Source organism: Halopelagius fulvigenes, assembly GCF_055398025.1.
This window is the reverse complement of sequence record NZ_AP043844.1, coordinates 57,672-114,163: the sequence shown is the minus strand read 5'-3', so window position 1 is coordinate 114,163 and position 56,492 is coordinate 57,672. Positions and strand designations below refer to the sequence as shown.

The 56,492-nt window shown below is 63.1% G+C and carries 56 protein-coding genes and 3 pseudogenes (2 of these 59 cut by a window edge); 27 read left to right on the top strand and 32 right to left on the bottom strand.

What is annotated here, in order from left to right:
- On the top strand, positions 1-1,220 hold the 3' portion of the coding sequence (locus ACZ522_RS02060; protein WP_379694736.1) for an inorganic phosphate transporter. It extends 25 nt beyond the left edge of the window; the window shows 1,220 of its 1,245 coding nt (coding positions 26-1,245); its start codon lies beyond the left edge, outside the window; its stop codon occupies positions 1,218-1,220.
- A gap of 381 nt (positions 1,221-1,601) precedes the next feature.
- On the opposite strand, the gene ACZ522_RS02055 is transcribed toward ACZ522_RS02060, so the two are convergent.
- A complete protein-coding gene (locus ACZ522_RS02055; RefSeq protein ID WP_379694739.1) occupies positions 1,602-1,928 on the bottom strand; it encodes a DUF7344 domain-containing protein in 327 nt (108 codons plus the stop codon).
- Positions 1,929-2,195: 267 nt separating this feature from the next.
- Positions 2,196-2,987 carry an SDR family oxidoreductase gene (locus ACZ522_RS02050; RefSeq protein ID WP_379694741.1) on the bottom strand — a complete coding sequence of 264 codons (792 nt, stop codon included), beginning with the start codon at positions 2,985-2,987 and terminating at the stop codon, positions 2,196-2,198.
- A gap of 84 nt (positions 2,988-3,071) precedes the next feature.
- Between ACZ522_RS02050 and ACZ522_RS02045 the strand changes: the two genes are divergently transcribed.
- Together ACZ522_RS02045 and ACZ522_RS02040 are read left to right on the top strand one after the other, a co-directional pair.
- On the top strand, positions 3,072-3,728 hold the full coding sequence (locus ACZ522_RS02045; protein ID WP_379694743.1) for a helix-turn-helix domain-containing protein: 657 nt from the start codon (positions 3,072-3,074) through the stop codon (positions 3,726-3,728).
- Between the two features lie 279 nt (positions 3,729-4,007).
- On the top strand, positions 4,008-4,298 hold the full coding sequence (locus tag ACZ522_RS02040) for a helix-turn-helix domain-containing protein (RefSeq protein WP_464391762.1): 291 nt from the start codon (positions 4,008-4,010) through the stop codon (positions 4,296-4,298).
- A gap of 4 nt (positions 4,299-4,302) precedes the next feature.
- Here the strand turns inward: ACZ522_RS02040 and ACZ522_RS02035 are convergent.
- Positions 4,303-4,431, bottom strand: a pseudogene (locus ACZ522_RS02035) (primase-associated protein); the annotation flags it as partial.
- A gap of 151 nt (positions 4,432-4,582) precedes the next feature.
- Here ACZ522_RS02035 and ACZ522_RS02030 point away from each other — a divergent pair.
- From ACZ522_RS02030 to ACZ522_RS02020, 3 genes are all read left to right on the top strand, one after another.
- Positions 4,583-5,668, top strand: coding sequence for a PAS domain-containing sensor histidine kinase (locus tag ACZ522_RS02030; protein WP_379694745.1), 1,086 nt, complete (start codon positions 4,583-4,585; stop codon positions 5,666-5,668).
- Positions 5,669-5,832: 164 nt separating this feature from the next.
- Positions 5,833-6,414, top strand: coding sequence for a glycerophosphodiester phosphodiesterase (locus ACZ522_RS02025; RefSeq protein WP_464391761.1), 582 nt, complete (start codon positions 5,833-5,835; stop codon positions 6,412-6,414).
- A 404-nt stretch (positions 6,415-6,818) separates the two neighbouring features.
- Positions 6,819-8,168, top strand: a complete 1,350-nt coding sequence (locus ACZ522_RS02020) for a sodium:calcium antiporter (RefSeq protein ID WP_379694750.1) — start codon at positions 6,819-6,821, stop codon at positions 8,166-8,168.
- 195 nt (positions 8,169-8,363) lie between these two features.
- Here the strand turns inward: ACZ522_RS02020 and ACZ522_RS02015 are convergent, their stop codons facing one another.
- Both ACZ522_RS02015 and ACZ522_RS02010 read right to left on the bottom strand, forming a co-directional pair.
- Positions 8,364-8,951, bottom strand: coding sequence for a VIT1/CCC1 transporter family protein (locus ACZ522_RS02015; protein ID WP_379694752.1), 588 nt, complete (start codon positions 8,949-8,951; stop codon positions 8,364-8,366).
- Entirely contained in the window at positions 8,951-9,238 is a 288-nt protein-coding gene (locus ACZ522_RS02010; RefSeq protein ID WP_379694755.1) for a DUF211 domain-containing protein, read from the bottom strand. The genes ACZ522_RS02015 and ACZ522_RS02010 overlap by 1 nt, the downstream gene beginning before the upstream one ends.
- 247 nt (positions 9,239-9,485) lie before the next feature.
- On the opposite strand from ACZ522_RS02010, the gene ACZ522_RS02005 reads away from it, so the two are divergent.
- From ACZ522_RS02005 to ACZ522_RS01985, 5 genes are all read left to right on the top strand, one after another.
- Entirely contained in the window at positions 9,486-10,046 is a 561-nt protein-coding gene (locus tag ACZ522_RS02005; protein ID WP_379694757.1) for a ribbon-helix-helix protein, CopG family, read from the top strand.
- 169 nt (positions 10,047-10,215) lie between these two features.
- Positions 10,216-11,424, top strand: a complete 1,209-nt coding sequence (locus tag ACZ522_RS02000) for an Nramp family divalent metal transporter (protein ID WP_379694760.1) — start codon at positions 10,216-10,218, stop codon at positions 11,422-11,424.
- A complete protein-coding gene (locus tag ACZ522_RS01995) occupies positions 11,425-13,431 on the top strand; it encodes a hydantoinase/oxoprolinase family protein (RefSeq protein ID WP_379694764.1) in 2,007 nt (668 codons plus the stop codon).
- Entirely contained in the window at positions 13,424-15,052 is a 1,629-nt protein-coding gene (locus ACZ522_RS01990) for a hydantoinase B/oxoprolinase family protein (RefSeq protein ID WP_379694766.1), read from the top strand. The genes ACZ522_RS01995 and ACZ522_RS01990 overlap by 8 nt, the downstream gene beginning before the upstream one ends.
- The gene (locus tag ACZ522_RS01985; protein ID WP_379694769.1) at positions 15,049-15,750 is read left to right on the top strand and encodes a maleate cis-trans isomerase family protein; all 702 of its coding nucleotides are present in this window, start codon (positions 15,049-15,051) and stop codon (positions 15,748-15,750) included. Before ACZ522_RS01990 ends, ACZ522_RS01985 begins: the two co-directional genes overlap by 4 nt.
- A 129-nt stretch (positions 15,751-15,879) precedes the next feature.
- On the opposite strand, the pseudogene ACZ522_RS01980 reads toward ACZ522_RS01985, so the two are convergent.
- A pseudogene (locus ACZ522_RS01980) lies at positions 15,880-15,969 on the bottom strand (hypothetical protein); the annotation flags it as partial.
- 622 nt (positions 15,970-16,591) lie between these two features.
- Between ACZ522_RS01980 and ACZ522_RS01975 the strand changes: the two are divergent.
- Both ACZ522_RS01975 and ACZ522_RS01970 read left to right on the top strand, forming a co-directional pair.
- Positions 16,592-16,984, top strand: a complete 393-nt coding sequence (locus ACZ522_RS01975; protein WP_379694772.1) for a hypothetical protein — start codon at positions 16,592-16,594, stop codon at positions 16,982-16,984.
- A 296-nt stretch (positions 16,985-17,280) separates the two neighbouring features.
- Entirely contained in the window at positions 17,281-18,063 is a 783-nt protein-coding gene (locus ACZ522_RS01970) for a DUF7847 domain-containing protein (RefSeq protein WP_379694775.1), read from the top strand.
- Between the two features lie 90 nt (positions 18,064-18,153).
- On the opposite strand, the gene ACZ522_RS01965 is transcribed toward ACZ522_RS01970, so the two are convergent.
- A complete protein-coding gene (locus tag ACZ522_RS01965) occupies positions 18,154-18,597 on the bottom strand; it encodes a DUF5518 domain-containing protein (RefSeq protein ID WP_464391760.1) in 444 nt (147 codons plus the stop codon).
- 38 nt (positions 18,598-18,635) lie between these two features.
- Positions 18,636-19,163, bottom strand: coding sequence for a GrpB family protein (locus tag ACZ522_RS01960; protein WP_379694779.1), 528 nt, complete (start codon positions 19,161-19,163; stop codon positions 18,636-18,638).
- A 174-nt stretch (positions 19,164-19,337) separates the two neighbouring features.
- Between ACZ522_RS01960 and ACZ522_RS01955 the strand changes: the two genes are divergently transcribed.
- Entirely contained in the window at positions 19,338-20,510 is a 1,173-nt protein-coding gene (locus ACZ522_RS01955; protein ID WP_379694781.1) for an inorganic phosphate transporter, read from the top strand.
- Between the two features lie 242 nt (positions 20,511-20,752).
- Here ACZ522_RS01955 and ACZ522_RS01950 read toward each other — a convergent pair whose 3' ends face one another.
- From ACZ522_RS01950 to rhcE, 8 genes and pseudogenes are all read right to left on the bottom strand, one after another.
- On the bottom strand, positions 20,753-20,986 hold the full coding sequence (locus tag ACZ522_RS01950) for a transcriptional regulator FilR1 domain-containing protein (protein WP_379694783.1): 234 nt from the start codon (positions 20,984-20,986) through the stop codon (positions 20,753-20,755).
- A gap of 233 nt (positions 20,987-21,219) precedes the next feature.
- The gene (locus ACZ522_RS01945) at positions 21,220-21,642 is read right to left on the bottom strand and encodes a fumarylacetoacetate hydrolase family protein (RefSeq protein WP_379694785.1); all 423 of its coding nucleotides are present in this window, start codon (positions 21,640-21,642) and stop codon (positions 21,220-21,222) included.
- Between the two features lie 148 nt (positions 21,643-21,790).
- Positions 21,791-22,588, bottom strand: coding sequence for an L-rhamnose 1-dehydrogenase (rhcB, locus tag ACZ522_RS01940; RefSeq protein WP_379694787.1), 798 nt, complete (start codon positions 22,586-22,588; stop codon positions 21,791-21,793).
- A gap of 63 nt (positions 22,589-22,651) precedes the next feature.
- Entirely contained in the window at positions 22,652-23,500 is an 849-nt protein-coding gene (gene rhcF / locus ACZ522_RS01935) for a 2,4-diketo-3-deoxy-L-rhamnonate hydrolase (protein ID WP_379694789.1), read from the bottom strand.
- Positions 23,501-23,549: 49 nt separating this feature from the next.
- Positions 23,550-24,308 carry an IclR family transcriptional regulator gene (locus ACZ522_RS01930; protein WP_379694791.1) on the bottom strand — a complete coding sequence of 253 codons (759 nt, stop codon included), beginning with the start codon at positions 24,306-24,308 and terminating at the stop codon, positions 23,550-23,552.
- A 293-nt stretch (positions 24,309-24,601) separates the two neighbouring features.
- The gene (locus ACZ522_RS01925) at positions 24,602-27,871 is read right to left on the bottom strand and encodes an alpha-L-rhamnosidase (RefSeq protein WP_379694793.1); all 3,270 of its coding nucleotides are present in this window, start codon (positions 27,869-27,871) and stop codon (positions 24,602-24,604) included.
- A gap of 207 nt (positions 27,872-28,078) precedes the next feature.
- Positions 28,079-28,240 (bottom strand): annotated as a pseudogene (locus tag ACZ522_RS01920) (L-rhamnonate dehydratase); the annotation flags it as partial.
- Positions 28,241-28,365: 125 nt separating this feature from the next.
- Entirely contained in the window at positions 28,366-29,400 is a 1,035-nt protein-coding gene (rhcE, locus tag ACZ522_RS01915) for a 2-keto-3-deoxy-L-rhamnonate dehydrogenase (protein WP_379694795.1), read from the bottom strand.
- Between the two features lie 187 nt (positions 29,401-29,587).
- On the opposite strand from rhcE, the gene ACZ522_RS01910 reads away from it, so the two are divergent.
- The 5 genes from ACZ522_RS01910 to ACZ522_RS01890 all read left to right on the top strand — a co-directional run bounded on the left by ACZ522_RS01910 (position 29,588) and on the right by ACZ522_RS01890 (position 34,811).
- A complete protein-coding gene (locus ACZ522_RS01910) occupies positions 29,588-30,112 on the top strand; it encodes an LUD domain-containing protein (RefSeq protein ID WP_379694798.1) in 525 nt (174 codons plus the stop codon).
- Positions 30,113-30,114: 2 nt separating this feature from the next.
- The gene (locus ACZ522_RS01905; RefSeq protein WP_379694800.1) at positions 30,115-32,355 is read left to right on the top strand and encodes an LUD domain-containing protein; all 2,241 of its coding nucleotides are present in this window, start codon (positions 30,115-30,117) and stop codon (positions 32,353-32,355) included.
- A gap of 847 nt (positions 32,356-33,202) precedes the next feature.
- Complete coding sequence (locus ACZ522_RS01900; RefSeq protein WP_379694802.1) at positions 33,203-33,709, top strand: IclR family transcriptional regulator; 507 nt, start codon at positions 33,203-33,205, stop codon at positions 33,707-33,709.
- Positions 33,663-33,995: an IclR family transcriptional regulator domain-containing protein gene (locus tag ACZ522_RS01895; protein ID WP_464391764.1), complete on the top strand. Its 333-nt coding sequence runs from the start codon at positions 33,663-33,665 to the stop codon at positions 33,993-33,995. The genes ACZ522_RS01900 and ACZ522_RS01895 overlap by 47 nt, the downstream gene beginning before the upstream one ends.
- Before the next feature lie 414 nt (positions 33,996-34,409).
- Positions 34,410-34,811: a DUF7475 family protein gene (locus ACZ522_RS01890; RefSeq protein ID WP_379694805.1), complete on the top strand. Its 402-nt coding sequence runs from the start codon at positions 34,410-34,412 to the stop codon at positions 34,809-34,811.
- A gap of 854 nt (positions 34,812-35,665) precedes the next feature.
- On the opposite strand, the gene ACZ522_RS01885 is transcribed toward ACZ522_RS01890, so the two are convergent.
- Complete coding sequence (locus ACZ522_RS01885; RefSeq protein ID WP_379694808.1) at positions 35,666-35,947, bottom strand: hypothetical protein; 282 nt, start codon at positions 35,945-35,947, stop codon at positions 35,666-35,668.
- Between the two features lie 391 nt (positions 35,948-36,338).
- On the opposite strand from ACZ522_RS01885, the gene fer reads away from it, so the two are divergent.
- Positions 36,339-37,028 carry a ferredoxin Fer gene (gene fer, locus ACZ522_RS01880; protein ID WP_379694811.1) on the top strand — a complete coding sequence of 230 codons (690 nt, stop codon included), beginning with the start codon at positions 36,339-36,341 and terminating at the stop codon, positions 37,026-37,028.
- Between the two features lie 105 nt (positions 37,029-37,133).
- On the opposite strand, the gene ACZ522_RS01875 is transcribed toward fer, so the two are convergent.
- Together ACZ522_RS01875 and ACZ522_RS01870 are read right to left on the bottom strand one after the other, a co-directional pair.
- Entirely contained in the window at positions 37,134-38,396 is a 1,263-nt protein-coding gene (locus ACZ522_RS01875; protein ID WP_379694814.1) for a dicarboxylate/amino acid:cation symporter, read from the bottom strand.
- A 366-nt stretch (positions 38,397-38,762) separates the two neighbouring features.
- On the bottom strand, positions 38,763-40,094 hold the full coding sequence (locus tag ACZ522_RS01870; protein WP_379694817.1) for a cytochrome P450: 1,332 nt from the start codon (positions 40,092-40,094) through the stop codon (positions 38,763-38,765).
- 131 nt (positions 40,095-40,225) lie between these two features.
- Between ACZ522_RS01870 and ACZ522_RS01865 the strand changes: the two genes are divergently transcribed.
- From ACZ522_RS01865 to ACZ522_RS01855, 3 genes are all read left to right on the top strand, one after another.
- On the top strand, positions 40,226-40,885 hold the full coding sequence (locus ACZ522_RS01865) for a helix-turn-helix domain-containing protein (RefSeq protein WP_379694820.1): 660 nt from the start codon (positions 40,226-40,228) through the stop codon (positions 40,883-40,885).
- Positions 40,886-41,030: 145 nt separating this feature from the next.
- Complete coding sequence (locus tag ACZ522_RS01860; RefSeq protein WP_379694822.1) at positions 41,031-41,909, top strand: metallophosphoesterase; 879 nt, start codon at positions 41,031-41,033, stop codon at positions 41,907-41,909.
- A gap of 202 nt (positions 41,910-42,111) precedes the next feature.
- Positions 42,112-43,569: an MATE family efflux transporter gene (locus ACZ522_RS01855; protein WP_379695235.1), complete on the top strand. Its 1,458-nt coding sequence runs from the start codon at positions 42,112-42,114 to the stop codon at positions 43,567-43,569.
- A gap of 112 nt (positions 43,570-43,681) precedes the next feature.
- On the opposite strand, the gene ACZ522_RS01850 is transcribed toward ACZ522_RS01855, so the two are convergent.
- Positions 43,682-44,092 (bottom strand): helix-turn-helix domain-containing protein, encoded by a 411-nt coding sequence (locus ACZ522_RS01850; RefSeq protein ID WP_379694824.1) that lies wholly within the window; start codon positions 44,090-44,092, stop codon positions 43,682-43,684.
- Positions 44,093-44,226: 134 nt separating this feature from the next.
- On the opposite strand from ACZ522_RS01850, the gene ACZ522_RS01845 reads away from it, so the two are divergent.
- The gene (locus tag ACZ522_RS01845; RefSeq protein WP_379694826.1) at positions 44,227-44,805 is read left to right on the top strand and encodes a DUF8170 family protein; all 579 of its coding nucleotides are present in this window, start codon (positions 44,227-44,229) and stop codon (positions 44,803-44,805) included.
- Positions 44,806-44,843: 38 nt separating this feature from the next.
- On the opposite strand, the gene ACZ522_RS01840 is transcribed toward ACZ522_RS01845, so the two are convergent.
- The 9 genes from ACZ522_RS01840 to ACZ522_RS01800 form a co-directional block, all read right to left on the bottom strand.
- Entirely contained in the window at positions 44,844-45,725 is an 882-nt protein-coding gene (locus ACZ522_RS01840) for a YihY/virulence factor BrkB family protein (protein WP_379694829.1), read from the bottom strand.
- Positions 45,726-45,923: 198 nt separating this feature from the next.
- Positions 45,924-46,763 (bottom strand): ABC transporter permease, encoded by an 840-nt coding sequence (locus ACZ522_RS01835; protein WP_379694831.1) that lies wholly within the window; start codon positions 46,761-46,763, stop codon positions 45,924-45,926.
- Entirely contained in the window at positions 46,760-47,818 is a 1,059-nt protein-coding gene (locus ACZ522_RS01830) for an ATP-binding cassette domain-containing protein (RefSeq protein ID WP_379694834.1), read from the bottom strand. The genes ACZ522_RS01835 and ACZ522_RS01830 overlap by 4 nt, the downstream gene beginning before the upstream one ends.
- Positions 47,815-47,967, bottom strand: a complete 153-nt coding sequence (locus tag ACZ522_RS01825; RefSeq protein ID WP_379694836.1) for a hypothetical protein — start codon at positions 47,965-47,967, stop codon at positions 47,815-47,817. Before ACZ522_RS01825 ends, ACZ522_RS01830 begins: the two co-directional genes overlap by 4 nt.
- A 118-nt stretch (positions 47,968-48,085) precedes the next feature.
- On the bottom strand, positions 48,086-48,268 hold the full coding sequence (locus ACZ522_RS01820) for a hypothetical protein (RefSeq protein ID WP_379694839.1): 183 nt from the start codon (positions 48,266-48,268) through the stop codon (positions 48,086-48,088).
- Positions 48,265-48,738 (bottom strand): FKBP-type peptidyl-prolyl cis-trans isomerase, encoded by a 474-nt coding sequence (locus tag ACZ522_RS01815; protein ID WP_379694842.1) that lies wholly within the window; start codon positions 48,736-48,738, stop codon positions 48,265-48,267. Before ACZ522_RS01815 ends, ACZ522_RS01820 begins: the two co-directional genes overlap by 4 nt.
- Before the next feature lie 116 nt (positions 48,739-48,854).
- Positions 48,855-49,313, bottom strand: coding sequence for a hypothetical protein (locus tag ACZ522_RS01810; RefSeq protein ID WP_379694844.1), 459 nt, complete (start codon positions 49,311-49,313; stop codon positions 48,855-48,857).
- The gene (locus ACZ522_RS01805) at positions 49,313-50,248 is read right to left on the bottom strand and encodes a complex I NDUFA9 subunit family protein (RefSeq protein ID WP_379694847.1); all 936 of its coding nucleotides are present in this window, start codon (positions 50,246-50,248) and stop codon (positions 49,313-49,315) included. Before ACZ522_RS01805 ends, ACZ522_RS01810 begins: the two co-directional genes overlap by 1 nt.
- A 228-nt stretch (positions 50,249-50,476) precedes the next feature.
- Positions 50,477-52,339, bottom strand: coding sequence for a glycoside hydrolase family 15 protein (locus ACZ522_RS01800; RefSeq protein WP_464391759.1), 1,863 nt, complete (start codon positions 52,337-52,339; stop codon positions 50,477-50,479).
- A 73-nt stretch (positions 52,340-52,412) separates the two neighbouring features.
- Between ACZ522_RS01800 and ACZ522_RS01795 the strand changes: the two genes are divergently transcribed.
- Together ACZ522_RS01795 and ACZ522_RS01790 are read left to right on the top strand one after the other, a co-directional pair.
- Positions 52,413-53,816, top strand: a complete 1,404-nt coding sequence (locus ACZ522_RS01795; RefSeq protein ID WP_379694853.1) for a dihydrolipoyl dehydrogenase family protein — start codon at positions 52,413-52,415, stop codon at positions 53,814-53,816.
- Between the two features lie 116 nt (positions 53,817-53,932).
- On the top strand, positions 53,933-54,709 hold the full coding sequence (locus ACZ522_RS01790) for an NAD-dependent epimerase/dehydratase family protein (RefSeq protein ID WP_379694856.1): 777 nt from the start codon (positions 53,933-53,935) through the stop codon (positions 54,707-54,709).
- 46 nt (positions 54,710-54,755) lie between these two features.
- On the opposite strand, the gene ACZ522_RS01785 is transcribed toward ACZ522_RS01790, so the two are convergent.
- The gene (locus tag ACZ522_RS01785) at positions 54,756-54,902 is read right to left on the bottom strand and encodes a hypothetical protein (RefSeq protein ID WP_379694858.1); all 147 of its coding nucleotides are present in this window, start codon (positions 54,900-54,902) and stop codon (positions 54,756-54,758) included.
- Positions 54,903-55,089: 187 nt separating this feature from the next.
- Complete coding sequence (locus ACZ522_RS01780) at positions 55,090-55,770, bottom strand: haloacid dehalogenase type II (RefSeq protein ID WP_379694861.1); 681 nt, start codon at positions 55,768-55,770, stop codon at positions 55,090-55,092.
- 119 nt (positions 55,771-55,889) lie between these two features.
- Here ACZ522_RS01780 and ACZ522_RS01775 point away from each other — a divergent pair, with 119 nt between their 5' ends.
- Positions 55,890-56,174 (top strand): hypothetical protein, encoded by a 285-nt coding sequence (locus ACZ522_RS01775; RefSeq protein WP_379694863.1) that lies wholly within the window; start codon positions 55,890-55,892, stop codon positions 56,172-56,174.
- A gap of 137 nt (positions 56,175-56,311) precedes the next feature.
- Here ACZ522_RS01775 and ACZ522_RS01770 read toward each other — a convergent pair whose 3' ends face one another.
- Positions 56,312-56,492, bottom strand: partial view of a helix-turn-helix domain-containing protein gene (locus ACZ522_RS01770; RefSeq protein ID WP_379694866.1) — the end only. The gene runs 218 nt beyond the window's last position; 181 of the gene's 399 nt are visible here — the last part of the coding sequence; its start codon lies beyond the right edge, outside the window; its stop codon occupies positions 56,312-56,314.

Genomic DNA, 56,492 nt, shown 5'->3' with positions numbered 1-56,492 from the left:
GAATCGTCGTCGCCGTGTTCGTCGGATTCAACATCGGAGGCTCGTCGACGGGCGTGGCGTTCGGCCCCGCAGTCGGCTCGCGCCTCGTTCGGAAAGCGACCGCGGGGGCACTGTTCGTGGGCTTCGGCTTTCTCGGCGCGTGGACCGTCGGTCGGAACGTCATCGCGACGATGAGCAGCAGTATCGTGCCGGCGGCCCAGTTCACGCCCACCGCAAGTGTCGCGGTCCTGTTTTTCACGGGTGTGTCGCTGTTGATTTCGAATCTCTACGGCGTTCCGGCCTCGACATCGATGACTGCCGTCGGCGCCATCGTCGGGTTGGGTCTCGCGTCGGACACCCTCAATCGGGCGCTGATGTTCGTCATCGTCTCGGCGTGGATTGTCGCGCCGCTGGTGTGCTTCACCATCGGGATCGTGGTCGGGCGCTACCTCTATCCGCACCTCGACCGCTACGTCGCGTTCACGACGTTCGATCTCCACTTCATCCAACTCGACCGCTCGGGGGTGATTCCACGGCCGTATCTCAACCCGAACGCATCACCGCAAGATATCGTCGGCTCACTCTCGGTGGTCGCCATCGCCTGCTACATGGCGTTCTCGGCGGGGGCGTCGAACGCGGCGAACGCTGTGGCCCCCCTCGTCGGCGAGGGCGGGGCGCTCACCGTCGATCAGGGCGTTCTGCTCGCGGTGGGAGCCTTCGGTTTAGGGAGTTTCACTATCGCCCGTCGCACGCTGGAGACGGTCGGGGACGATATCACAGAACTCCCGATTCTCGCGTCGTTGATCGTCTCCATCGTCGGTGGCACGGTCATCACGATCCTCTCCTACTTGGGGATCCCCGCGAGTCTCGCGGTCAGTACGACGTCGACGATCATCGGACTCGGGTGGGGTCGGGCAAGTCGGGCCGCGACGCTTGCGGAGTTAGCGACGCCGGCGCCCGAGGGACCGGAGCTGGACGTCGCGACGGGAGCGTTGGTCACCTCGCGCGTCGAGGAGGCGCCTGCAGGCCCGACCATCGGTGATATCGCCCGCCACGAGGAACCCGCGGAGGAACCGGAGGAGATCCCAGACGTTCCGGACATCGGTGTGGAGGGGCCCGCGGATCTCGACGAGCGGAGCCTCTTCGATCCGAAGGCGGCCAAGCGGATCGTTACGATGTGGGTGGTGACGCCCTCGCTGGCGGTCGCGGCCTCCTATCCCGTGTTCGCGATCCTGCTGTGAGTTTCGTTCGGACGAGGTAATAACGTAATACGTACCCGGAATGGTCGGTCGCAAGCGACGCGGAGGTCTCGTGAGCGAAGCGAACGAGGACAAGCGAGACTTCGTCCCGCGTGGTCGCGGGATGCCGAGCGACCGAGGGCTTTCAGAAAACGACGACTGTCGTTGGCAAGCAGAACTGAATGGAGCCCATGTCCGGCAGAGAATATCCGGTTCCAGCCCTATCTAACGCAAATACCACGCTCTTTCTCTTCACAGTCGTCGTTCAGACACGGTGCCGCTGCACGGTCGGTCCTTCTCTGTAAGCTAATTCCGTTCGTATATAACCTACCAGCGAATCTTCGTATCGGTCGTGACCTAGACTCGTCACCGCCCGAGAGAGCCTTAGTTCAGAGATGACGTTTTGGATGGCATGACGGTTTGCAGGCTATTAGTCGGAATGACGCGGTTGTCCTCAGAACAGTATTCGAGAAGGCCCGCCGCGTCTAACTTCGGGAGGTGGTAGTGGTGAAGTTTCATCTCCACTTGTTTGAGATCTCGCTCATCGTCTGCGAGGACTGCGGCGACCTCCTCTGCGAGGGGTGAGAGGTTGACCGAACGATCTTTCTCGGCGAGGATGCTCACCACGGCCTGTTGGTGCTTTCCACTGAGGACGGCGAAGTAATCATCAGATGAATACCTGGAGGGAGTGCCGTCTTGGTTGACTACCATTCTATCTCTACGACTATTCTCTATCCATGAAAAGTATATGCCTAAAGTAGTTGGTCCCGTAGTGATTGTCTGCCACGAGGACGTTTATCCATGTTTTATGAGCGAAAACCGGATATTCCCACTATCATACGTAATTCCTTAATAAGGTATGTCTGTAAGGAAAACGCTGTCAGAGGCACCCTACCATCCTTCAAAAATCCGGTGTCGTCGTGCGAGGGGTCTGCGTGAGCGACGCGGAGTTTGCCTGAGACAGTTCTCGTTCGCATATCACATCCCGGTGGTGGGTGCCGGGTATCGTTCCGCGAGCCATTCCTCCCAAGTAACTCTCCCGACCCTGTGATCGGGACAGGTCGCATGGCCACTCCGAAACGCTGTCATAGTTTTACCGGGGATGGGAAATCTGATGATAGGACGCCGCAGATCACGCGCGGCGCGGTACGCCTGTGCGAGTTCGCCTACTGAGCGGATTTCTGGACCACCAACGGAGTCGATCCGACCGCTCGCTGTCAGCGTCGCATGATCCACGATGATGTCGGCAACCTCGCCGACATCGACAGGCTGGATTAGCACATTCGTCGGAAGGGGCCACACCGGAAGTTTCGCCACAGAATCCAGCAGTTCCGCGATGAACGAGTAGAACTGCGTCGAACGGACAATAGTCGCGGGGATATCGCTTTCCTCGACTGCCGTCTCGGCGACAGCCTTGTGTTCGTAGTAGGAGAAGGGAATATCGCCGATACCGACGATGGAGGGATAGACGAAATGCTCCATACCAGCTGATTCGGCCGCTTTGATGAGTCGTTTCGTGCCCTGCACGTCAACCGCCGCTGTGTCGCCCTGCGGAGCCGTCGCCGTGTGGATGACGACATCAATGTTTTCGAGCGCCGACCTGATCCCCGTACCCTTGATTAAGTCAAGTTCCACCCAGTCGAGATTCCCCTTGGTTTCTTCAGGAGACGAGCGGCTCGTCGCTCGGACAGCGTGGCCCGCAGCTGTGAGCCGCGGTCGGAGTGCCGTCCCGAGTGTACCTGTTGCGCCGGTTACCAGCGTTTGAATCATAGGGGATGATTCGGTGCGTCAGCCTGAGTGATTATTGCCGAGCTTGCTCGGTGGGTTTAAGTACTCTATTACAGATCATCGCCCATGAAACACGTCCGGGTGCGCATCACAGCCCGTGGAGGGGCGGGTGATATCCACCCGATGTACGGCGTGATGACCGAGGCATCGTTCGTTGAACGAGCGACGGCCATACAGTGGAATTATACCGGTGACGCGTTGGGCATCCTCCATTACGTCGTAGGCGATGCCGACGCACTTGAAAGAGCGATGCAAGAGATCCCAGAGGTCGTCGGCTACGACATGGAGCGCATTGACGAGCGGTCTTGCTATGTGTACGTCCGGGACGCGACGACCGATTCGCTCCAGAAGATGTTCAGCCCCATCTCCTCCGGCGGCATTATCGTCGTCCCTCCCATCGAATACGAATCCGATGGGACAGTAGTGTTCTCGATGTTCGGCCCTGACGACGAAGTACAGGATGCAATCGAAGGCGTCTCCGTCCCAGTTGACGTGACAATCGAAGCGGTGGGCGGTCTTGCTGGTACAACGACTGCTATCGAAGCACACCTCACCAACCGTCAGCGCAGAGTTGTCGAAATAGCAGTGGAACTAGGCTATTACGACATCCCTCGAACCGCCAGTCAGAAGGACATTGCCGCGAAACTGGCCTGTGCGCCAAGTACTATCGCTGAACACCTACGGAAAGCCGAATCCCGCATACTCCGAGCACAGTTCGCCTGAGACTGGTTACTTTCCAAATCCGTGTTTCCTCTTATGATGGTGTGCGAGACACACCTCGTGCATCGATGATGTTACCGATATCACGCCAATCTACGTCGGTGAATCGCGTGAGACTGGCCACTGAATCTACCAACGTACCACTCCATCTCGGGTAGTCGCGGGATACCGGGCGGCCGAGGGCTTTCATCCAGTACATTCCTCACCTCGACTGACCCAGTTGGTTGTTGCAAGATAGCGATTGCGATCCCGATAACCGACGATGGGGGATATCAGATCACGATGGTTGGTCGTGCAGAAGCCTTTGCAAACGCTCCATCCGCGCCACCAGATGGTATCGAAATGGAACTTGTCTCGATGAGTCCGTACCGGTCCCACCCAAAACGCATTTTCTCAGAATTAACTGAACGGCAGCACGAAGTTCTCAAGGTAGCGATTCGGTCAGGCTATTATCAAAATCCCAGACAAACATCATTACAGAAAATCGCTGACGACATCGGAATTACTGCAAGCACTGTCGGCAAACACCTCCGAAGTATCGAGAAGCAGGTCTTCTCGACGTACGTTCAATAGATTCGATCGTATTCGAGAACCTGTAGCGGATTTGGTAGCCGGTGACCTGTTCATCGCACCACGGCCACCGCGAGAAGACGTCCTTGAGGTCTGTAACAATCGTCTCAAGGTCACTGTCCTGATACTGTGGCAACTATAGATGCAGCAAACGCACCATCTATTCAGTAGCAGTCGGGCGAACTTCCGAGAGCGTGTCATAAAACACGTGTCGATCGCAGAGAACGCTTCGTCCCTGCAACCAGAATGGGAACAGCCTTATCTCTGTCAGTCGGCTAAAAACGGATATGAATGGCCGTGAGCCAGAGGCTCTTATTCCAGCGGCCGTGGACACGCTCCCGATAAACTTTGCAATCCTCGATGATGAAGGGACGATCCTATATACCAATCGCGCATGGCAGGAGTTCGGCGAGGCGAATGACATCGAACTTCGACCAGATACGATCGGAACCAACTACCTTACAATCACCAGACAAGGGGAGACGGAGACGGCACAAACGGCTGCCGCCGGGTTATCCGAGATTCTAACGGGCGACCGGGAACTCTTCGAGTTCGAATATCCGTGCCACTCTCCCGACAAACAACGTTGGTTTCTCATGCGGGCAGCGTCGTTCACTACCGGTGACCAGAGATACGTCGCTGTCGCCCATTTTGACATCACTGATCGGTACACGTATCAACGTCAGTTGGAAGAGTCTAACGAGCGCCTCCAGCAGTTCGCCTACGCTGCCTCCCACGACCTCCAAGAACCGTTACGGATGGTCACGAGCTACCTACAGCTGCTCGAGCGTCGGTATAGCGATGACCTCGACGAAGACGCCCAAGAGTTCATCGAGTTCGCAGTCGACGGTGCCGAGCGGATGAAGGCGATGATCGAAGGACTGCTTACGTACTCCAGGGTCGAAACACAGGGACAGTCCTTCGATTCGGTCGATCTCGAGGCAGTGCTGGACGACGTGCTGACGGATCTCGGTATCCGAATCGACGAAACCGGTGCCGAAATCACCGCTGAATCGCTACCGACTGTCAGAGGTGACGCCAACCAACTCCGCCAACTCTTCCAGAACCTGCTGGAAAACGCTCTCCAGTATAGCGGCGAGCAGAAACCCCGGGTGTCGATCTCTGCGATGCGTAACGAGGACGAGTGGATAATTTCGGTCAGTGACACGGGGATCGGTATCGATCAAGAGGACGTAGACCGGGTTTTCGAGGTGTTCCAGCGACTCCACAGCCACGAGGAGTACGAAGGGACGGGGATCGGCCTCGCACTCTGCCGACGAATCGTCAAACGCCATGGGGGCGAGATTTGGGTAGACTCCGAACCCGAAGAAGGGTCGACGTTTTCGTTTACGCTTCCGGCACCCGATACGTGAACTTTTTTGAGGATCACTCCGGCTGTATTCGCGCGTTCTATCCAACGTGACTGCTGACACCTGTCACCGATTTACATGGTCAACAGAACCTTCGAAATCAGTTTCTCTCTGCTCCGTCTCCGTAGACTGTGCTTCCAATCATCGGGCATCGAGGCCGACTGCGGGTGGCGGCCGAGAACACGGTACGGTCCTTCGAGGCGGCAGCAAAGTGGGGAGTGGATGGGGTCGAATTCGACGTTCGACGGACGGGTGACGACGAGTTGGTCGTCATCCACGACGCAACGGTCGACAGAACGACGACTGGCAACGGCCGCGTTGACCGACTCTCGCTCGCAGAAATACAATCTTTCACCACTGGCGACGGTGGGACCGTACCCACCCTCGAACAGGCACTCTCGGTGATCAACGAGACGACTCTCGAAGCCTGGATCGACCTGAAGGACCCCGGTCTCGTTGACGACGTTGTAAGCGCGGTCGCACGTCACGGACTAGCGGAACAAAGCGTTATCTTCGCCGGCCAGGGGTTCGTCGACGACATCCCGGAGCGTGCGCACGACGCGGGCATTCGAGCTGGAATTACTATCGGACCCGCGCTAGCTGGGCGGTACGGGCCCGCCGACCCCTTCGTCGTCATCGATACTCTGGATGCCGACGCTCTCTTGCTAACCACCGAGTCGATCACGGATACGTTGCTCCGGGAGGCAGCGGACAGAAACGTTCATACCGGTCTCCTCGTCGACTGCTGAATCACCGACGCGAGCACGGGAACACGATGTTCCGGGTGCCGACTAGGTCAGTGCCGGGCAAGAGAAGAATAGGAAGCCGAGGCGGTGATCGAACTCGTAGAGACGGTGTCGAATCTGATGCTCCGTCCTCTCGCAGGGCCACTATCCGACTCCGATATCGACGGACGTTACGTGACCGTGCCCCGGACGCCGAAGAACTCAAACACGTGTTGCCGACGGTACGCTCGGTCTGGGGAACGTACGACCGATTTCGAATGTGAATCTATCACGAAGGTTAGGACACTTCCGAATAAAGGAAACAACTGTACACGCGTTGGCGATGGTATCTACAGAGGGGGTCCGGGCCCAGAGAGACGACTATTTGGGCACAAGAGGTAGGTGTCTGTCCGACCGTTATCGAACTAGTGCTTGATCGGTTTCGCCATCCACTCGTCGCGGTTGCCGTCGCGCTGGCATTGACGGTCCCGTGGATCGGGACGTTCGTCTCGTCTGGTGGATACGGAACTGTGCATCCGGGCGAGAACATTACGCCCGGTATGGCCGTCCTCGTCGCTGGCCTCGCAATCGTGGGTGCAGCGTTCCTACTCGCGTGGGCGGCCGAGACCGCGGAAAAAGACGTCCCACAGGCATTCGCCATCGCGGTGCTGGCGGTGCTTGCCGTGGCTCCCGAGTACGCCGTCGACGCCCTCTATGCGTGGCAGGCCGGTGCTGGATCGAGTGAGGCTGCTAACCTCGCAGTGGCTAACATGACCGGTGCGAACCGAATTCTCATCGGCCTCGGGTGGTCGGGCATCGCGCTGTTCACGATCTACCGCGCAAAGCGCACTGGCGACCCGGCGGTTGAGTACCGGTCGGGATTCCTCACGGATGTCGTCAGTCTCGACCGGGACATCGCAACCGAGATCGCGTTCTTACTCGTAGCGACCGCCTATGCCTTTGTCATCCCGCTTAGTGGCGGTATCGGGCCACTCGATACGCTCTTTCTCGTCGGACTGTTTCTGCTGTATATCGTCGTCGTGATTCGTGGTGACGCCGGTGCGTCCGAGGAACATATCGGCGTCCCCGCCTACTTCCACCAGTATCCGAAAGGACCGCGCATTGCGGTCATCCTCTTCGGGTTCGTATTTTCGGGTGTGATAATCTTCACTGCAGTCCACCCGTTCGCCGAGGGGCTAGAACAGTTGGGGCTTCAGTACGGCATCCCCGAGTTCTTCATGATTCAGTGGCTTGCACCGCTCGCCTCAGAGAGCCCCGAGCTTATCGTCGTCGCCTACCTCGTCAACAAAGCCCGCTCGACTGCCGGCTTCAACGCCCTCATCTCCTCGAAACTCAACCAGTGGACGTTGCTCATCGGCACACTCGCTATCGTCTACTCTATCTCAGCCGGTGCTGTCGGGACGCTCTCGTTCGATCCGAAACAGGCGGCAGAAATCTGGATCACCGCCGCCCAGAGCCTCTTTGCGATCGCTCTCCTGACGAACTTCGAGCTCAGCGTTCGTGAGGCTATTGTGTTGCTCATCCTGTTTGCGACACAGGTTCTTACGGAATTCTACGTGATTCAGACCTATACTGAACCAAGTGCGACGACGATCAGCATCTCTATCCTCTACGCCTATACCGCTGTCTACGCCGTTCTTGGTGTCGGATTGTTCGTCAAACGTCGCGACAGTGTTCGCGAACTCCTCGAACGAAGCGCCTCGAACGTCCGGACTGCGATAGGAAGCGGGTCGAGCCAGACGGAACACGTAGACTAACGCTGCCGCATCAACGGAGTAACAGCCCCGATGACGGCGTACATTATTCCAAATCGACTCGATAGGCGAGTGGCAGCGGGAATGTCAGTGTCGGGACGATAACGAGAACCGGTTCTGTGAACGCCGCGTCTGCCAGACTCCGCAACCCGCCGCTACCGGAGTTCTTCACATCCGAAGAAGGGAAAAGAACGTAATCTATCCGGGGAGGAAGATGCTAATGATTGCGACAACAAGACCGGCGAGTCCCATCCGGATTCCGGCGATGTACCACCGCTGGCGGGAGATCGACGCCATGTAGGCCCCGAAGGCGAACAGCACACCGACTGCGACGGCGACCGAGAGGACGGTGGCCTCGAACAGCGAAAGGAGCGCACCTTCGAACAGAAACGGAGTAAGCGGTGATACGAGCCCACATAACGGTCCGAGCCCGCTCATAAGCGCGTTTACGACCTGCGTGCTCGTTTTGTCACGTTCGATCTGCGTCCCACTCAGGTCGGTGAGCATCGCATCTTCAATGTCGTGGATTTCAGCTCGCATCTCTGCACGTTCGATCTCCCAGACGCTCCAGACGCCGGAGGTGGTGAGACCGACGGCACCGCCAAGACCGATTTTGATGACGGTGAGCCCGTCCGGTACCCCTGAAAGATACGCGCCGACGGTGACCCCGACGCCAGTAAGTGCACCGTCGAATCCGTTCGAGACGAAGTACCGTCGCGCGATCGGCCCGATTTTGTCGAGCCCGATTCGTTCGGAAAGCGACTCCGAGTCGGGTTTCGCCCCCATCAGTCCTGTGGAGTGGGAGCATCTTCGACGATGTACTCTCCACATGCGACCTGGTCGACCGAATGAATCGTCCCACCGAGGTCCTCGACGATGGCCTCGACAGCGTCGTAGTCGATCGCTTCGCCCTCGATGGTGAGTTTCAGATTCTGGACCTTCTTGTCGAGTTCGATGAGTGTCGAATTGACCCCAGCGACGCTGTCAGCCTCCGCAACCTGCTGGGTAAAGGCAAGCGTCGGCGGTTCGTACGGTTTCAATACGTCAATCACCAGGCGTCGTGTCGCGACCATAGGCACGTCTACAGAGCCTTGTTGCAAAGTAGTTCTGACACCCAATCACATGGATCCAGTCCGTACTTACTGGAGCTTCAAGCAATGTGGTGAGGCGACGCTGTGCCTGTGGAGACGGCAGCTGAGCCACGGTCTCGCACATGGTCAGTCCGCCTTCTCATACTCGGCCCTGTCGGCGGGTCTACCCTGGAGAGTTAGGAATTTTCGAACGACACGATATTAAGTCTGTTCGGAGACGAGAGACACTATGCCAAGCGACCGAGTCACGGTGTCCCTCGACGAGGACGCCAAGAGCACGTTGGAGGGACTGACCGACCGAACCGACGAGAGCCGAAGCGAACTGATCCGGAAGGCGATCGCGTTCTACGCGGCGAACTTCGACTCGGCCAACGCGAGCGACAGCGACCATCTCCAGACGTATTACGAGATGCTCTCGACGGGCGAACACGTTCTCTTGGACATCGACCTCCTTCACGCGCTCTTGAGCCAAGTCGATGATCCCGAGGACCGGGATGACGAGTTTCTTGACACGATCGATCAAGTGGCGCAGTACCACGCCAAAGAGTACGCCGAGCGGTTCGACTCGCTCGAAGATGTCCTCGATTGGCTGTCGCTGTGCGGGTTCCTCACCGTCCGACGGGCCGAAAAAGGGAGTTTCCACGTCGTCTTTCCCTCCGAATCGCTGCGGTGGTTTATGGTTCGGTTCATTCGCGGTAGTGTCGCGGACCTCCCTTTCGAGATAGAGATCGAAGAGAGCGTCTCCAAGGCGCTTTTAACCGAACGAGACGATGAAACTTCCTCGGGTTAAAGTGTGGGAATCCTCGACTGTCGGAATACGGACTATTCTTACTAGTTCATACCTGTAGTGGAATCCACGTGCGGTACTCACACGACTGATAAGCTGCGTACACAAGGCTCTTAATAAGGTTTTTAGTCGACTACTGACACCATGACACCAAATACCAGATTGAACGATTATGAACATTATACGACGACTCAAAGCCGTCGGCCCGGGAGCGATGGTCGCAGCCGCGTTCATCGGTCCGGGCACGGTTACGACCGCAAGCGTAACTGGAGCGGAGTTCGGCTACGCGCTCCTGTGGACAATCGCCTTCTCGATCGTCGCGACGATCGTCCTCCAAGAGATGAGCGCACGACTCGGCCTCGTATCGGGTGAAGGGCTCGGTGAAGCCCTCCGTGAGCGCTTCGACAACAAATTCGTCGAGTACGTGAGTATCTTCCTCGTCGTGGGGGCGATCGGAATCGGGACCGCCGCCTACGAGGCCGGGAACATCCTCGGCGGGGCTGCGGGACTCGCGACGATTACAGGCATCAGCTCCACGTGGTGGGGCGTCGGGATAGGGCTCGTTGCCGGCGTCCTTCTGTACACCGGACGGTACAAGCTGATCGAGCGGGCACTCGTCGGCCTCGTCGTCGTGATGGCCCTCTCATTTGCGGCATCGGCGATCCTCATCGGTCCCGATCCCGGTGCGATCGCGATGGGATTTGTCCCCAGCATCCCCGCCGGGTCGCTGTATCTCATCACCGGCCTCATCGGAACGACCGTTGTCGGGTACAACCTGTTCCTGCATGCGAGTAACGTTCAGGAGCGGTGGAATGGCCCCGAACATATCGGTCACTCGCGCATCGACACGGTACTGTCGATCGTCGTCGGCGGTGTGATCACGATGACGATCATGGTGACCGCGGCCGCGGCGTTCGAGCCGGGGACGCAGATCAGCGACGTCGGTCGGATGGCCGAACAGCTCCGGCCGTTGGCGGGTCCGTACGCGAAGCTGTTCTTCAGCATCGGGCTGTTCGCCGCCGGGTTTACGAGCGCGACCACGGCACCGCTCGCCGGCGCGTGGGCGACCACGGGAGCGCTGGGCTGGGACTCTGATATGCAGAGCACGCAGTTCCGCGCCGTCTGGGGAACAATCCTCGGCGTCGGAATCCTCGCGGTACTGCTGGGCGGTAGCCCAGTCGAGATCATCGTGTTCGCGCAGGTGGTCAACGGAATCCTACTGCCGATCGTCGCGATCTTCCTGATCTACGCGATGAACCAGAAGAGCCTCCTCGGTGAGTACACGAACGGGTCGGTGGCGAACGCGCTCGGCGCGATCGTAACGATCATCGTCGTCTGGCTCGGCGTTCGGACCATCCTCAACGTGGCCGGGGTGTTATAGATGGACGCGAGGAGAATCGGCGTCGACGTCGGCGGCACGTTCACCGACGTGACGCTGTCACTCGACGGCAAGCTCGTGACCGCGAAGGTCCCAAGCACCGAAGACCAGAGTGAAGGCGTAATAACCGGCATCGAGAAAGCCTGCGAGGAGGCCGGGATTAACCCTGAGACCGTCAGCGAGTTCTCCCACGCGATGACCGTCTCGGTCAACGCGTTGCTCGAGGAAGACGGCGCAAAGACCGCGCTCGTTACGACCGAGGGATTCCGGGACGTCTTGGAGATCGGCCGCCAAGACCGGCCGTCGCTGTACGATCTCAACGCCGAGAAGCCGGCGCCGCTGGTTCCCAGACGCCGCCGCTTCGAGGTGTCCGAGCGGGCGACGACTGACGGGATCGAACGGCCTGTCGACGACGATGAGGTGCGGTCGATCGCCGAGGAGATACGCGAAGCAGACGTTGAGTCCATCGCCGTCTCCCTCCTGCACGCCTACGCTCACCCCGAGAACGAAAGACGCGCCGCAGAGATACTGAGAGATGAACTCGACGTGCCGGTGTCAGCCTCACACGAGGTTCTCGCCGAGTTCCGCGAGTACGAGCGGACATCGACGACGGCCGTTGACTCGTACGTACGGCCGGCGATCGATCGCTACGTCAGCCACCTCACCGAGCGCGCACGAGATCTCGGTGTTCCGCAGCCGAGAATCATGCAGGCCAACGGCGGGATCACCGACGCCGACACCGTCAGGCAGAACGCCGTGACGACCGTCCTCTCAGGACCCGCCGCAGGCGTGGTGGGTGCGAGTGCGATGGCAACCGACGACACCGACGAGAGAGACGGGCTGGTCACCTTCGATATGGGTGGAACCTCCAGCGACGTGAGCCTCGTTCGCGATGGTGAAGCCGAGCGGACAACCGAGGGCGTGATTAACGAGCGACCGATCAAGACGCCGATGGTCGACATCGAGACCGTCGGTGCCGGGGGCGGATCGATCGCTTGGGTCGACGCCGGCGGTGCGCTCCGGATCGGACCGCGCTCGGCTGGGGCTGACCCCGGTCCCGCCTGCTACGGTAAGGGTGGCACGGAGCCGACCGTCACAGACGCGAACCTCGTCTTAGGATACATCGGCGCGAGCACCAGCCTCGGCGGCGAGCTATCGCTCGATGAGGATGCCGCCTACGACGTCCTCGCAGATCTCGCCGATGAGGCGGGAATGGACGGAGCGCTGGAGGCGGCTCGTGGCGTCTACCGTGTCGCGAACGCGAACATGACCCGGGCGATTCGCTCCGTGACCGTCGAGCGGGGGTACGATCCGAGGAAATTCGGTCTCGTCGCGTTCGGCGGCGCGGGGCCGATGCACGCGATTTCGATCGCTGACGGCCTCGACATCGATCGGGTAGTGGTCCCGCGCGCCTCCGGTGTCCTGTCGGCGTACGGCCTACTCGCGGCTGACGAGAAACGCGACGCGGTGCGGACGTACCAGCGCTCGCTTGGCGAGGTTGACCCCGACGACGTTGACGCTGTCTACGAAGAGCTATCCGAAAATCTGCTGGCTGAGGTCAGCGACCGCGACGAAGCGACTGTGCAGCACTCCGCGGATCTCAGATACGCCGGGCAGAGCTTCGAACTCACGGTAGACATCGAGCGACCGTTCGACGCTGCGGAGGCCGGCGAGCGGTTCGCGGCGGCACACGAGTCAGCGTACGGGTATCGGGCGGACGAACCGATCGAACTGGTGAACTGCCGCGTGATGACCACCGTTCCCCGGAGCGCACCGTCGATCGAGTACGCCGGCGGTGGGAGCCCACAGAAGGGATCGCGCGAGGCAGCGTTCGCTAACGGTGTTCATGAGACGCCTGTCTACGTGCGCCAGCGATTGACACCGGAAGGTTCGATCGAGGGGCCCGCTATCATCGAGGGCGACGAGAGCACGATCGTCGTCCCGCCAGCGTGGAACGTGAAAGTGCGCGACGACGGCGCGCTGATCGCCGAGGTGAGGACACATGACTGACAAACGCGAAGCGACAAACGGGAAAGAACCGGAAATCGATCCAGTAACCTTGGAGATCCTCCGGAACCAACTGGAGAGCGTCGCCACCGAGATGGGTCACGTGCTCATCCGCGGGGCGTACTCCCCGAACATCAAGGAGCGACAGGACTGCTCGACGGCGATCTTTGACGCGTCGGGCCGAATGATCGCGCAGGCCGAACATATCCCGGTCCACCTCGGCGCAATGCCCGACGCGGTCGACGTCGTCCTCCAGAAGGATCCGAAGCCGGGGGACGTCTTCATCGTTAACGACCCGTTCGCGGGAGGAACGCACCTGCCCGACATCACGTTAGTGTCGACGATCGCGCCCAACGACGAGGTGATCGGGTTCGCGGTGTCGCGGGCGCACCATGCCGACGTGGGCGGCAGTGCGCCGGGAAGCATGCCGCCGGGAGCGCAGGAGGTCTACGAGGAGGGGCTCCGACTGCCGGCGGTTCGGCTCGTTGACGGCGGCGATCCGAACGAAGCGGTCCACGAGCTGATCCGGGCCAACGTCCGGACGCCGGACGAGCGCGAGGCGGACCTCCGGGCTCAACGCGCCGCGAACGCTCGTGCCGAGGAACGGATCGGCGAGTTGCTCGTCGAACACGGGTCGACGCTGCTCGACGCGTTCGACGCCGTCGTCGAGTATTCCCGCGAGCGCGTCGAAGCTGAGCTCACAGACCTCCCGGACGGCACGTACCGAGCACGGGACATCCTCGAAGGCGATGGCGTGACCGATGACGACATTCCGATCGAAGTGGCCGTCACCATCGACGGAGCCTCGATCGACGTCGACTTCGCCGGGACCGCTGATCAAGTGGCGGGCAACCTGAACGCGCCGCTGTCGGTTGCGAAGAGCGCGGTCTATTTCGTCGTCCGCGCGATCACCGACCCGGAGATTCCGCCAAACCACGGCTGTTACGAGCCTGTATCCGTGTCCGCACCCGACGGATCGGTGCTCAACCCCCGGCCGCCAGCGGCAGTCGTCGGCGGTAACGTCGAGACAAGCCAGCGCGTCACGGACGTCACGCTGGCTGCGCTCGCCGAGGCGGTTCCGGACGCGGTTCCTGCCGGCGGTCAGGGGACAATGAACAATCTCATCATCGGCGACCGAACCGGGGAGTTCACCTATTACGAGACGATCGGCGGCGGGTTCGGGGCTCGTCCCGAAAAAGACGGCATGGACGGCGTGCAGGTCGGGATGACCAACACCCTCAACACACCCGTCGAAGCGATGGAGACCGAGTATCCGCTTCGGGTCGAGCGGTACGCGTTGCGCCCGTCGAGCGGCGGTGACGGCCGATACCGCGGTGGACTGGGCCTCGAACGGACTATTACCGTCGAGACCGACGCCACCGTGTCACTGCTGACGGAGCGTCGGCGGACGGCCCCCTCGGGGATCGACGGCGGCGAGGATGGCGCGACCGGACAGAACGTCGTCGACGGCGAGGACGTCCCCGCGAAGGCCTCCATCGACGTCGAGGCCGGAACGACCGTCTCGATCCGTACGCCCGGAGGCGGCGGACACGGCGATCCTAATGAGCGCGACGCGGCGGCAAGAGAGCGCGACCGACGCGACGGAAAGGTGGACGACCGATGATCCGTCTCGGCGTCGTCGTCCCCTCCTCGAACACGACTGCCGAACCAGAGTTCCGGGCGGCGCTCCCCGACGACTGTACGGTCCACACCGCTCGGATGCCGCTCGAAGACGTGACTGCCGACGAACTCGACGCGATGGCTGACGACGCCGAACGCGCCGCCTCGCTGCTCTCGCACGCGTCGGTCGACGGCGTCGCCTACGCCTGCACCACTGGGAGTCTCATCCACGGCTCCGGGTTCGATGCGCGGCTGGAGTCCCGGCTGTCCGACGCCGCCGACGCCCCGGCGGTCGCGACCGCGCGCTCGGTCGTCAGGGCGCTGAACGCGCTTGACGCGGATCGAGTTGCTGTCGCGACGCCGTACGCGACGGAGCTGGACCGACTGGAGCGCGAGTACTTGACCGAGAACGGCTTCGAGGTAGTCTCGCTCGACGGCCGCGGGCTCGTTGAGAACACTGCAATCGGAGAACTGGACGCCGTCGACGCCGAGCAGCAGGGTAGGTCAGTCCTCTCTGACGCCCCAGAGGCGGATGCGCTGTTCGTCTCATGTACGAACTACCGATCCCTTCCAGCACTGGCGTCGCTGGAGGCAGCGTTCGATATCCCGGTCATTTCGAGCAACGCGGCGACGATTTGGGATCTCTGCTCCCGGGTCGGTGTTCAAGCGGATCTGAACATCGAACTCGCAGACGCCGAATGATCTAACGGTGTATTCGATCGATCGGACGTGGTCCGAAGCCCGACCGTGATTCCGTAGGGTCGTCGGACTCGAGTCCGTTGTTACGTCGTCGATGTCCGCCGCCGCAACGGCAGCGGTTTCTTGACCTTGGGCGAGGAGTTCGGCCTCGAACTGTTCGTAGTCGGCACTCGTGTCGTCGAAGGAGTCGGAATCGACGACGGGATTTTGTCTCCCCTGCACCGGCCAGAAACCGCGTCCAGTCGGTCGTCGTCGGCATCGCCGTGGGGTCCCGCGGTGCGGTCGATATCGGTGTGCATTGAGATTATTAATTTCGACTGCCGGATCGAATGACGCTGAACCAGATAAAATAGTTTGGATCCCCTGCCAAATCTAAATGAAGTGTGGCGGCGGATGATTACTTTAATCGCATTTTCCACGCGTGTTCTCCTAGATAAAGTCAGAACATCCGTATTATGCGTCTGATTACATAGTGGAAAATAGATAATCTGGGTGACGAGCGACAACCCTTACAAGTAGAAACGTGTGTTCTTCAGAGGGTCCCCGCACCCCAGTCCGATTCGAGGACAGACCGACAGGAGCCGAAAAGATACCAGTTCTGAGAGAATTCGAGAGGGTAACGCTCTCTGGGTCCAGTGTGTCCTCCAGCGTTACAAGACTATTCTCGTAATGCTCGGGGTTTTTCCTTCGCCCGGGATATTATGCTTCGACTGGAATTACGGTTGTCCAACTGGAATCGCTGATCGGACGGCCGTTCTGGTACGTAGCGCGATGATGCCCACCGCATTCGTTGACCCAGAGAAGCCGGACAAAGGCCTTATCATCGGACATCCAACGGAGAGGTATGTCTAACGACCTGTCGCTCGGTTCACATCTCAAACGCGATCTGACGAGTAACCTCTCGGTGAACATCGTGTCCGTCGTTCTCGGAACCTTCGCGTTCTTCGCCTTACAGGTGGTCGAATCGGTGACCGGAGGACTGTTCTTGGCGCTAAACATCGCAGTGTTCGTACCGTACGCCTACGAGCGATACTGGCCCGTTGACTACGCTACTGGCGCCGCAATCGTCTGGACCATCTCCGCCGCACTCGTCACGGGAGGACTGTACGTCGGCTTCTATCGGGCCTCGCTCGGCGCGTTCTCGGCGGAGTACGCCGCTGGAGCGGCCTTCGTCGTCACCGCCGCGGTGCAGTACGCCATCGCCGCGCTATTCGCCCGCGTCCGCCGGAATGCCTGATCGACGAATGCCATCCCGTGGATGATCTATCCCCGTTCGAGAGGAATCAGAAGTGAGCGATGGCCACAGCGTCGATGAGATCCGCTCACAGAGAACGTGCACACCTCCTGAATCCCCGAGTCGGCTAGATTTCTCCCGAGGGGAACTTCGCGAGGAACTCCAAAATCGGTGGAGTTAGACCTAGTACCTCGCATAGAGCCCGTACCGAACGATCGGTTCAGGTCCACTGCGGAGTAAAACCTAGTTCGATAATCCCGTTTAGAAAGGTTCATTATTGAACCCGAGACGTTCTTCGTATGGCAGTCCTCCAAGCCTTCCGTCGGTCCCCGGGCGCGCTCGTCCGCTCACCCGCCCTCCTCGTTCCCGCGTTCGTCCTGTTCCTGTTTCAGGTCCCTCAGTTAGTGCTTCAATCGACGAGCCCGTTGTTGGCCTCCGTGGTCTCGCTCGGCGCTTCACTCCTCCTCCTCCTCGCCATCCCGTTCTTCCAGGGAGGGATGGTCGGTATGGCTGACGAGGCACTCGACGGACGGAGCTCTCTGAGCGCGTTCCTCGCCCACGGGAAGGCGAACTACGTCCAGATTCTCGTCGCGTACCTGCTGGTCGTGGTGGTGAACTTCGTCCTCGGAGCCGTCCTGGTCGCCGTCGGCTTCGGCGCACTGCTCTCCGGAGCATTCCACCTCGGAACGCTCGCTCTCGTCACGCTCGGTATCGTTGCCGCCGTCCTCGTGATCATCTACCTCCTGCTCGCCTTCTTCATCCAGTTTTACGCCCAGGCAATCGTCCTCGAAGGATACTCCGCGGTAGACGGTCTGAAGCGGAGTTACAGCGTCGTGCGGTCGAACCTCGGTGCAACTTTCGGCTACATGGTACTGGCGTTCGTCATCAGCGTGGTACTCGGCCTCAGCTACGGCGGCCTGTCGCTACTCACCACGCCCGAGGCCGCCGCGGAATTCGGGCTTCCCGTCCTCTCGACGGGTGGACTCGTCGGCGTCGGACTCGTGATGACTCTCGTCGGATCTGTCGTCTCCGCATTCCTCCTCGTCTATTCGGTGGCCTTCTACCGACTCGTCACTCGGTGATGGCCCCAGTGCGGTCGAAGCCTATTCGTTGGCGGTAGTGAATCAGAACCGATGTGAGCGTTACAGACGGTACCTCGTCAGTACGACGTGTCAGTTACCGACGGCCGACGGTCGAAAGCCGTCGATCTTCCCAGCCAGCCACTCTCCGAGTAGCGCGCCACCCATTCCTAAGAGAGCGGAGAGTGCGACCCCGAACCCGGTGAGAGCGAGCACCAGTACGACCTGAACGACGCTAAACCACGCCGGTTGAGTAAAACTGAAGATGGCTGTGAATGCGTCGAGCGACTTCCACAGCACCGGGAGCGCACTCACAACTCCGGTTCGGAGGCCGACGCGACGGCTCTCCGCCTCCCGTCCGTGATAGAGGACACCACCGAGTAACCCCGCAACGAACACGGCCTCCATGTGGAGGACGTTCGACGACGATTGCCAGTAGTGAAAACCGGTGTACGAAGCCGAGACGAGACCTGCGAGGAGCGGGTATCTCCACGCATCGTCCGTCAACTCGTTCTGGAGGGTCCGAAAACGAATCATGTCAGGCATTTGTATTCAAGGTGATATAGAGTTATCGCTCAACTCTCGCTATCGTCTATCGCCAAGTCGAGAACGTCTTGAACGAACTGTCCTTTCTTACGGGTGTACTGGCCCCTATTCTCGGGGTATTTCTCCGCTAGTCTCGTCTTCAGTGAGGCGTACCGTTCGGCGGCTTTCGGGTGTTGAGAGAGATAATCCCTGAAGGCGATTTTCTCTTCGTAGAAGTCGCTCCCTCGTTCCGTGACCGAGAGGTAGTACGTACGGTTCGTGCGCGGCCCCTTCGCGAAGAACAGGCGTCCTTCTACTTCCTCGGGGCGATATTCGAACCCGCACTCTTCGAGTACGGGAGTGAGATATCTCGACTCATCTAGGTCTTCGACGACGGCGAGGATGTCGATTATCGGCTTCGCGGGCATTCCCTTGATCGCGGTGCTACCGATATGCTCGAAATCGAGGAAGCGATCACCCGCGACGTGTTTCAGCCGCTCTCTTTCTTCTTCGTAGAGTCTCGCCCATCCTTCGTCGTACGGTTCGAGTTCTACGGTTCCTCGTTCTAGCCCGACCATTAGTCCCAAGACTTGGAGTAAGTGCATATGCTTTGGGAACCGACCGAGAACCTCGACACACCTAGCGGCAGATTCGCTCACGTCGTTCCGAACGAAACTCCCGGAGGAGACGCTACGCGTCTGCGTCGGTAGTACACCCGAATTATTTTCAATACTGCGACAGACGTTTTTGGCATGATCTCGACATTATTGGTTCTCGGCATCACGGCCGCGGCGTTTGTCGGGTTCAACATAGGCGGCTCTTCCACCGGCGTCGCCTGGGGGCCGTCTATCGGTGCGAACATCGTCGAGAAGAGTACTGCCGCGGTTTTCATGGTGGTCTTCGTCCTCGTCGGAGGGTGGACGCTCGGTCGGAACGTGACGGCAACGCTCGGGAAGGATATCGTTCCACAGTCCGCGTTTTCGATCGAGGCGAGCATCGTCGTGTTATCGTTCATCGGCCTCGGGATGTTGGTCGCAAATCTCTCCGGGGTACCTATCTCGACGTCGATGACTGCGGTCGGGGCGATCGCAGGCCTCGGAATCGCCACGAACTCGCTCAACTGGTCGATCATGAGCGAGATACTCACGTGGTGGCTGCTCGCGCCGGTCGTCGGGTTTTGGTGCGGCGGTGTCGTCGGTCGGTATCTGTACCCGCGTCTGAGTCGTTCCTTCGAGGTTCGCCGGTCGGACGGGCCGCTGCTTACGATGGAGACTGACGGATCCCTCCCGACTCCGAGGCTCGGACCGGGTACCTCGCGTCGCGAACTCGCGAGCACGGGAATCGCGTTCGCCATCGCCTGTTACATGTCGTTCAGCGCGGGCGCCAGCAACGTCGCGAACGCGGTCGCTCCCCTCGTCGGCGGTGGCGTGATCGGTTCGGATCGAGCGATACTCCTCGGGACAGTGGCCATCGGAGTGGGTGCGTTCACCATCGCACGCCGAACGATGGAATCCGTGGGGAACGGGCTGACTGACCTTCCGCTCTTTGCGGCCACTGTCGTGATGCTCATCGCTGCCAGCATCACCGCCGTCGCGTCGTGGTTGGGGAATCCGATCAGTCTGGCGCTCTCGACGGTGATGACCATCGTCGGTCTTGGATGGGGGCGCGCCTCCCGAACGGCGACAGCAGTCGATATCGCGACGGGGGACACCGACGGAGAGATATCTATTAACGCTGCCACGAGCGAACCGAGCGACGAAGTACGTCCGATCGAGGGGGAAGCACTCGACGAGGGCCGAGATGCGGGCGAACTGTTCGACCCGTCGGCCGTGATACGGTTCGTGGTACTATGGATAGTCGGCCCGTCCGCCGCGACGGTGCTATCGTACCTCACATTCGCGTTCGTCCCGGTTTTGAGCGGCTGAGGCTAGACCGGAGGCTGTGTCCCATCTTCGATAAACGGTTTCTCCGTGGTATTCGAGGAACGAGATTCTTCACACTAAGTCGAAGCTGTGTCTACGTCGAAAGCCGAGGCGGTAGCCGGGAGAGACCTTCTAGTGCCGAAGAGCGGTCTTTCACGAGCACGTTTGAGTCGTTCGTGGATCGGCCGGCGCTATTGCAGAAGGTGTACCCGTTCACTCTTATCGAGATATCGCCGAAATCGGTTTTATGCCCACTCCACAGCCTCCGGGGAGGAGTTCCGTAGAGCACCGAAGATGCTTCCTTCGGAGTGGCTAAGCAGAACTGCCCACGTTGAATCGGATGTCTCGGCGACGGTGACCGAAAATGGAACGAGTTCCGAGGTTCGATACAACTCGAAGTAATCCGTCTGAAGCGAGTCTCGCACCGGTTCCTCGTACGTCTCGAAGAGGGAGTTCATAATATTGTCCAGTACAGTCATTACTACTTCCTCGTTGTTCGTCTCGTCGGGAAATATCCATCTGTTCGCTAAGTGCCGTCTGAGTGGTTGGATTACCCTCGGTCGCACTTAACACTTTGAACGGTTTTGCTCTGGTACCCCTTACTTTGAATATTTGTAATTTGTGGTATGTACTCTGCTAGGACCCTGGATACAGGGTATTATGAGTTTTCATGAGGATTCTCGGCCGCCCACTATTGTATTATCGATGCAATTCAACGTTCCCTTGCAGTGGTGCCAAATGGTGTTTCATCCCTTGCTTCGAGTGAAGGTAACCGGTGGAGATGCCGGTAGCCTATCTCCCCCGTGTCGCCGGGGTCGAGTGCGAGGTCGCTTACCTCCTCCCCCCACTTTTCGAACTCGACCGTCTCGCTCGCCGTACCGGGAGGCGTCCCGGTTGCGATGACGTCACCGGGGTGGAGGGTGAAGAAATCCGAAGCCGTCGATATCAACTCCGGAACGTCGAAAAAGAGGTCGGGGGTGTCAGAGTCCTGACGCACCTCTCCGTTGACTCTCGTCTCGATACCGATCGGACGGTCGAGTTTGGTCTGGAGATACTGTCCGAGTAGCGAGAATGTGTCCATCCAGTTACCGCGCGCCCACTGCTCTTCCCTGTCGATCCAATCGCGCGAACTCACGTTGACGACGGAAGTGTTACAACTATAAGTCTGTAACGCACGTCGCTATTCGAGGCGGCCCCGTCCACGCATATCGTAGCCGGGGAGACATCCTTTCCGGTAATGCCGGATTCATTGGTTAGGGCGGTCGTCGGTCGAGCAGGGTCGGTTACCTTTTGAGGTAGCCCCCGTCGACGGCGATAGATTCTCCCGTGATCCAGTCGCCCTCTTCGGAGAGAAGGAGGACGGCCACGTGACCGACTTCTTCCGGTTGTCCGATTCGATCGAGGATGTGGTCGTCGAGCGCCTCGGAGAGGACCTCTTCGGGCGATTTCGCCGACTGGTCGGAGTGTTCCGCGAGCCACTCCTCCACCATCGGCGTCTCGACGGTTCCGGGTTTGATGGCGTTGACCGTGATTCCGTGGTCGCTCAGCTCCTTGGCGAGGACGGTCGTAAACGCCAGGACGGCGGCTTTCGAGGCCCCGTACGCGCCTTGGCCTCGGAACGGTCGCTCCGCCCCGACCGAGGAGATGTTCACGATGCTCCCGGCGGTGTCCGCGTCGATCATCGCCCGCGCGACGGCCTTCGAGACGAGAAACGTCCCCTTCGCGTTCACGTCGAAATGCGCGTCCCACGTCTCCTGCGTCGTTTCCAAGAGAGGAACCGCTCGCTGGATGCCCGCGTTGTTCACCAGTCCCGATATCGGTCCGAGTTCGCTCGACGCCGCTTCGACGGCGGTTTCGACGGACGACCGGTCCGTCACGTCGACTTCGTACACCGCCGCGTCGCGCCCCTCCCGACGGATTTGCGCCGAGGTCTCGGCGGCTACGTCCGGTCGCGTGTCGAAGAGGGAGACGTTCGCACCCGCCCGCGCGCATCTGACGGCGACGCCTCGTCCGATTCCGCGCGCTCCGCCGGTAACGACAATGTGCTGTCCCGCTAAACGGTCGTCTGTCTGCGTCGCCATGCACGAGGAGTACCGACCTCTCCTACAAATAGGTACATGAACCGACCGACCCCGGACCGCTGACTACCGCCGCTCTGCGACGACGGAGTTCGTCAGCGTTCCGATGCCTTCGATTTCGACGTCGACGGTGTCGCCGGGTTCGAGGAGTTCCGGCGGGTCGCGGAAGATACCGACGCCGCCGGGCGTCCCCGTGGAGATGACGTCGCCCGGTCGGAGGGTGGTGATCCCGCTGATGTACTCGACGAGTTCCTCGACGCCGAAGATGAACTCCTCGGTGGACGACTCCTGCTTCGTTTCGCCGTTGACGCGGCAGGCGACGTCCAACTCGTTCGGGTTCAGGTCGCGTTCGGGAACGAGCGTCGGCCCCATCGGAGCGAACGTGTCGTAGCTCTTCCCGCGGAAGAACTGCTCGTCCTCGAACTGCGCGTCCCGCGCGCTGACGTCGTTGACCGCCGTGTAGCCGGCGACGTAGTCGAGTGCCTCGTCGGCGGACACCTTCTTCGCCGTCTTTCCGATGACGACGCCGAGTTCCACCTCGTAGTCCACCTGTTCGACGTCGTCGGGGTGGACGATGGGGTCACCGGGGTTGGTGACCGCCGTGCCCGCTTTCCCGAACAGGAGCGGTCGCTCCGGGACGTCCTTGTCCTGTTCCTCGGCGTGGTCGTGGTAATTGAGCCCGACGCAGACTATCTTCCCCGGACGAGGGACGGGCGCGAGCAGTTTTGCGTCCGCTTCCGGAATCGCCCTGTCCTCGGCGGCGTCCACCGCGTCTTCGACGACTCGGAGGAAGCCGGGGCTGGTCAACTGCTGGTAGGAGACGTCCTCGCGGAGACCGGACAGCGGTACCACCTCGTCGGCGCGGCGAACTCCCCACTGGGGAGCTCCACCGGTCGTGTATCGAACGAACTGCATCGACTGTCTGTGACGGGGGACGGTACCTAATTGTTGTGCTTCGGCGGGATCAGGAGTACGTGAGGTTCACCTCGATGACGTTGGCGCTCCGGAGAATCTGTTCGGGAACCTCCGTCGTGAACCGCTCCTTTCGCATCCGACTCTTCGGACCGGAGACGCTCACGGCCGCGATGGCGTAGTCGTTCTCGTCCAGTATCGGCGCTGCGACGCAGCGCATCCCCTTGACGCGCTCCTCGTCGTCGTACGCGTACCCGCGCTCCCGCACTTGATCGAGCGTATCGAACAGTTCCGCTCGGTCCGAGATGGTACTGGACGTCACCTGCGGGAGGCCGTGTCGGTCCAAGATAGCTTCGACCTCCTCGTGCGGCCGATGGGCCATGATGGTCTTTCCGAGCGCAGTCGTCTGGAGGGGGACGCGCATCCCGTCGTGGGTGTCCAACTGGACGGCGTCTTGCCCCCGAGAGCGGTACAGAAAGACGCCGAGCCCGTGTTCTTCGATCATGAGGTTCGCGTGCTCGCCGGTCGCCTGCGCGAGATCGTCTATCTCGGGGCGGGCTATCTTGAACACCTTCTTTCTGGAACGGGCTTGGTCGCCCAACTGGAGAAATCGAGCGCTCACGTGGTACGTACTGCCCTCCTTGACGAGGTACCCTTCGCGTTCGAGCGTGCGGAGGTGGTCGTGGACGGTGCTCGTCGGTTTCTCTAACTGCTGTGCCACCTCCGAGACGCCCGCACCGTCGAGTTCCCGAAGGAGGTCGATGATCTCGAAGGCGATTTTCACTGCCTTAATCGGCGCCGTGTCGCTCATACCTACTTTACAATCGTTATATTCAAAAAGTCTTCCGGCATCGTCGGACCCTTTCGACGGTAAGTGAGACGAGGGAACTGAACCGGACGAGAACGTTCTCCGTCGCAGGGGAGCGAGCGGTTGAGAAGCAGCGATAACGGGAGGAACGTCGGAGTAGGACAGGTCCTTCGATATTACCGGAAACCGCAGGACAGTGCCCAGGGGGAGAACGCGAGTGGGCTACGCGCCGGCGAGAAAGCCGCGTTCCATCGCGTCCCCCGAATCTATCGCTTCGAACGCCGCGATGTCCCGAGTTACTCGACGGAGAAGCCGTACTCCCCCGCGCCGATTTCGACGAGGACATCGTCGCCGTCGCGTTCGACAGAGAGGATGCCGTCGGGCGCGCCCTCGGACAGTCGAACGTCAGACTCGGTCACCGTCCTCTCGGCCGCGTCGGGGAGTCGGACCGTCGCTCGGCCGTTCCACGGGACGGTCGCGGACAGTTCGTACCCTCCCTCGCCATCGCGCTCCCACTCGACCAACAGTTCGCCGGTTCGAGTCTCGACGCTGGCCGACACCCAATCGAGGTCTGCGACCAGCGACGGCGCGATAGTCACGTGGTCGGTGACCGGTCGGTTGCCGAGTCGAATTCCGGCGAGCACCTCGTAGAAGAACTCGGAGACGTGCGCGAACGGCGAGTGGTTCAGCGAGTTCATACCCGAGCCGACGCTCTCGTCGGAGTTCCAGCGCTCCCACATCGTCGTCGCGCCGTTGCGGACCATGTACACCCAGCCGGGCTGTTCGGGTTGGCTGACGACCTGATACGCCACGTCGGCGTAGCCATGGTCGGCCAGCGTGTGGATCAGCGGTCGCGTCCCGAGGAAGCCGGTTTTGAGCTTCCCGCCGTCGGACCGGACCTTCTCGGCGAGGTTCTCGGCGACCCGGGCGACGTGGTCGTCGGGCACCATCCCGAGGAACAACGGGACGGCGTACGACGATTGGGTCCCCGGACCGTAGGTTCCCGATTCGGGGTCGAAGTAGCGGTCGTTGAAGGCATCGGCGACGTACTCGGCGCGTTCGCGGTAGTCCTCGGCGTCCGCCTCGTTGCCCACCGCGTCGGCGACCTCGGCGAAGGTGTCCACGACCTGATAGAGGAAGGCGGTGTTGTACAGGTCGTGAGGCAGCCCGCGACGCCCGTCGGCGTTCTCGAAGGCCAGCCAGTCGCCGAACTTCCCGTAGTCGTCGGGGAGGATGCCGTCCTCGGTGTTCTCGTACCAGTAATCGACGTACTCGCGCATCCCCTCGTACTGCTCGCGGAGGATCCCCTCGTCGCCGTCGTGCAGGTAGAGGTACCAGGGGACCACCACGCGCGTGATCGACCACGTGGGGTCGGCGGGGTCCTCAACGGCCTTGTTGGGGATGACGTCGGGGACGTAGCCCATCTCCGTGGCGACGTCGTCGTGGTCGCGGGCCCACTTCTCGTCGAAGCGAACGGCGTCGAAGTTGAAGAGCAGCGACCGGGTGGAGATGTGGGCGTCGCCGGTCCACCCGAATCGCTCGTCGCGTTGGGGGCAGTCCTCCGGGATCGAGTGCGTGTTGCTACGGAGTCCCCAGACGGCGTTGTGCTGGAGTTGGTTGAGTTCCTCGTTCGAGCAGGCGAACTCGCCCCGCCGGTCCATCGCCGTGTGGACGACCTTCGCGGTTACCTTCTCCGGGTCGAACTCGCCGGGGTAGCCCGTCACCTGCGCGTACCGGAAGCCGTGGTAGGTGAACCGCGGTTCGTAGGTCTCCGTCGCCTCGCCGCGGGCGACGTACGTGTCCGTCGCGTCGGCCGTGCGGAGGTCGGTCGTAGACAGGTCGCCCTCCTCGGTGAGTGCCTCCGCGTGGCGGACCGTGATTTCGTCGCCCGCGTCGGGGTCGTCGAGTTCCAGTTCGACCCACCCGGTGAGGTTCTGTCCGAAATCGAGTATCGGGCCCTCTCGGTGGTCGCGGACCTCCTCGACGTCGAAGGTTTCGACGACTCGCATCGGTTCGATACGTTCGGGGCGAAGCGTCCCGCCGGGAGCATCGACGACGGCCGCGTCGTCCCACGACGAGGCGTCGTACTTGGGAGTGCACCAGCCGTCCTCCTCCCGTCGGGCGTCGTACGTCTCGCCGTCGTAGATGTCGTTCGCAAGAATCGGGCTCTCGGTGGCGCTCCAGTCGGCGTGCGTCGTAATCCGCCGCGTCGTCCCGTCTTCGAACTCCACGGTGAGTACCGCACGGGCGCGCGGAGACCCGTCGTTGACCCAGTACGAACTGCTCTTCGCGAACCACCCGCGACCGAGCCAGATGCCGACGGCGTTCGAACCCTCGCCGAGTCGGTCGGTGAGGTCGTGGGTCGCGTAGAGAACCCGCTGTTCGTAGTCCGTCCACGCCGGGTCGAGTCGTCGGTCGCTTATCCGAGTCCCGTTCACGTGCAACTCGCCGTAGCCGACGGCGGCGACGTGCATTCGCGCCGATCGGACGGGCTTATCGAGGTCGAACTCCGTCCGGAGGAGCGGCGACGTAGAACCCGCTTGCGACTCCGTGCGCCCGTTCACCAGGTGGTCACGCCCCCACGTGTCGGTCTCGTACGACGAGGACGCCTCGACGAAGCCGTCGGTCGCGAGTTCGGTCCTGTCGGGACCCTCCACGGAGAGGGCGGCCAGCGCGAAGCACTGCCACGCGCCGGTCTGCACGACGCGTCGGTCTCGGCTGCGGATGTGAGACGTATCCCACGTCGAAGGGGTGACCTCGAAGAGGTCGGTCGCCGTGACCCGCACGTACCGACCGCTGACGTCGAGGCCGTCGTGGGTTTCGACGGGAACGCCCTCGTCGGGGACGCCCTCCGGTTCCTCCTCCGAGTCGTCGTCTTCGAACTCGACATCGGCGACGACCGTCGCGTCGCCGAAGCCGGGGTCGTCGGCTACCTCGACGCGGTAGGCGTCGGGGAATCCGAAGCCCTCGATGGGGTTCTCCGACCAAGAGATGGTGACGGCGGTGTCGTCCGGCGTCCGTACGATATCGACGGGTTCCGCCCCGTGGAGCGAGATAGCGGAGATATCGCGGGACTCGTCTAAGTCCACCTCGACCCACTCTTCGCCGTCCTCGTCCGGACGCTGCCACTGACTGCGCCAGCCGTTCGTGTCGCCCTCGCCGGGTTGGTAGGCGATCCAGTCGCCCCGCCAGCTCTCCGGGTCCAACGCCGTCGCGAACCGCGCCGGTTCGGCCCACTCCGTTTCGCGGTCGCCGGTCCAGACCTTCACCGACCAGTAGTAGGTCTCGTCGGCACCGAGGGTCGGGCCGTCGTACTCGACGTTGCTCGCGCGACTCGACTCGACGCGGCCGGAGTCCCAGAGCGTTCCGCGACCGGCGGCGACGGCGTCGCGGTCCCGGCCGACGACGAGTCGGTACGTCCGCTGACCGGCACCCCGTTCGTCGGTCGCGACTCGCCACGAGAACCGCGGCGACGTGGTGGGGTCGACGTTCTCGGGGGCGTCCTCGAACCCGACCTCGAGGCCTGTCGGTCGGTGGAGCCTCTCCTCGGCGGAGGTGGGTGACATAGGTGGAACTGTGTATATGATAAGGTAAATCTTTGGACTCAGGCCCGGAACACCGATTCTCCGGTGGGACAACGATGTAAAGCGGTCGATTCGTCCGACGGGCGGTGGCCTAATGGAAAAATCTTAATGCCTGTAGGGGGGATGGTTACCTATCGCATGGGCGAGCTTAAACTAGAGCACCTGACGAAGGAGTTCAGAGAGCGCATCGTCGCCGACGGAGCCCATCCACTTACGGCGGGCTTGCGGGTTGTCGCCGTCGGCGTTGTTCTACTCCTCGAACTTGCTCATCACGGTGACGAGCGGGAGCTCGACGAACTCGCCCCACGACTCGGTGCTCACTTTCGTCGCCGAAATACCTGTAATCTCCATGGCGGTGTCGTATCTTCACGACCACTCGGTAACCGAAAGAATTTTCCATCGGAGACTACGCGGGTTGGGCAGTGCATCCGCTCTCCACCGAGGCGGCCGGCGACACGCCCGACTGAGACGGTCGGTCAGCGGTCGAACTGGAATACCGGCTTACAGGTCTCGGAGCTGAGAAACGCCTCGAACGCCGACGCGGGGTCGTCGATACCGTACGACGTGTCGAGAATCTTATCGACGGCGATGTCGCCGCGTTCCATCAGCCTGAGCGCCTGTTCGAAGTTCGTCCACGTCGACCCGTACGAGGAGTTCACCTCGATTTCGCCGCGGACGACCGGAGTGAGGTTGACCTCGCTGGTGTCGTTGGGGATGCCCACGACGACCACCTGACCTCCCTTCCGCGTGTACTCTGTCGCCGTCCCGACGCCGGTGTGGTGCCCCGTTGCGTCGAACACTACGTCGAACCCGACGCCGTCGGTGAGCGAATCGACGTAGTCGTCGATGCCGGCGTCGGACCGGACGTTGACCGTCTCGATACCCATATCTTCGAGGAGCGGGAGCCGGTACTTCGTGTCCTGTTCGAGGCCGGAGACGACGATATTCGCGCCGAGCGAGTCCGCAACGGCGGCGACGAGGACGCCGATGGGGCCCGGGCCTTCGACGAGAACGTTGTCCCCCGGCGTCGTGTTCGACCGAGTGAGGACCGCACGCGCCGCGATGCTCGTCGGTTCCGTGATGGCCGCGTGTCTGAGCGGAACGCTCTCGGGGACGGCGTGGACGTGTTCGGGCGCGACGGCGACGTACTCGGTGTAGGCACCGTCCCGGTGCATTCCGGTGATAGAGAAGTTCTGACAGACGTTCGGCTGTCCGTTCTTACACTGGAAGCAGTGGCCGCAGTCGTGAATCGGTTCCTCGACGACTTTGTCTCCGACTTCGAAGCCTTCCGCGTCGGAACCGACTTCGACGACTTCGCCGGAGTACTCGTGGCCCATGATGCGGGGGATGGGAATCCACTCGTATCCACCGTCGTACTTGTACGCGTGAGCGTCGCTCCCGCACAGTCCGGCCGTGTGGACTTTCACGAGCACTTCGTCTGCGTCTGGAGAGGGGGCTTGACGCTCCTGTGTCTCTACGGAGCGGGGTCCCGTCTGAACGATTGCTTTCATAGTTGCTGGGAATGGTCGAATCGGTCGACTCAGTAAAGCCATACGGGTACGCAGGCTAATAATTTTGGGTACGCGGGGGTGCGTCCGAGGAACGGGAAATCGAGCGTGCCGCTGACGGAGACCAGAACACCGGACAGTGCCCCCAACCGAAACTAAATAGGGGTGTGGCGCTTGCGTTCGCACACCGATGTCGTCATCCACACTCTCGCGGTTCGAGTCCGTACTGGACGAGTTGGACGTGTCCGTAACTCGCGTCACCGAAGCGGAGTTCCAGAGCCGCATCGACGAAGTCGTCGAATCGCCCGCCGTCGGCGTCGCCCTCGACGAGACGTTCGGCGACCCCGAACTCGCGCTGTCCGGAACGTCCGTCGAAGTCGACCCGACGCCCGCGACGCTCCGGGCGGCGACGACCGGCGTGACCGGCGCGTCACTCGGAATCGCCGACTACGGGTCGCTCGTCCTCTCGGTCACCGACCGCGCGAGCGAACTGGTGAGTCTGTTCGTGGACCGTCACGTGGCCGTCGTCAGGGAGAACGACGTCGAGAGAGACATGGAGTCCGCGGTTCGGTCGCTCGGTTCAGAGTTCCGTCGGACGAAGGGAAGCGCCGTTATCGCGACCGGACCGAGCGCGACGGCAGACATGGGCGCGTTGGTGAAGGGCGCGCACGGGCCGCGGGAAGTCCACGTCGTCGTTCTCACGGAGGGCGAGTGACGATGTCCAAGGCCGACGACATCCGCAGACTCATGCGGACCGAAGGCGCGGCGGTGGCAGAGAACACGCGGGCGTTCAACGAGGGCCGGTACCGGTCGGTCGCCGACCTCGAAGACTACGAAGCGCTGAAGGACGAGGCCCGCGCCGTCAAGGAGGACGCCATCGAACGCCTCCCCCGACTCGTCGATCAGTTGCGCGAGAGCGTCGAGGCGAACGGCGGGACGGTGTACGTCGCCGACGACGCCGCGGACGCGAACGAGTACATCCGCTCCGTCGTCTCCGACCGGGACGCCGACCGCGTCGTGAAGTCGAAGTCGATGACCACCGAAGAGATAGAGGTCAACGACGCGCTCGAAGCCGACGGCGTGGACGTGGTGGAGACCGACCTCGGCGAGTGGGTGCTTCAGGTCGCCGACGAGGCCCCTTCCCACATCGTCGCGCCCGCCATTCACAAGTCCCGAGAGGCCATCGCCGACCTGTTCAACGAGGCGTTCGACCCCGAAGAACCGCTGGAGACCGCGGCAGACCTCACGTACTTCGCGCGCGAGAAACTCGGCGAGCAGATACTGGACGCCGAGGTGGGCATCACCGGTGCGAACTTCCTCGCGGCAGACACCGGAACGATGGCGCTCGTGACCAGCGAGGGTAACGCGCGCAAGACCGTCGCCGCGACGGACACGCAGATAACCGTCGCGGGCGTCGAGAAGGTGATTCCGTCCGTCGAAGACCTCCATCCGTTCGTCGAACTCATCGGTCGCTCGGGGACCGGACAGGACATCACCTCGTACGTCTCGCTTCTGACGCCGCCGGTGGATACCCCGGTCGTCGACTTCGAGGACGACACCACACCGCTGTCAGAGTTCGACGCCGACCGCGACTTCCACCTCGTCCTCGTGGACAACGGGCGCACGGAGATGCGCGAAGACGAACAGTTGAAGGAGACGCTGTACTGTATCCGGTGTTCGGCCTGTTCGAACTCGTGTGCGAACTTCCAGAGCGTCGGCGGCCACGCCTTCGGCGGCGAGACGTACTCCGGCGGCATCGCCACAGGGTGGGAAGCCGGCATCGAGGGACTCGACACCGCCGCGGAGTTCAACGACCTCTGTACCGGCTGTACGCGGTGTGTCAACGCCTGCCCGGTGAAGATAGACATCCCGTGGATAAACACGGTCGTCCGCGACCGGATCAACCGCGGGGACGAACAGGAGTTCGACTGGTTGGTCGAGGGGTTGACGCCGGACGAGGAACCCGGTGGTGTCGATATGCAAAAACGGTTCTTCGGCAACTTCGAGACGGTGGCGAAGGTCGGCAGCGCGACGGCACCGCTCTCGAACTGGCTCGCCGACACCGACGCATCCCGGTGGGCGATGGAGAAGGGACTCGGTATCGACCCCCGGCGCGACCTCCCGACGTTCGAACGGGAGACGCTGGTCAAGTGGTTCGAGAAGCGAGGCGGCCGCGCCGCCTCGGCAGAGCGAGCGATGAGGGTGCGGACAGAACGCGACTCCCGCGTGACGAATCCGGAGCGACGCGCCGTCATCTACCCGGACCTGTACACGAACCACGTGCAGGTCGAACGCGGCAAAGCCGCCGTCCGCGCCCTCGAAGCACTCGGCGTGGAGGTGGCCGTCCCGCCAGTGGCCTCCAGCGGCCGCGCCCCCTACTCGCAGGGGATGGTCGCTACCGCGGCCGACCACGCGGAACGCGTCACCGAGACGCTCGCGCCGTACGTCAAGGACGGCTACGACGTGGTCGTCGTCGAGCCGAGCGACCACGCCATGTTCACGCGGGAGTACGAACGACTCGTCGCCGACGACACCTTCGAGATGCTCTCGGAGAACAGCTACGAGGTACTGGAGTACGTGTACGGCCTCCTGCAGAACGGTGCCGACGCCGACGCACTCGCCGCGGGCGACGGCGCGGGTGTCGCCTACCACAGCCACTGTCAACAGCGGACCCTCGGGCTGGAGACGTACACCGTCGCCGTCTTGAACGAGTGCGGCTACGACGTAGTCACCTCGGACGTGGAGTGCTGCGGGATGGCGGGGAGTTTCGGCTACAAATCCGACTACTACGAGCTCAGCATAGACGTCGGCGACCGACTCAGAGGCCAACTGCAAACCGGCGACGCCGCCGACCGACGGGTCGTCGCCAGCGGTACCTCCTGTCTGGAGCAGATAGACGCTCTGTTGGAGCGACGACCGCGTCATCCGGTCGAGTTGCTCGCGGAGTCGATCCCGTAATCCGGGCGGTCGGAGACGGCGCGGAGACCGAGTAGACAGTTACATACCCGGAAGGGAGTCCGACGGACGACTCTCCTTCCGACTATACCGGAAGGATATGGCGAATCGTCTCTCCTCGGTTTTCGTACGTTCGGTCGAGGAGGGAGAGAACGCCGCAGTCACCGACAGATATCTGCTCCGTTAAAAGAGGGCTATCGAAAACTATCCGATAATATCGAACGTGCGCATCTCACCAGAATTCTCCTCGCAAACCGGTTCGAATCCGAGAGATGGACGAAATCCCGTACGTCGCACCGTTGCCGACGATACCGAGCACGGATGTGTCGAAAGGAGCTTTGGCGACCCGCGTAAAGCGTAAACTGCCTCGGATCGAGCCCTATACTGCAGAGAACGTACTCGGCATCGGACTCTCACGCACGGAGCGGAGGACTACAACTGACAGTCGTCCGAAGAAATCGTTCCGGGAAGCGTTTCCGACAATGACGGATAGAGGTCCGGCGGTGTCGGACTGTCCGTTCTCCGGAGAGGGGCGCGATTCCATCTACGTCCGTTTTCGGTCACGTCTCGGTGACTCGCTTTCCGACGGATGCGCCCGTACCTAACCGACAGAGCGGTCAGGACACGGGGTGAGAGCAGTCAGAGGAGGCGGCAGAGGGCGAATTCGTTACGAGCATAGTACTGTAATCGACCCGGTGAGAGTCCGCCCTCGCCGAACAGTTCCGCCGAGAGAGCAGCGAATACGTGCGTATCACGTCGATGAGAACGAGGTCATCACGCTCAGGGGACCGTCAGGGGGCGGGCTTGTCGTTTTCCGACGATTTATACGAGTCTGCGGAGAGTCCGATACATGGGATCACCACCTCTCAAAACGGTATCGCGTGCGTTCGAAGTGCTGCGAATTCTCGACGAACGGGAGGGGGCGCGTCCGTCCGAGGTGGCTTCCGAACTCGGGGTCACGCGGGCAACGGCGCACGATTACCTCGTGTCCTTGGCGGAGGTCGGATACGTCTCTCGGGACGAGGGACTGTACGAAGTCGGCTATCGGTTCCTCCAGTTGGGCAATCGGAAGAAGTACCGCAGTCGGTTGTTTTACGCTTCAATTCGCTCCGCGGTGGACCTCTATAGAGAAACCGGAGAGCTCGTCCAGATCGGTGTCGAAGAACAGGGGGAGTGGGTGCTTCTTCATGCGGAAACCGACCGGGGACGGGTCGGTCCCAGTCCGTACAGCGGTTTTCGGACTCCGCTTCACACCCACGCCGCCGGAAAGGTGATACTGGCGGGGTTCTCGGAGGAACGCCGTACAGTTACTGGACGGAGACTCGCTTCGCGCAGTAACCGAGCAGACGATAACTGACCCCGCGACGCTTCGGCGGGAACTCGACCAGATTGCTGACGACGGATACGCCGTCGATTGGGACGAACAAGCCATCGGAGTCGGATTTGTCGCGTGCCCCCTTTCCGTCGACGACGTGTTGGGGAGTATCTCGGTCGGAGGCCCCACCAGTAAACTTCGGCGTGAGGAGTATTGTGAGACGCTCGTTCGGAAGCTAGAGGCGGCAGCTGATGATATCTGTGTCACCTACCGCCAGTTACTGAATCAGAGATCACCTCTCCCCGAAGACACGTTCGAGAATATCTGACGACTTCGATCGGTATCGTACGTCGCTTTCACGTTCACCATAGTTCCACTCCATACCGCTCAAGATAAAGCGGATCTTACAGCGCTACAGTTGTAATGGTGTTCTCGGAAGATATCGACGGTCGTTAGATATACCCTTACGATCTGTTCCCTCACAGGACACCGGCCGACCGACGATACACGGGAATCGTCACTCTCCCGAGACGAACTCGACGGGGACACTCCGAACCGTACTGATACTTGTCCGATACTCCATCGGTTCGGTATCCGATGAGCTCTCCGTCAGCGCGTTTCCTGCGGTCTGGTGACTGCACCACGCTACAGGGGACGATTTTTCGATACCTTACGAAGTCGACAGGTTAGGGGAACCTGAAAGTGGAAAAACATATCTTCCTAAGCACCTCTGTTACAGACGATGTCCGAGACAGCAGCCAACACCTCCCGTGGTTCCTCTCTCACCAGGGGAGTTCCGTCCGGAGTCGTACCGTACGTGATGATCGCTGCAGCGCTCGTTTCGGCGGCGATTCACCTGTGGCTCGTTCCGGTCGTAATCGCATTCGACATCACGCAGGCGATCTTGTTCGTCCTCGCCGCCCTCGGCTTCGTCGCGGGCGTAGTGATCTACGTAACTCGCTACTGGCGCCGCGAGTTCTACCTCCTTATGGGGCTACTCGCCGTCGCTCAGATAGTCGCGTACTTCGTCATGGGCGGCCCGGCGAACACGATGGCGATCGTCTCCAAATCCGCCGAAGCGATCGTCGCACTCGCCGCCACGTACCTCTATACGACCGCCGAGCCATCGGCAAGTACGATCTAAACAGTACGAGTTAGTCGCCGCCGGTGGCATCGGCATCAGAGCGACGGGTGACGAGCCGCCACTTCCCGCTTCGGAACCGGGCGACATTGACGACGGCTTGGACGGAAAAGTCGACGAGGATCGCAGCCTAGACCGCGGTCACGCCCGATCCGCACGAACTGTCGGCGACGGCTCGGCCCGACCGATCTCCGGGACGGAGAAACTGTAGTCGGGGAGCAGCGCGATGGTGCAGTGAGCGCATTCACCGAACCTGAAGAGCACTATCGATAGAAGTAATTGGACTATCCCTGAACCGGAGAAGTGGTCGCAAACATAGATTTCGATTTATCGATAGTCCACGCCGGGTATTTATCCACACACGGACGATACTTTTGGATACTTCTTCGAGATACGTGCATTCCACCCTTATTCTACCAAATATTAGTTTTTCGCCTTTATAGTGCCGATTATCCACCTATAACGACATTTTATGGTAATATGTCCAAGATATGTCTCGACGAGACCACTTCCGGACGGACGTTCTGTGATCGGAACCGGACACCGGCGAACCGGTGCATACAATAATATCTGTTCGTTCGATCGAGGGACGATCAGAAACTCGTGTTCGTCGCCCGGGAGCGAAGAGAAACGAACCAATCGCGTTCTCGTCGAACTCCGCGGCGACCGAGTTCGAAATCGGACCGTCAGGTCCCGACGCCGCCATCGAAGCCGATTGCCTCTATCCGCTTTCCGACGACGATAGCCGACAGTCTCGTCGGGCGAGAGTCGTACCGCAGAGAGAGACGTGACGGACGTACTGGTGAATATTTTGCGTGGGAAGCCTGTTCATGAGGAGGGCACGACCACGTCCGGAACTACTCGGAACGAGAGAGTACGTCCGGCACGAATCGCCGTAACAGGTAGTTAGTCAGCAGTATCAGAGCCATCAGGAAGGCGATTAGCTGAATTCCGCTGTCCGGGTCCGCTCCGAGAGGTACTCGGAGCCCGAAAAATTCGAGGGCTATCAGGCACGTGCCGAGAAATCCCAGGATATGGACCACCAGCTTCACCCACGTGCGACTGCCGAACGCGGTTATCACGTTGTATCCGGATACGCCGAGAACGATTACCGTCGCGACGGTGCCGACTAACTGCATTAGCAGATAGTTGAATTCCTTCTGACATATATCCACACCCGACTACCGAGCGGACTGCTCGGCCGGGTTCGTCCGAGGCTCCGTTCGCGCCGTGGAGTCGGACGTCCGAACAGAGCGCGCGTCGAACCGGGGACACCCCTCGTTCAGGGTGAAAACGCGACCGGCGAGGCGCGAATACGCGGAGAACCGCCGGACCGTTCGGTCGGTAGAGACGGTATGCAGGCCGTCTCACGCGTATCGTCCGTCTCGCGTCGTCGTCCGACTGCGCCGACGCCTCCCGCGTCGTTTTCACTCTGAACGGGGGGTCCGAAACGACCTCGGCGGCCCGCAAAACTTCCGCGACGAGGCGGCAGGGAGAGGATTTATGATTCTCATCGCCCCATCCCTAGGCGTGGAGTCCCCGTTCGAGATTTTAGGAGTCGATTCGGATGCGGACGACGCGGAAATCGAGCGAGCGTACAGGCGACGGGTGAAGGAATCCCACCCCGACCACGGCGGGTCGGCGGAGGAGTTTCAGGCGGTGTACGCGGCGTACAGGGAGATTCTGAACGGATACGACGGCGAGGGCGGCGCGGACGACGGCGAGGGCGCCGACCGTCCCTCGCGGCGGGGAGACGCGAACGGACGCGGAGACGAGGACGACGAGGACGAACCGGAGGAGTCGCGCGTGGAGTTCCTCAACTACGAAGTCCTCGACGACCACGGGTGGGCACTGGACGACGACGACCTGTTCGAGAAGGCGTCCGCCGCGGGACTCGACCCGGCGGACTACGGCGAGATACCGGTCGAACCGAACCAGTCGCTCCTGGAGGCGGCCGAGGACCAGGGGTTCGCGTGGCCGTACGCCTGCCGGGGCGGGGCGTGCGCGAACTGCGCCGTCGCGGTCATCGAAGGGGAGATGGAGATGGATTCGAGCAACATCCTCCCCTCCGAGATGATAGCGGACGGAATCAGGCTCTCCTGTCTCAACGCCCCCATCACCGACGAGATGAAAGTCGTCTACAACGTCAAGCACCTCCCGAACCTCGACGAACTCAAACTACCGCCGGACCGGTTCGAGCGGGCGCACCTCAACGACTGACCGCGGGACGGCGAACCGTACGGCTCCCACTCCGTCCACGCTCCGACGAACGCGCCGTCCGACTCGTGCCACACCGTCGCGCCGGACTCCGGAGTCGGCGGAGAGTCACGTCCAGACGCCGCCGTCGAAGTCGACGGCGTCGTTCCACTTCCCCACGACGGTAGCGACCGCCAAGTCGCCGGTGACGTTATTCATCGTCGCGATGCGGCCGAGAATCGGGTCAACGCCGGCGACGAACCCCACGACCGTGAGAGGAAGGCCGACCTGATTGAGGACGACCGTGAGCATGACTATCCCCGCACCGGGGACGCCGGCGGTTCCGATGCTGATGAGTACGGCGACGGCCAGAACGAGGACTTGCTCGGAGAGTGCGAGCGGTTGTCCCACGACGTTCGCGGCGAACACGACAGTGATCGCCTGTCGGATAGCCGCGCCGTCCATGTTCGCGGTGGCTCCGACCGGAAGTGCGAACGAGTAGACCCGCTCTCCGATGCGGAGGTCCTCTTCGGCGTTGGTCATCGTCACCGGAAGCGTTCCGCTCGAGGAACGCGTGGCGAAGGCCGTCACCATCGCGTCTTTCGCACCGGCGAGGAACGCGAGGGGCGACGCGCCCACGACGAGGCCCATGAGGACGAAGAGGTACGTGAAGGCGATGTGGATGACGACTGCGATAGCGACGGCCACCACGAGTACGCCGAGCGACGAGAACACGCCGATACCTTCGCTACCGATTCCCGCGGCCATCAACGCGAACACGCCGACGACGCCGTACTCGAGTACGCCGCGGACGACGACGAACATCGCCTCCGCGCCGACTTCGAACGCCTCGAAGACCGAGTCGACGCGGTCCGCGTACGCGGCCTGCTGAGCGCGCACGTAAGTGAGCGCGATGCCGAAGACGATGACGAAGAAGACCGTCGCGAGGAGGTTACCCTCCGCCATGGCCGCCACCGGATTGCTCGGGACGATGCCCAACACGACTTCCGTGAGCGAGGGCGGTGCCTGAGATTCGGCCGCACCGCCGGCGAACTCGACGCCGCGCCCCGGTTGGAGGACGTTCGCGACGGCGAGGCCGATGATTCCCGCGACGGTAGTCGTCGCGGCGTAGAGACCGACCGTAGCGCCGCCAATTTGTCCGAGTCGCGCCGGAGACAGTTGGCGAATCCCGGTAAGCAGCGTGAAGACGATTATCGGGACCACCAGCATGTTGAGCAACCGGAGGAAGAGGTCGCCGAGCGGTTGAACGACGGTCATCCGTTCGCCGAACGCGATTCCGGCCGCGGAACCGAGGACGAACGCGACGGAGATACGGTATATCAGCGGTACGGAGCGATACCGTCGCCACAGCGACCCGACTGTAGAACTCATGCGAGACAGGAGCGTCTAGATACCCAAACTCTCTCGCATTCTCGCCATATTTGTAGCCGACTACGACGCGACGCGGGTCCGAAGAGCGAACGCCGAAGCGAGAACGGACGGCGAAAACGGACACTTCACCGCCGATAGTCACACAATCCACGCGCTGAATCCGCCGCCGACCCGTCTCGGCCGCTTTCGTCGGTCGCAGTTTCCGGTTAGTGCTGCCTCCAACTGCGCGAAAGCGAGTCGGACAGGGTAATCATCGACGACGTTCTCTCACCGACAGACGGCGGGGAAACCGACTGAGACCGCCTCTTAACGCCGCCTCGCCGCGGCAACGGCGGCACCCGCCGACCGAACCGCCGTCGATCCGGTTCAGTCGTCGTCGCGTTCGTGGGCGACCATCACGACTTCCTCTTTGGGCCGCGAGGTGACCGTCGGTATCACTTCGAGGTTGCGGTCCGAGACCAGTTCGAGGTGGTAGTTCTGGTAGATGGTCGCGAGCAGGAGGCGCGCTTCGAGCATGGCGAACCGGTCGCCGATGCACCGGCGCGGCCCCGCGGCGAACGGGAAGTACGCCAACCGGGGGAGCGACCGCTCTAACTCGTCGGTCCAGCGTTCGGGTTCGAACGAGAGGGCGTCGTCGTACCACCGGGAGTCGCGGTGGACGACCCACTGACTCATCTGAATCGTCGCGCCGGCGGGAATCTCGTACCCGCCGAGGGTGTCGGGTTCGACCGCCTCGCGGACGATTCTCGGAACCGGCGGGTAGAGGCGCATCGACTCTTTGACCACCTGTTCGGTGTACGTCAACTCGGGGACGTCGGCCATCGTCGGCGGCCGGCCGTCCAGCACCTCGTCGAGTTCCGCCACGAGTCGTCGCTCCACGTTCGGGTGCTGCGAGAGGAGGTAGGTGGTGTACGTCAGCGAAACCGCCGTCGTCTCGTGACCGGCGGTGAGGAGCGTGATTATCTCGTCGTGAATCTGGTCGTCGCTGAGGGTGTTTCCCTCCTCGTCGGCCGCCGAGAGCAGCATCGAGACGACGTCGTTCCCGGGGTTCTCACGGCGTTCGCTGATAATCTCCGCGACGACGTCGTCGAGGGTCTGTCGCGCCTCGCGCATCTTCCGGCGCGAGGGGAGGGGTACCTCCTCCGGGAGGAGGATGTTCGGCAGACTCGACGTGGCGGGGAGGAACGTGTCGATGGCCTCGCTTATCTCCTCGAAGCGGTCCTCCACGTCCACGCCGAACAGCGCCTTCGCGACGATTCGGAGCGTCAACTCCATCATGTCGTCGTGGATCAGTCGCCTCTCGCCGTCCGACCACCGCCGGCACATCTCCTCGGTGAACGCGGTCATCATCTCGGCGTACTCCTCGATACGGTCGGGGTGGAACGCCGGTTGGACGAGGTGGCGGTTGCGCCGCCACTCCTCGCCTTCGCTGTTGAGGATGCCGTTGCCGGTGAGTGGGCCGAGAATCTTCTGGAAGCTCTCGCCCTTCACGTAGTTCTGGTTGTTCTGCACGAGGACGCATTCGATGTCGTCCGGGTGGTTGAGTTGGTAGACGTGCCCCCGAACGCCGTCCCAGTGGACGACGTCGCCGTACTCGCGGGCCATGCGCGAGGTGAACTCCAATCCGCCCCGAATCATCGCAGGGTCGGCCCCGAGAACCGGAAGTCCGCGCGGGCCCGGCGGCGTCTCGTGTTGCATCGACTGTCCCTAAGGAGGGAATGCGTTTGGGCCTGTTTACTAGCACGCTAGAAATCCTTTTAGGTGCCCGGGCGACGAACGCGTACCGAGGCCGCGGCGCGACGACGCCGGGCGGCCGGGGAGACGAACCGATGAGATACGCGACGCTCGTACTGACGGAGACGGAGGTGCAGATAGCGCCGGTTCTGGACCGCTTCGCCCGATCGGAGGCGGTGACCATCGATTCGACCCGCCACATGGGGCCCATAGAGGACGGCCGGTACGTCGTCCTCGTCGATCTGCGGGGCAACCTCTCGGCGGCGGACCGACTGTTAGACGCCGCCGAGGAGGTTGTCGGGTACGACGTGACGGGGACGGACGGAAGCGGCGTCGCGTACCTCCAGTGTCGGAGCGTCGGCCTGATAGGCGACCTCATCTCGATCCTGTACGCGCACGACATCGTCCTCGATTGGCCGATAGAACACCGGGAGATCGACGGACGCCGGAGCTACCGGTTCACGGTCATCGGGACGGGGTCCGGTATCCAGCGGGCGGTTTCGGAACTTCCGGGGGCGGTCGAGTTCGAACTCGAAGAGATAGGGACATACCGACCGACCACCGGGGAGTTCGCCGACGTACTGACGGACGGACAGGCCGATCTCCTCGAACTCGCCGTCCGGGAGGGGTACTACGAGGTGCCGCGGGAGACGACCCACCGGGAACTCGCGTCGAAACTCGGCCTCTCGGCGGGCACCGTGAGCGACCGACTCCAGCGAATCGAACGCCGACTCGTCGCCGCCTACGTCGATTGAGGAACGTCGGGGCGGGCCGTTGGGGGCGGCGGAGTCGGGCGGCGTCGGCCGAAACCGCGGCGACCCGAGCGATTATGTTTCCGCTCTCGGAGGGTCGGTGTATGAGACTCGAAGACAGCGTTTCCGTCGCCGGGTCGGTGGTCCGATGACGCCCGCGCCCGGATCACTCTCGGACCTCGACGCGGACGCGCCGACGGTGGTGTCCGTCTCCGACATCCACGGCTACCTCTCGGAGGCGAAGTCCGCGCTCGAACTCGTCGGCGAGGCGTTCGACCGGCCTCTCGTGGAAGCCGACGGCGAGGGGCGACTCCACTGGGCCGGCGGCGACGAGTACGTCCTTGTCTTCCTCGGCGACACGGTGGACCGCGGTCCGTCGAACACCGAGACGTTGGAGACGGTGTGGCGACTCCGCGAGGAGGCCCCGGAGGGCCACGTCGTCCACCTCCTCGGAAACCACGAGGCGAACACGCTCTTTCCCTACGTCTACCACTGGGAGTACTGGTACTCCGCCGACCCGCCGGCGGAGGTGAAAAAGCGGGTAGTCGGGGACGTCGCCGCCGGACGACTCGCCGCCGCGTTCGAGGCGTACGGGCGGACGTACGTCCACGCCGGGTCGAACCGGCCGTTCTCCGTCGCGGAGGTCAACGAGACGCTTCGTGAGGCCGGCGAGAGACTGAAGCGCGGGCTCGAATCGGACTCGAAGGGGTGGTTCGACGCGCAGGAGGAGGCGTACGACGACGCCGAGAGCGTCGTCGGCATGGGGTCCCAAGGCGTCAGAGGTGCCGACGCCGGACTCGTCTGGATGGACTTCCAGCACATGAGCGAAGACGCCCCGCCGCAGGTTATCGGCCACACGAAGACCGACCGCCCCACTCGAAAGGGGTCGGTCGTCAACGCCAACACCATCCGCGTCAACGAGGGTACCCCGGGCGGCGAGTCGGTGACGGTTGCGACCGAATCGTCCATCGACGCCCTCGTCCGGGGGTCGGACGGGTCGGTGGAGCGAGTGTTCCTCTCGGAGTAACCGTCGAAAATCGAGGCGTAATCGGCGGCCGTTCGAGCGTCAGTACCGTGGCCGTCGGTGGCACGGTGGTCGTTCCCTCTATTTGCAGTAGAGACTCTGAGACAATAGATAACGTGCGAATAAATCCTGAAATACACTGCAGATATGAAGCGCTTTAGGGTCTCGAATCGAAACATGCGACGTGGCAGTTTCAGGAAGACGCTTGCCGAATCCGTTTCGTTGGGTTCTCCTCTCCGTCGGGTACGTGCTCGCGCGGTTCGGGGTGATAGACCCCCGGCGCGTCGAGCAGACGACCGACCTCGCGTGGCCGCGAATCGTCACCGGAATCACCCGGATGTCGAAGTCCGCGGCGGACGTTGCGATGGTGGGTATCGCCCTCGGACCGGCCGCCATCGCCGGCGTCGGGTTCGCGACGCCGTTCTGGGGCGTCGTGTTCGCCGCCGGGAGCGGTATCGCCGGCGCGACCATCAGTCTCGTCTCTCAGCGGTTCGGTGCCGGCGCGAGCGAGAGGCTCTCCTCGGCCGTGACGACGAGTGCGCTCGTCACCGTCGCCATCACGCTCCCTCTCGCCGCCCTCTACTGGGCGGCCCCCGAGACGCTCGTCGGACTCGTCGGCGGCGAGGGCGCGTCGCTCGCCTACGGCGCGGACTACCTCCGAGTGGTCGCTCTGGGCGTCCCCTTCGCCGGTCTCAACCTCATCGCGAGTCGGGCGCTCGTCGGCGCGGACGACGCGTGGACGCCCATGATGGTCCGCGCGGGCGGCGCAGTCGTCAACATCGGCATCAACGCGGCGTTGATTTTCGTCCTCGGGATGGGCGTCGTCGGCGCGGCCATCGGCACCGTCGTCGCGAACGTCCTCGCACTCTCCGTGTTCGCGGCCGGACTGGCCGGCTACCGACTGCCGGTTTTGGGCGAGTTCCCCGTCACCGTCGACCTCGGACCGCCGTACGCGACGGTGGACGAAGTCCGCGACGTCCTGGACATCGGCGCTCCCCTGGTGTTCACGAACGTCGCCCGGCGGGCGGCGCAGTTCCCGATGCTCGCCCTCGTGGCCATGTTCGGGCCGAACGTCGTCGCGGCGTACGTCGTCGCCCGCCGCGTCCGCGACCTGATGGACACGCCCGGGTGGGGCTTCTCGATAGCGTCGAGCAGTCTGGTCGGCCAGGAACTCGGGACCGGCGACGAGCAGGGAGCCGGCGCGTACGGGCGCGACGTCATCCTGTTCGGAACCGCCGTCTACGTCCTCGTCGCGGCGTTCGTCCTCGTCTTCGCCGAACAGGTCGGGAGCGTCTTCGTGAACGACCCCTCCATCCTCCCGATGGTGACGACGTTCATCGTCGTCGCCTGCGTCAGCGTCGTGTTCCGCGGCGTCTCCGGCGGTGCGACCGGACCGCTCCGCGCCAGCGGCGACACCAGTTGGCCGTTCTACGGGCAGGTGCTCGGACTGTACGTGTTCGCGCTTCCCATCACCTACCTCGGCGCCGCGTCGGTTCCGCTCCCCGTCCTGAGCGCCGCGACGCCGATCGGAATCGGCGCGCTGTACGCCGCGCTGGTATTAGAGACGTTGGTCCCCGCAGTCATCACGTACTACCGCTTCGCCGCCGGCCACTGGAAGGTCATCAGCCGGTCGTACCGGCCGGAACCCGTCGCCGGCGACTGAACGCCGAACTCTCGGCCAGCAGTCGCGGACACCGCTGAACTCGTTTTTACCCGTTCGTCGGCCGCGAACGTCCCCGTCGAAGGTCCGAAAAGAAGAAAGAACGACGGGCGGTTCAGCGGTCCGGTCGGGGCGCGTTCTCGTACCGCTCGATTTCGTCGGTCTTCTCGACCCGTTCGTACACCGTCCGGAGCGTCTCCTCCGCCCGGAGGAGTTTGTGCTCGTCGAGGAACCGGCGGCCCGCGTCGCTGATGCCGTAGAACTTGTACGGCAGGTCGTTTCGCCGACGGTCCTCGGGAAGGGACACCTCCTCGACGATGCCCGCGTCGGCGAGTTTCCGGAGGTGTTGGCGGATGGTCGTCCGACTCCTGCTCGGGTTCACGTAGTCCAGTTCTTTCAGCGTCGGCAACCCCGACGGGTGACCGAGGATGTCCTGTACGAGCGAGAAGCGCGTCTCCTGCGTCACGACGTTGAGTCGCTCTCGCACGGAGTCTAAGTCGCTCGGCGGTCGGTCGGGTGTGCTCATCGCGTCGAAGTTCGGGCGATTCGTGCAAAAGCGTTTCGCTCAAATCCGAATCACTCTCAACCGATTCGGTATAGAGTGATGTAGTCAACGACTCGGTCGGTACATTGAAGCCCGGAGGCCGGGAGTTCGACACGATGAGCGAGGAGTCGGTCACCGTGGAAGAGCTCGCCGAGAGAGCCGACGACTATCTCCGGGACGCGTCGCTCACGCCCGAAGAGTACGAAGCCCTCAAACACAGCGTGGCGGAACTGGCACCGCTTTTCTCCGCCGACCGGGCGTACTTCGTCCTCGGGAGCTACGGCCAGCCCGAGATTCGCCGCCTCCAACTGGTCAAGGATCGCCTGAACCGCCGCCCCGACGCCTACGCCTTCCTGATGGTGGACGTTCGGAGCGAGTGGACGAACACCTACCTCAAGTTCCGGATTCTCGCGGACTACGCGGACGCCATCGTCGGCGTCGCGGAACACACACACGGCGGATTCCTCGTCGAACAGGGGTACTTCACTGCACTGGAGGAGTACTTCCGGAAGACCCACGTCCTCAAACGGGAGTACGAGGGACTCGACGCCGAGGCGGTGGACACGGACGTAGACGTCGAACGGCCCTACAGCGGGATGCAGACGGCCATCTTCGAGATGCTCTCGGACGCCGGGCGGTTGTGCCGGTGGACGACCGAGGACGACCTGATAGAGTGCGCGGAGAACCTTCCGTAGAGGGAGTTTCGGTAGTCCGCTCCCCACTCCCGTTTTCCTCAGTGCCGGTTCGCCCGTTCGTCGGCGATGGGCGCGTCCGCCGCCTCGTCGTCGGGGTCGGACGAGTCACTCTCGGGAGTGCCGTAGCCGTGGAGGACGGCGTTGATGGTCGCGCCCACCAGGAGGACGAACCCGCTGAAGTAGAGCCACGTCGCCAGCAGTAGCACGCCGCTGACCACCCCGAACGCGTCCGAACGCGCCACGAACGTGACATACAGGCGGAACAACGCCTGCAGCACGGTCCACCCGACGGCGGTCACCACCACGCCCGGGAGCACCTCGCGCCACCCGAGCGACACCTCGGGGAAGACGTAGAACATCGGATAGAGGGCGAGCGTGAGTCCGAGGACCAACGCGACGGATTTGAGGACGCTGCCGGCCGAGAGGCTGTTCGGGAGGAGCGCCGACTGCCACGTCGCGGCGATGAGTATCGTCACCGTCCCGAACACCCCGAGGACCACGGCGGCGTCGCGTATCTGGTTGGGGAAGTTCGCGCCCCGTTCGGTGCCGTACAGTTCGGTGAACGCCTTGTCTAGCCCATTGAACACCGCAAACGCGCCGAATCCGAGCACGACGACGCTGACTATCGAGCTCCCGGCGTTGGCTATCGCCTTCTCGACCGCCCCGCGGACCAAGTCTTGGGCGTCCGCGGGGAGTTGCCCGACGACGATATCGAGGAGGCGGTCGGTCACAGCCGCGTTACCGAGGGCGGCCGCCACGACGACAAGAAGGAACAGGAGCGGTAACAGCGACACGAACGCCTGATACGCGATTGCGCCCGCCATGAACGGGACGTCGGCCGCTAGTGCGTGGCGGATGACCGCCCGCGCCAGTTCGACCGGCCGCCGGAGCGAGGCGGACCGGGCGCCGGTCTCACTCATGAGGGGAGACTACGCGGCCGCAGTCCTTCGGCGTTGTGCCCGTCGTTGCGGACGTGGGATCGGAACGAACTCGGCTATCGATACGCTCGGCCGAGATCTCGCACGAACGCGAAGAGGAGGGCGACCAAGAGGCCGACGATACCGTTCAGGCGGAAGACGACGGCTCGCAAAGAAAGGGGGGAGTTCGTTCGCCGAGTTTTACCGCTCCTGCCGGTACTTCCGCATCGAGAGCGGCGCGAACACGGCGACGATGACGGCGGAGGCGGCGAAGACCCACGCCACGTCCGCGAACGCGACGCCGCCGTGCATGAGACCGCGGGTGGCGTCGACGAGGTGCGTGACGGGATTGAGGGACACGACGGTCTGGAGCCACGGGGGCATCGTCGCCGGGTCGACGAAGATGTTGCTCACGAACGTGAGCGGGAACAGCAGCACGAAGCTCATCGTCATGACCGACTCCGGCTTCTCGACCGACAGCCCGACGAGGATCCAGATCCACGACAGGCTGAACGCGAAGACGAGCACCAGCGCGAGGGCGAGGAGCACGCCGAGGACGCCCGTTCCCGGCCGGAATCCGAGGACGACGCCGAGTCCGACGACCACGAGCGCGGCGATGCAGTACCGGACGACGTCGCCCAAGAGTGCGCCGACGATGGGCGCGGGCTGCCATATCGGGAGCGACTGGAAGCGGTCGAAGAGCCCGTTGTCGAGGTCCGTGTTGAGTCCGAAGCCCGTGTAGACGGTGATGAAGACGATGGTCTGCACCAGGATTCCCGGCAGGAGGAACTGGATGTACTCCTGCGGCGACCCCGCCAGAGCGCCCCCGAAGAGGTAGGTGAACGACAGCGTGAACATGATGGGGAACGCCGTGACGTCGAACAGTTGGAACGGGACGTGCTTGATCTTCAGGAGCGCCCGCCACCCGAGGGTGAGCGACGCGGAGACGGCCCCGGCGCGGGGCGGGCGTTCGCTCCGCGAGAGGGCACCGTCGAACCCGTCCTCGGCGGGGAACAGAGAGTCCCCCGTCTCGGCGCTCACGGCCGCACCTCCGTCGCCTCGGCGTCCGCCGCATCGCCGCGTTCGCTCCCTTCCCGCGCGGGACGTCCCGTGAGCGCCAAGAACACCTCATCGAGACTCGCCTGTCCGAGCGAGAACTCGGCGGCGCGCACGCCGGCGTCGGCGAGTGCGGTCAGCGCTTCCGCGGCGCGCTCCTCGGTCGGGACGCTCGCGGAGAGCGTGTCCCGGTCCGGTCCGTCGATGAGTTCGACGCCGAGAACGTCCGTCAAGACGGCCTCCGCCTCCGCTCTCTGACCGATGTCCCGGAGGCGAACGTCCAACCGGTTCGCGCCCACGGCCGCCTTCAGTTCGCGGCTCGTCCCCTCAGCGATGACGCGCCCCTCGTCGATGACGGCGAGGCGGTCGGCCAGTCGGTCCGCCTCGTCGAGGTACTGAGTAGTCAGGAGTACGGTGGTCCCGTGGGCGGCGATGGCGCGCACGATATCCCAGACCTGATTCCGGCTTCGCGGGTCAAGACCGGTCGTCGGTTCGTCCAAGAACAGCACCTCGGGCGTGACGACGAGGCTCGTCGCGACGTCCAGACGGCGTCGCATGCCGCCGGAGTACGTCTGCACCTGACGGTCGGCGGCGTCCGCGAGACCGAAGGTCGTGAGCAGTTCGTCGGCCCGGCTCCGCGCGGCCCGCCACGAGAGCCCGAGGAGTCGGGCCACGAGGACGAGGTTCTCCCGACCGGTGAGGTCCTCGTCGACCGAGGCGTACTGACCCGTGAGAGCCACCTTCGCGCGGACCTCGGCCGCCTCGGTCACGACGTCGTGGCCGAGGACGGTCGCGGTGCCGGAATCCGGGCGGAGCAGCGTCGCAAGCAGTCGGATCGTCGTCGTCTTTCCGGCCCCGTTGGGGCCGAGGAGGCCGTAGACGGTGCCGCGAGGAATCCGCAGGTCGACGCCGTCTACAGCGACGACGTCGCCGAAGGACTTCCGCAGACCGACGGTTTCGATGGCGAGACGCTCCGCGTCGGTCGCCTCGGAGTTCTTCGCCGTCCCGACCGTCGCTTCGCCGAGTTCGCTCCCGTTCATGCCGCCACCACCGAAGCGCCGAGTTTACCGAGGAACTCGCTCCACCTCGCAGTCGCGTCCGCCCCGATGGCACGGCGCACCGCTGTGCTCTGGGGGTCGGTCGTCTCGTTCTCCGTCGTCTCTCGTCGGGGGGTACCGTCGTCTATCACTGGTGTTCACTCTCCGGACGGTCGGCCAGCGCATCGAAAATCGCGTGGAGATTCAGGGCGTCGTGGGGGGTTCGACCATCCGTTGGTATATACGGTCCGCAGCTACTAAACCGTTTACCTAAATCGTCGTTTTCGAGCCTATCTGACCCTGTATGCCCGAAATCAGCCTCCAGAAGTACGGCGCGGTGTGTCGGTTCGCCGACCGGTCGACGGCACCCTCTCGAGACGGGGCGAAGTCCACCGCACCGTCGGAGAACGCGCCCTCGAACGCCTCGTACTGTAGCGTCGAACGCCGATTCACCGAACGTCTACGACTTCCACCTCGAAGACGAGCGTCTTACCCGCGAGTTCGTGGTTGAAGTCCACTTCCACCGTGCCGTCTCTGACGGCGGTCACGTCGCCGTGCAGGCCGTTCTGAGCGTGGACGTGCAGGCCCACCTCCGGCGACTGGCCGACCATCCCCTCGAACGACTCCGCGTCGTACTCTCTCACTCGGTCGGCGTCGAACTCGCCGTACGCCTTCTCCGGCGGGACCGTCACGGTGGCCTCCTCGCCGGCCTCCATTCCGACGACGCTCTCTTCGAGACCCTCGATGACCTCCCCGTCGCCGACCGTAAAGGAGAGCGGTGAGTAGTCGGTCCGGTCTTCGCCCCGCGCCCCCAACAGCCCGGACTTCTCGGCGACTTCGTAGTCCGACGTGTCGAAGACGCTGCCGTCCTCGAAGCGACCCACGTACTCGACGGTGACGCGGTCGCCCGGTTCGATAGCCATGGTCGGCCGTCGGGCGAGCAACGGCATAAACTCGGTCATCCGCGGCGCGGGACGCGGAGCGGGGAGAGGAGGAGAGAGTTTCCAGCGGATTTAGGTCGCGTCGTCCGACTCCGCGTTCATGTCGCCGTCCGTCGCCCGCCGTCACCGCGCCGACGGGCCTCGACGGTGAGGGCCGCCGCGGCGACGAAGAGAGACAGCGTCGGGAGGACGAAGTACCACCCGATGCTCATGAGACCGATAATCGAGACGACGGTGCCGACGAGGCCAGTTAGCCACGCGACGCGACGGTGACCGGTCCACGCGGCGGCACCGCCGACGGCGACGAGTCCGAGAAGCGCCACCGCCCAGAAGAACAACACCGGGGCGTTACCGCCGGCACCGCTCAGCAGGTAGTCGATGCCGGCCGAGCACTCGCGGGTGACGGTCACCTCGCCGTCGCCGGTCTGCGACCGGCCGGTCGAACAGGTGATGGGGCCGAACGCGCCCATCAGAGAGAGAAAGCCGAGTCCGCCGGACAGACCGGCCACTCCGGCGGCGACGCGGGCGACACGTCGGAGCGACGCGGCGGCGACCATCACGCCGCGCTCCCGGCGGACTGCGACGACTCCGACTCGGACGCGCTCTCGCCGAGGCCGAGGTACTCCGAGAGCGTCCGGAGGTCACCGGGGTCGACGCCGAACGCGCGGACGTCGTTCTCCGCGACGGTGTTGTCGAACCGGAGCGACCGGTACTGGTCCGCGCCCATCGGGAATCCCGGAATCGCCCCGCCGACGGTCAGCCCGATCCGGGCCAGGGCCATCGGGACGGAGAGGACGCGGACCGACTTCCCCTCGGCGCGGTAGGCGAGTTTCGCCACCTCCGCGAGGGTGAGCACCTCCGGGCCGCCGAGTTCGTACGTCTCCCCGGCGTGTTCGTCGCGTTCGACGCAGTCGGCCAGCATCGGCGCGAGGTCGCCGAGCCAGATGGGTTGGAAGCGCGTCTTCCCGCCGCCCGGGAGCCCCGTCACGTACGGCGTCGTGAGCGTCTTCGTGAAGGAGACGAACTCGCCGCCGTCGCCGAAGACGACCGACGGGCGGACGACGACCCACTCCGGCGACGACTCGCGGACGACCCGTTCGGCGTCCCCTTTCGCGCGGATGTACGCGGTCGGACCGCCGGGGTCGGCCCCGAGCGCGCTCATCTGAACCAGTCGCTCGACGCCGCTGGCCTCCGCCGCGGCGACGACGTTCTCGGTGCCGCCGCGGTGGACCCTGTCGTGCATCTCGTCGCCGCCGCGGGGTTTGAAAAGCGGCGAGAGGGCCACGAGGTTCACGACGGCGTCCTGCCCCTCGAATGCCGATTCGATGGAGTCGTAGTCGGTCACGTCACCGCTCACCGCTCGAACGCCGGCGGCGTCGGACGCGACGTCCGGGTCGCGAGAGAGGACGGTGACGGCGTGTCCGCGTTCGACCAGTTCGCGGCGGAGTTCGGTGCCAACGAATCCGGACCCGCCGACGACGAGGACGTTCATACCTTCCTGTGGGACGCCGGCGGATATTACGTCACCGCCGGTCACCTCGGCCACCGAGTGGCACAGGCGTCGCGGCGTGACAGCGTCGGGTCACCGTCGGCGGCGCGGGGTCGCGTTCGACGACACGGAGACGGACTGCGCGTAGTTAGCGGGAGTACGAGTGAGTTCGAACCGCTAGTCGCCTGCGCGACGTACTCCGAGCCTCGACGTCGCGGAAACGGAGCGGTCCTATCCGTCTTCGGGAGAGACGGGGTCTCCGAGGCGGATTCCTATCGGCTCCGCCCCCGGCGACTCGTACCCGCGCACGTGGCCCAGGTAGAGCGTGCTGTTGACGAGTCCGACGTGGCTGAACGCTTGGGGGTAGTTCCCCAACTGCGCGCCGGTGTCTGCGTCTATCTCCTCGGCGAGGAGACCGAGCGGGCTCACGTACTCGGTGAGCGATTCGAATCGGTCGATAGCCTCCTCGACCCGTCCGGAGAGCGCGAGTGCGTCGATCAGCCAGCACGAACAGAGGACGAACGCCCCTTCGTCTCCCGGCAGTCCGTCGTCGCCGTCGTACCGCTTTACGAGGACGTCCCCCTCGAGGAGACGGTCCTCTATCGCATCGATGGTGTTCTGCACTCGGCGGTCGTCGAACGGGAGAAAGCCGACGCTAGGGATCAGCAACCCGGTCGCGTCCAGCGCGTCGGTGTCGTACGCCTGCACGAACGCGCCGACGTCCTCGTCGTACCCGTTTTCGAGTACGTCCTCCTTGATAGTCTCGCGGGCGTCCCGCCACGCTTCGACGGGAGCCTCGTAGCCGTGGGTCGTCGCGATGTCGATTCCTCGGTCGAGCGCGACCCAACACATCACCTTCGAGTAGACGAACTGGCTCGCTTCGCCCCTCACTTCCCAGATGCCTGCGTCGGGGTCGCGCCACACGTCTCGGACGTACTCGACGATGTCGTGAACGGCCTCCCACTCCTCGTCGTCCAACTCGCGTCCGAGTTGGAGCACCTCGTCGACCGCTAAGAGCAGTTCGCCGTAGATGTCGAGTTGCGTCTGGTCCGCGGCCCCGTTTCCGATTCGAACCGGGCGGGAGCTCCGATACCCGTCGAGGTGTTCGAGTTCCGTCTCCTCGACGTCCGATTCGCCGTGGAGACCGTACAACGGCTGAATCTTCTCCGGGTCGTCCGCCTGACAGAGGTTCATGTACCACTCGAAGTACTCGGTCGCCCCCTCGGAGTTGCCGAGACTCGACAGCGCCTGCACGGTGAACCCGGCGTCGCGGAGCCAGTTGAACCGATAGTCCCAGTTTCTGACGCCGCCGATATCCTCCGGGAGCGACGTCGTGGGCGCGGCCGTGATGGCCCCCGTCTCCTCGTGCGTGAGGAGTTTGAGCGCGAGTCCGGACCGTGCCGCGAGGTCGTGCCACGGCCCCTCGAAGATGCAGCCCGAGCCCTCGTGTCGACACGTCTGAACCCAGTCTCGCCAGTAACGTATCGTGTCCGCGAGCGCTCCCTCCGGGTCGGTATCGGCGTCCTCTGCGCCGGTACAGCGGAGCAGCAACCACTCGGTGTCCCCCGCTTCGACTGTGAGCGTTCCGGTCACCCGTCCGTCGCTCACGTCGAGTTCGGTCGGCACCTCCAAGAGCGTCCGTTCGTCGGCACCCTCGGCGCGGACGCCCTTCTCGGTCGAAACGAACGCGGGGTCGGCGCGGCCGTAATCGAACGCGGGGTCGAACTCGACTTCGAGTTCGACTCGCCCCTCGACGCAGACGACCTTGCGGTAGAGGACCTTCTTCGGGTGGTCGACCTTCCCGGCGGGAGGGAAGAAGTCGGTCACCGTCGCCGTCCCGTCCGCGGCGTCGAACGTCGTCTCGAGGACGTTCGTCCCGTCGACGTACCGTTGGGCACCCTCGAACGGCGCGGTCGGGGTCACCCGAAAGCGACCGCCTCGGTCGGCGTCGAGAATCGCCGCGAGGATGCTCGGACCCTCGACGTGGGGGAACGGGAACCAGTCTACCGACCCGTTCGGCGCGACGAGCGCACACGTCTCTAAGTTCCCGACGAACCCGTACTCCTCGATGGGCGTGAACCGGTCCCCCGTCATCGAGACGCGTTCTTCGTCGTTCGCGCTGCCCAAATACAGAAGTGACGATGGGAAGAACTCACACGGGTGAGCTATGGAGGAGCACGACCTAATTGTTCTGGGCGGCGGGACGGGGAACATCGTCGCCTCGGAGGCGGCCGAGGAGGGACTGGACGTCGCGTTGGTCGAGCGAGGGAGGCTCGGCGGGACCTGCCTCAACCGCGGCTGTAACCCCTCGAAGCGGCTGATCCACAGCGCGAACGTCGCCGAAACCGTCCGCAACGCCGAGCAGTTCGGCGTCGACGCATCGCTCGATGGCGTCGCGTTCGAGGACATCGTAGACGGCGTCGCGGAGACGATGGCCAAAAAAGCCGAGTCAAAGGCCGAACGCGCCCGAAAGAACGACCATCTCACGTTGTATCGGGCCGAGGGGCGCTTCGTGGACGAGCGCACGGTGGAGGTGAGCGGCGACGACGGCACCGGCGGCGAGCGGATCACCGCCGACCGCATCGTCCTCGCCGGTGGCTCTCGGCCGACGGTTCCCGACTCTATCGACGGAACCGACCGAGTGGACTACCTCACCAGCGCCGAGGTGTTGACCGGAGATATCGACGGACTCCCGGACCGACTGGTCGTCGTCGGCGGCGGGTACATCGCCGTCGAGATGGGTCACTTCTTCTCGCAGATGGGATCCGACGTGACCATCGTCGGCCACGGCGAGACGCTCGTCCGCCGCGAGGACGCGGATATCGCCGAACGGGTAACCGACGCGTACCGGGAGGAACACGACCTCCGTCTGGGGTACACGGTGACCGAGATAGCCGACGAGGACGGAGCGAAGCGCGTCGCCGCCGAGTCCGAGAGCGGAGAGGAGATAGCCGTCTCGGGGGACGAACTCCTCGTGGCGACCGGACGACGGCCGAACTCGGACCTCTGGAACGTCTCTGCCGCCGGCATCGAGACGGACGAGAGGGGGTTCGTCGAGACGGACGAGTACCTCCGAACGTCCGTCGAGGGGGTGTGGGCCATCGGCGACATCGCCGGCAACTACATGTTCAAACACTCCGGCGACAAGGAGGCCGAGTACGTCGTCGAGAACGCCGTTCGAGGCGACGAACGGGAGGTGTCGTACCCGGGGATGGCCCACGCGATATTCGGGTCGCCGGAGGTGGGGAGTCTCGGAAAGACGGAAGGAGAGATAGACGAGGACACGGAGTACGACGTCGGAACGTACGCCTACGACGACCACGCGCTAGGGGGCGCACTCGACAACAAGGGCGGGTTCGCCAAGGCAATCGTCGCCGGCGACGGGGAGATTCTCGGCGTCCACGTCGTCGGCCCGGAGGCGTCGTCGCTGATTCACGAAGTCAGCACCGCCGTCGCCGCCGGCGCGGACGCGGCGACCGTCGCCGAGACCATCCACGTCCACCCTGCGCTGTCGGAGGTCGTTCAGGGCGCGTTCCGCGACGTGATAGACGTCCCCGCATCCGGAATCTAACCCCTCGTCGGACGGCGTCCGCCGTCGCCGTCCGCCGTCCGAACGCCGGTTCCGCGAGAGGAGGCTACGAGGGCCACAACGGTTTTTCGCGCGTACTCCTTCGTCCCCGACGAACGATGGCACGGATTGCACTCACGGGCGCGGCCGGGAACGTGGGGCGGGAAGTTCTCGACGCCTTCGGCGACGAACACACCGTCGTCCCGTTCACCCACTCGGAGACCGAGGAGATAGACAGCGAACTCCTCGACGTGACCGACGCCGACGACGTGCGAGCGAAGGTAGACAACGTCGACGTCGTGATTCACCTCGCGGGGGCGTCCTCGCCGGACGCGGAGTGGGAAACCGTCTCTCAGACCAACGTCGAGGGGACGAAGAACGTCCTCGATGCGATGGTCGAGAACGGCGTCGAGCGGATGGTGTTCGCGAGTTCGAACCACGCCGTGGGGACGTACAACGTCGCCGACGAGTCCGACCCCGAGAGCATGACGCTGACCGCCGCGGAGACCGTTCGGGGCGACGCGCCGACGCGTCCGGACTCCTTCTACGGCGTGAGCAAGGTCGCCTGCGAAGGGCTGACGGACTTCTACGCCTCCCGGCACGGCCTCGAAGTCGTCAACCTCCGCATCGGGTGGTACATGAGCGCGGACGACCTCGAAGCCAACACCGGCGAGGACGTCGAACCCGGGAAGGCGCGGTTCGCCCGTTCGACGTGGCTCAGCCCCCACGACTGCCGAGACGTGCATCGGAAGGCCGCCCTCGCCGACCTCCCGGAGAGTCCGGTGACGGTGAACGCGGTGTCGCGGAACGACGACCGATTTTACTCGATTACCGAGACGATGCAGGCCGTCGGCTACGAACCGCGCGACAACTCCGCGGAGGCACTCGACGGGTAGCGGTCCGGCGACGACATGAAGGGGGACGCCTCCGAGGTGACGGCTCTCAGGGTTCTATCGGGACGGTGAGCGACGACAGCACCCACGCGTTAGGGGCGTCGGGGTCGCTTATCATCGCCATCGTCGCGTCGCCGTCGAGGTACTCGGAGTACGTGGCGCGAATCGCGGTGGTTGGAGGTTCCGTCTCGGCCATCGTCTCACTCACCTCCCGATTCGACGCCGGGGCGGTCGGTGCTGTTCCATCTCGAACGAGGTGCTTCTGAGGCGTTCGTATTCATTACTGTGACTACAGGCGTGCGACCGGGAAGTCAGTAGCCTCTACAGGGAGAGAGGCGACGCGGGCGGGACTCTACGTATCTAGACCGGCACCGCGTCGGAGCTCAGACGCCCAACGCGTCGGCCAACTCGAAGAACCCCTCCACCGTCAGGTCGGGGTCCCCGCCGAACGTCTCCCACGGCGACCCCTTCCGGTCCACCCAGACGCCCTGCATCCCGGCGTGCCGCGCGCCCATCACGTCGAACCACCCCGCGGTGACGTGCGCTATCTCGTCGATGGGCGTCCCCGTCCGCGCCGCGGCGTGGCGGTAGAGTTCGGCGGCGGGCTTGAACGTCCGAACCTCGTGCGCGCTGACGGTGTCCTCGATCACGTCGCCGATGTCCGCGTGTTCGACCATCGAGTCGAGCATCTCGGGGTTCCCGTTGGAGACGACGTAACAGTCGTATCCGCCCTCGCGGAGTCGTTCGATGCCGTCCCGCACGTCGTCGAACACTTCGAGTTCGTGGTAGACGGCGAGGATTTCGTCGCGTTCGTCGGTCGTGATGTCAACGCCGTGCGCGTCGAGCGCGTACTGGAGGGCGTCCCTGTTCATCTCGTAGAACGGCTGGTAGGCGTCGATTTGGTTGGCGACGAACGTGTACTCCAGCGAGCGTGCGCGCCACAGTTTCGACACCGGTTCCGGGTCGTCCACGCGCGCGGCGAGTGCCCGTTCCGCCGCGTCGACGTCGACCAACGTGCTGTACGAGTCGAACGTCACCGTCGAAACCCGCTCGGAGTCGAACATCCCGTCCGGCTACGACCGTCTCCGTCTTAGTTCCCCGGCGGGAGTGCGGTATCGACGCGAGACTGCCGAAACGCCGTTCCCGAGACAGACTCTTGTCCGAAGAGAGCGAACCGGACGCCGTGAGCGACCGAACCTCGTCGAAGTCGTCCGGAAGCGCGTCTCGGGTGGTTCTCTCGTTCTCGCCGCCCGACGAACGGACGGCGGACGCCCTCGACGCCGACTCCTATCGCTCGTACCTCCGTCGGACGCGTTCGGGCCCGGCGTCCGTCGGAGCGGAGTGGGACGAGTTCGTAAGCGGCGGGTGCGGAACCACGCGCGACGTCACCCTCCGCGTGGAGTCGGTGCGGGGAGGGGAAGAAATCGGCGAGGAAACGGAACTGGTCTTCGAACCGTCGTCGGAGTGACCGTCGTGCGGTCCCTGAACGTCGACTCACGCCGACGACAGGGCGAGACGGCAGCCCATTCAGACCGCGAAAGTTGAGGTGTCCTCGATATCTCCCTCGGTTAGGTTTGTCCCGCTATCGAAGGCCGACGGTGGGAGTTATCGGCCTATTTCGGAAGCCTGGCTCTCACCATACGTATCCCGGAACTCCTGGATGAGTTGTCCAGTCTCGGCGTACCATCGGTTGAGCATTCGTTGGAATTCGTCCGCTATCTCGTCGGGGTCGGTGACTCGATACACGTGGTGATAGCCTCCTTTCGGACAGCTTTCTTGTTCTTGC

Coding starts and splice junctions, on each gene's coding strand:
- ACZ522_RS02055 (WP_379694739.1), bottom strand. CDS start 1,928: ATGGTAGTCAACCAAGACGGCACTCCCTCCAGGTATTCATCTGATGAT.
- ACZ522_RS02050 (WP_379694741.1), bottom strand. CDS start 2,987: ATGATTCAAACGCTGGTAACCGGCGCAACAGGTACACTCGGGACGGCA.
- ACZ522_RS02045 (WP_379694743.1), top strand. CDS start 3,072: ATGAAACACGTCCGGGTGCGCATCACAGCCCGTGGAGGGGCGGGTGAT.
- ACZ522_RS02040 (WP_464391762.1), top strand. CDS start 4,008: ATGGTTGGTCGTGCAGAAGCCTTTGCAAACGCTCCATCCGCGCCACCA.
- ACZ522_RS02030 (WP_379694745.1), top strand. CDS start 4,583: ATGAATGGCCGTGAGCCAGAGGCTCTTATTCCAGCGGCCGTGGACACG.
- ACZ522_RS02015 (WP_379694752.1), bottom strand. CDS start 8,951: ATGGGGGCGAAACCCGACTCGGAGTCGCTTTCCGAACGAATCGGGCTC.
- ACZ522_RS02010 (WP_379694755.1), bottom strand. CDS start 9,238: ATGGTCGCGACACGACGCCTGGTGATTGACGTATTGAAACCGTACGAA.
- ACZ522_RS02005 (WP_379694757.1), top strand. CDS start 9,486: ATGCCAAGCGACCGAGTCACGGTGTCCCTCGACGAGGACGCCAAGAGC.
- ACZ522_RS02000 (WP_379694760.1), top strand. CDS start 10,216: ATGAACATTATACGACGACTCAAAGCCGTCGGCCCGGGAGCGATGGTC.
- ACZ522_RS01995 (WP_379694764.1), top strand. CDS start 11,425: ATGGACGCGAGGAGAATCGGCGTCGACGTCGGCGGCACGTTCACCGAC.
- ACZ522_RS01990 (WP_379694766.1), top strand. CDS start 13,424: ATGACTGACAAACGCGAAGCGACAAACGGGAAAGAACCGGAAATCGAT.
- ACZ522_RS01985 (WP_379694769.1), top strand. CDS start 15,049: ATGATCCGTCTCGGCGTCGTCGTCCCCTCCTCGAACACGACTGCCGAA.
- ACZ522_RS01975 (WP_379694772.1), top strand. CDS start 16,592: ATGTCTAACGACCTGTCGCTCGGTTCACATCTCAAACGCGATCTGACG.
- ACZ522_RS01970 (WP_379694775.1), top strand. CDS start 17,281: ATGGCAGTCCTCCAAGCCTTCCGTCGGTCCCCGGGCGCGCTCGTCCGC.
- ACZ522_RS01965 (WP_464391760.1), bottom strand. CDS start 18,597: ATGATTCGTTTTCGGACCCTCCAGAACGAGTTGACGGACGATGCGTGG.
- ACZ522_RS01960 (WP_379694779.1), bottom strand. CDS start 19,163: ATGGTCGGGCTAGAACGAGGAACCGTAGAACTCGAACCGTACGACGAA.
- ACZ522_RS01955 (WP_379694781.1), top strand. CDS start 19,338: ATGATCTCGACATTATTGGTTCTCGGCATCACGGCCGCGGCGTTTGTC.
- ACZ522_RS01950 (WP_379694783.1), bottom strand. CDS start 20,986: ATGACTGTACTGGACAATATTATGAACTCCCTCTTCGAGACGTACGAG.
- rhcB (WP_379694787.1), bottom strand. CDS start 22,588: ATGGCGACGCAGACAGACGACCGTTTAGCGGGACAGCACATTGTCGTT.
- rhcF (WP_379694789.1), bottom strand. CDS start 23,500: ATGCAGTTCGTTCGATACACGACCGGTGGAGCTCCCCAGTGGGGAGTT.
- ACZ522_RS01930 (WP_379694791.1), bottom strand. CDS start 24,308: ATGAGCGACACGGCGCCGATTAAGGCAGTGAAAATCGCCTTCGAGATC.
- ACZ522_RS01925 (WP_379694793.1), bottom strand. CDS start 27,871: ATGTCACCCACCTCCGCCGAGGAGAGGCTCCACCGACCGACAGGCCTC.
- rhcE (WP_379694795.1), bottom strand. CDS start 29,400: ATGAAAGCAATCGTTCAGACGGGACCCCGCTCCGTAGAGACACAGGAG.
- ACZ522_RS01910 (WP_379694798.1), top strand. CDS start 29,588: ATGTCGTCATCCACACTCTCGCGGTTCGAGTCCGTACTGGACGAGTTG.
- ACZ522_RS01905 (WP_379694800.1), top strand. CDS start 30,115: ATGTCCAAGGCCGACGACATCCGCAGACTCATGCGGACCGAAGGCGCG.
- ACZ522_RS01900 (WP_379694802.1), top strand. CDS start 33,203: ATGGGATCACCACCTCTCAAAACGGTATCGCGTGCGTTCGAAGTGCTG.
- ACZ522_RS01890 (WP_379694805.1), top strand. CDS start 34,410: ATGTCCGAGACAGCAGCCAACACCTCCCGTGGTTCCTCTCTCACCAGG.
- ACZ522_RS01885 (WP_379694808.1), bottom strand. CDS start 35,947: ATGCAGTTAGTCGGCACCGTCGCGACGGTAATCGTTCTCGGCGTATCC.
- ACZ522_RS01875 (WP_379694814.1), bottom strand. CDS start 38,396: ATGAGTTCTACAGTCGGGTCGCTGTGGCGACGGTATCGCTCCGTACCG.
- ACZ522_RS01870 (WP_379694817.1), bottom strand. CDS start 40,094: ATGCAACACGAGACGCCGCCGGGCCCGCGCGGACTTCCGGTTCTCGGG.
- ACZ522_RS01865 (WP_379694820.1), top strand. CDS start 40,226: ATGAGATACGCGACGCTCGTACTGACGGAGACGGAGGTGCAGATAGCG.
- ACZ522_RS01860 (WP_379694822.1), top strand. CDS start 41,031: ATGACGCCCGCGCCCGGATCACTCTCGGACCTCGACGCGGACGCGCCG.
- ACZ522_RS01850 (WP_379694824.1), bottom strand. CDS start 44,092: ATGAGCACACCCGACCGACCGCCGAGCGACTTAGACTCCGTGCGAGAG.
- ACZ522_RS01845 (WP_379694826.1), top strand. CDS start 44,227: ATGAGCGAGGAGTCGGTCACCGTGGAAGAGCTCGCCGAGAGAGCCGAC.
- ACZ522_RS01840 (WP_379694829.1), bottom strand. CDS start 45,725: ATGAGTGAGACCGGCGCCCGGTCCGCCTCGCTCCGGCGGCCGGTCGAA.
- ACZ522_RS01830 (WP_379694834.1), bottom strand. CDS start 47,818: ATGAACGGGAGCGAACTCGGCGAAGCGACGGTCGGGACGGCGAAGAAC.
- ACZ522_RS01815 (WP_379694842.1), bottom strand. CDS start 48,738: ATGGCTATCGAACCGGGCGACCGCGTCACCGTCGAGTACGTGGGTCGC.
- ACZ522_RS01810 (WP_379694844.1), bottom strand. CDS start 49,313: ATGGTCGCCGCCGCGTCGCTCCGACGTGTCGCCCGCGTCGCCGCCGGA.
- ACZ522_RS01805 (WP_379694847.1), bottom strand. CDS start 50,248: ATGAACGTCCTCGTCGTCGGCGGGTCCGGATTCGTTGGCACCGAACTC.
- ACZ522_RS01800 (WP_464391759.1), bottom strand. CDS start 52,339: ATGACGGGGGACCGGTTCACGCCCATCGAGGAGTACGGGTTCGTCGGG.
- ACZ522_RS01795 (WP_379694853.1), top strand. CDS start 52,413: ATGGAGGAGCACGACCTAATTGTTCTGGGCGGCGGGACGGGGAACATC.
- ACZ522_RS01790 (WP_379694856.1), top strand. CDS start 53,933: ATGGCACGGATTGCACTCACGGGCGCGGCCGGGAACGTGGGGCGGGAA.
- ACZ522_RS01785 (WP_379694858.1), bottom strand. CDS start 54,902: ATGGCCGAGACGGAACCTCCAACCACCGCGATTCGCGCCACGTACTCC.
- ACZ522_RS01780 (WP_379694861.1), bottom strand. CDS start 55,770: ATGTTCGACTCCGAGCGGGTTTCGACGGTGACGTTCGACTCGTACAGC.